Raw genomic sequence first — 57,671 nt, 5'->3', positions numbered from 1 at the left:
GCCGACCGGCTCGTCATCGCGGTAGGCGATGATGCCCGGCGCCGGGTCGTGTTCGCACAGCTCGCGCACGCGCTGCGCCCTCGCCTCGCCGCGCAGCGCCTGGTTCTCGGTGCTCGCGGTCCGGTAGCTCAGGCAGAAGCACACATTCGACCCGGGCTTCTTCGGTCCCACCAGCGTCGCGACGTCGTCGAACGCGGTGGCCGGGCGCACGGCCATGTTCATGGGGCGAGTCTGCCACCGGCATCCGACATGCGGAACCCCGTCGCGACTTGACGCCCGCCTCTCATCGACCCGGGTCGAGCACCTTCAGCGCATGCTGGAAGTCGTCGGGGTACGGCGACGCGAACTGCACCCACTCCCCCGACGCAGGGTGCGTGAAGGCCAGCTGGTGCGCGTGGAGCCACTGCCTGGTGAGCCCCAGTCGCGCCGACAGCGTCGGGTCCGCGCCGTACAGCGGGTCGCCCACGCAGGGATGCCGATGCGCGGCCATGTGCACGCGGATCTGATGCGTGCGGCCTGTCTCGAGGTGGATCTCGAGCAGGGATGCGCCGGGAAACGCCTCCAGCGTCTCGTAGTGGGTGACCGAGGGCTTGCCGTCGGTCACGACGGCGAACTTCCACTGATGGTTCGGATGCCGGCCGATGGGCGCGTCGATCGTGCCGGCGAGGGGATCGGGATGCCCCTGCACCACGGCGTGATAGATCTTCTCCACCGTGCGCTCCTTGAACGCGCGCTTGAGCGCCGTATAGGCGGTCTCCGTCTTGGCGACCACCATGAGGCCGCTCGTGCCGACATCGAGCCGGTGCACGACGCCCTGACGCTCGGGGGCGCCGCTGGTCGCGATCCGGAATCCCGCGGCCGCCAGCGCGCCGACGACCGTGGGACCCTCCCAGCCGAGTGAGGGGTGCGCGGCGACTCCCGTCGGCTTGTCGACCACGACGATGTCGTCATCGTCATGCACGATCCCCAGCTCGGGCACCGCGATCGGCACGATGCGCGGCTCCTCCTTCGGCGTCCAGCTGACCTCCAGCCAGCCGCCCGCGTGCAGCCGGTCGGACTTGCCCACCGGTGATCCGTCGAGCGTCACGCCCCCGGCCTCGGCGACCTCGGCCGCGAACGTTCGCGAGAATCCGAGCATCTTCGCGAGGGCGGCGTCGACACGAGCGCCCTCGAGCCCGTCGGGGACGGGCAGACTGCGCGACTGCACGGTCAGCTCTCGGATGCCGGGGACGCGGATCCGTCTGCGACGGTCGGCGTCTCGGACTCAGTCTTCTCGGCCTTCGCGGCGGCGGCTGCGCGCTCGTGGTCACGCTCGCGTGTGCCATCGAAACGCAATCCGAGCACGACGAGCAGCGCGACGGTGATCATGCCGCAGACGATGAAGATGTCGGCCACGTTGAAGATCGCCGGCATCATCCACGGCATCGAGATCATATCGACGACCTCACCCACCGGGAATCCCGGCGCGCGGAACAGCCGATCGGTCAGGTTGCCGAGCACTCCGCCGAGCAGCAGCCCCAGAACCACCGCCCACAGCCGGGACTGCAGACCGAACGCCTTCCAGACGATGATGCCCGCGACGACCGCAAGGGCGATGGTGAAGATCCAGGTGTGGTCCCTGCCGAGCGAGAACGCGGCGCCGGGGTTGCGCACATAGATGAGCTCGAGGAACTCGCCGATCACGGGAACGCGCTCCCCCATGGGGAGGTTCTGCACCGTGAGGTACTTCACAAACTGATCGGCGGCCAGTACGACGATCGCGAGAATCGCGACGATCGCACCGGCCGCCGACCGACGTAGGGGACGACGTCCTGCCAAGAGTGACCTACAGGCCGATGGCGGAGACAGGCGTCGAATCGCTGGCCGAGCGCTGGTCGAGATCACGCAGCTGGCCCTCGATCATCGTGCGCAGCTTGCTGCGGTAGTCGCGCTCGAACTCGCGGAGCTCGGTGATGCGTCCCTCGAGGGTGTTGCGCTCGCGCTCGAGGCGGGCGGTCTCCTCGCGCTGCTTCGCCTGCGCGTCGGTGCGGATGCGCTGCACCTCGGTCTCGGCCTCGGTGATGAGCTGGCGGCGCTTGGCCTCGCCCTCGGCGATGTGCTCGTCGTGCAGGCGCTGGGCGAGCTCGATGATTCCCGCGGAGGTGCCCGTCGCCGATGCACCGGCGGTCTCCGGCGCGATCGGAGCGGCGGCAGGAGCTGCGGGGGCGGGAGCTGCGGCACCCGACTCGAAGGCGGCCAGCTTGGCCTTCAGGTCGTTGTTCTCCTCGATGGTCTTGCGCCACTCAACGACGATCTCGTCGAGATAGTCATCGACCTCTTCCGGGTCGAAGCCGTCCTTGAAGCGGACGTGCTGGAACTCCTTGTGGACGACATCATCCGGGGTCAGTGCCATGGGTGGCTCCTCTTTCGATGAGTTCTGTTGCCAGTCGCGAGGGCCGGCGGGGTGATTCTGTTCAGACATGCCTGGAGCGCGTCTAGGCGCCAAGCATAGTCCCCCAGCCTGAGCGGCGCGATGTCGCCGGACCAGGTTTCGTTCAGGTCAGCGCGCGCACGATCGCCATCAGGATGAGCACGGAGATCATCGTCAGCGTGAACCCGAAGTCGAGCGCGATGGTGCCGATGCGCAGCGGGGGCACCAGTTTGCGGAAGAAGCGGATCGGAGGGTCGGTGACGGTGAAGACGAGTTCGGCGGCGACCAGCCCCGCACCCTTCGGGCGCCACTGACGGTTGAACAGCGGGATGTACTCGAGGACGAGCCGTGCGATCAGCACGAGCACATACAGCGTCAGCACCAGGTTGACGATGCCGCCGACGATGCCGAGAACGGTCGCCACGGATCAGGAGTCGAACGAGGCGGATTCCGCCTGCGCGATGCCGCCCTCACCGGACACCGCGATGTTCTCGGGCGAGAGCAGGAACACCTTGCTCGTCACCCGCTCGATCCGGCCGTACAGCCCCAGCGACAGGCCACTGGCGAAGTCGATAAGCCGGCGCGCATCCGCGTCGCTCATCTGCGACAGGTTGATGATCACCGGAACGCCGTCGCGGAAGTTCTCGGCGATGATCTGCGCGTCACGGTACTGCTTCGGGTGCACCGTGAGGATCTCGTTGACGGCGCCCGCGGCGGGCTGACGCACCGCGGTGGGGCGGCGCAGCGGCGTGACGGGGGCCGGTGCCGGCTCCTCACGCTCACGCTCGCGGTCGCGCTCACGGGTGGCACGGGCGGGAGCCTGAGCGACTTCCTCCTCGTAGACCTCTTCCTCATCGGCGAGGCCGAGATACACCATGGTCTTCTTCAGCGGGTTACCCATCGTGTCCTCCGGTTCGAACTTTGCGGGCTGGTCTGGTTGAAAGGCTAACCCCGGGCGGGGCGTGGTCCTGTGATTGCCGAGCCGATCCGCAGGTGTGTCGCACCCGCGTGGATGGCCTCGACGAAGTCGCCGGTCATGCCTGCCGAGACCCAGGTCGCGCTCGGCGCGAGACGTCGGATGCTGTCGGCCACCGCACTCAGGCGAGCGAAGGCCGCAGCAGGCTCCTCGTCCAGCGGCGCGACCGCCATGACCCCGCGCAGGCGCAGGGAGTCGAGCCCCAGCACGTGCTCGGCCAGCTGCTCCGCCTCGGCGATGTCGGCGCCGCCCCGACCGGCGTCACGCGTGAGGTTGACCTGCACGAGCACGTCGCAGACCTCGTCGCCGTCGGCTGCGCGGTGCAGCGCATCGGCGAGGCGCACGCGATCGACCGAGTGCACGACGTCGGATGCCCGGCGGATGGCGGCGGCCTTGTTCGTCTGCGCCTGCCCGATGAAGTGCCAGCGCAGCGGTGACCGGCCGTCGGATCCCCCGGCGTGCTGCGCAGCCTCCTCGACGGCGGCGCGCTTCGCGGTGAGCTCCTGCTGCCTGTTCTCGCCGACGTCGGTCACGCCGAGGGCACGCAGCTCGCTCACCAGCGAGGCCGGATGGAACTTGGTGACGACGATCCGGGTGATCTCCCCGGGATCGCGTCCCGCCTGGCGCGCGGCGTCGGCGATGCGATCATCGATCGCCGACAGCCGCGCTGCGAGGCTCACTTCAGGAACTCGGGGACGTCGATGTCGTCGTCGGCGAAAGCCGGCTCGAGGCTGGTCGTGACCGGAGCGGATGCCGCGGGCTTGGGCGCCTCGACCTTGGCATCCTCGGTCTCGTCCAGCCGCACCTCGGGCAGCGAGGCGGCCGCCGAGCGCTCGACGATCATCGGCTCCAGACGCGGGGCTGGCTCGCCGCCGTCGAATCCGGCGGCGATCACGGTGACGCGCACCTCGTCGCCGAGGGTGTCGTCGATCACCGTTCCGAAGATGATGTTCGCCTCGGGGTGCGCCGCCTCCTTGACGAGGTCGGCGGCATCGTGGATCTCGAAGATGCCGAGGTTCGATCCACCCTGGATCGACAGCAGCACGCCGTGGGCTCCCTCGATGGACGCCTCGAGCAGAGGCGATTCGACGGCGAGCTCGGCGGCCTTGATGGCGCGGTCGGCACCGCGCGCCGAGCCGATGCCCATCAGGGCCGATCCGGCCCCCTGCATCACGGACTTCACATCGGCGAAGTCGAGGTTGATCAGACCCGGCGTGGTGATGAGGTCGGTGATGCCCTGCACACCGGCGAGCAGCACCTGGTCGGCCGTGGCGAACGCCTCGATCATCGAGATGCCGCGGTCGCTGATCTCGAGGAGCCGGTCGTTGGGCACCACGATGAGGGTGTCGACCTCTTCCTTGAGCTTTGCGACGCCGGTCTCCGCCTGGCTCTGGCGGCGTCGTCCTTCGAACGAGAACGGCTTGGTGACGACACCGATCGTCAGGGCGCCGATCGACTTGGCGATGCGTGCGACGACGGGGGCGCCACCGGTGCCCGTTCCACCGCCCTCCCCGGCCGTGACGAAGACCATGTCGGCGCCGGTGAGCGCCTGCTCGATCTCTTCGGCGTGGTCCTCGGCGGCGCGTCGGCCGACTTCGGGGTCGGCACCGGCGCCGAGTCCGCGGGTGAGCTCGCGTCCGACGTCGAGCTTGATGTCGGCGTCGCTCATGAGCAGCGCCTGCGCATCGGTGTTGACGGCGATGAACTCGACTCCTCGGAGCCCGAGCTCGATCATGCGGTTGACGGCGTTGACGCCGCCACCGCCGACGCCGACGACCTTGATCACGGCGAGGTAGTTCTGGTTCTGGCTCATGGCCGGCCTCCGTTATTCGAGCCTGACGTGGGATAAACCTTAAACCTCAACAAGAGGGTTAAACTGTTTCCCGGTATTGCGTTCTCGAGATCGACGGTATGCGCAAGCCGCGCACGAGCGTGCAACGACACGGCGTGTCGCCGCGATCCCCGATCAGGTCGGCTCAGCCGGCCACCGGAACGGTCGGCGAGGACACGTCGAAGGTACGCGAATCGGGCGTCGCCGCGATCAGGCGCACCAGCACCTCGGCCTTGCGCACCGAGTCGCCCTCGCCGCCCCAGATCACCGTCTTGCCGTCGCTCGTGGTGAAACTGACGTCGTCGCCAGACGACGCGCGCACCACTGTGACCGTCGCGCGCAGATCGGCCGGCAGCGACCGCATCACCAGCCCCGCACTGCGGAACGCCGGTGAATCGATGCCGCCCGAGATGTCGAGCCGCGGCTGCCCCTCCGGCTGCTCCGGCGTCGTCGACAGCACCACACCGGCGGCATCGACGAGCGAGAAGCCGGCGTCGGAGCGGATCACGCCGATCGGTGTGCGCTCGACGATCCGCACCACCAGCTCGTGCGGAGGACGCGCCTCAAGGGCGTAGTTCTCGATCATCGGGAACTCCGTCAGCGCCGACTTCACCGCACCGGCATCCACCAGTGCCAGGGGTGAGCCGATCTGTCCCTGCAGCGCCTGCTCGACCAGGGCCGGGTCGATCGTCTTCGCACCGGCGACCGTGATCTCACGGACGGCGAACAGCGGGCTGTACGCCGCGACGACGCTGCCCAGCACCAGCAGCACGACGGCTCCTACCGCCCCGAGCCAGATGTTCCGGCGACGACGCGAACGCGACGTGAACCGGCGGATCTCTGCGCGCAGCGCCTTCCGTCGCGCACGGGCGGCCCGCCACACCTCGCTGCTGCGCACCGCAGCATCCGACTCCACCGCAGCATCCGAATCAACCGCAGCGACTGAGACCGCCTCGACCACATCATCGGCGATCACGTCGGTCTCCGCCTCCGGGACGGCGCTGCTCGTCTCGGTCTCCGGACCGGATCCCTCGCCGCGCGACGGCGTCCGGCGTCCCCGACGCCCACCGTCGTGATCGGCGGCCGCGCCCCGAGCGGGCTCGTCCGCCGATGCCGGGAGCGGTGCCGGGCGTCGCACGTCAGACCTCGCGCGTGCGCCGGAGGGCGTCGAGCACCTGCGGGATGATCTGGTACACGTTGCCGCAGCCGAGCGTGACGACGTAGTCGCCGTCGCGCGCGACCCGCGCCGTGTAGTCGGCCGCCGCCTGCCAGTCGGGGACGTAGTGCACGTGCGCCGGATCGGCGAAGGCACCGCTGACCAGCTCGCCGGTGACGCCGGGAACGGGATCCTCGCGCGCGCCGTACACGTCGAGCATGACCGTGTGATCGGCGAGCTCCTCGAGCACCTCGGCGAACTCGCGGTACATGTGCTGGGTGCGCGAGTAGGTGTGGGGCTGCTGGATGGCGATGACCCGGCCTCCGCCTGCGACGCCGCGCATCGCCTCGAGCGCCGCGCGCACCTCGGTGGGGTGGTGCGAGTAGTCGTCGTAGACGTGCACGCCGCGCGCCTCGCCGTGCAGCTCGAGACGCCGCACCGTGCCGGCGAAGCCCTCGACGGCGCGCACGGCATCGGTCAGCGCGTGCCCGAGGGTGATCAGCACAGCCACGACGCCCGCGGCGTTGATCGCGTTGTGCGCGCCGGGAACAGCCAACTGCATCCGCACCGACGCACCCTCGTACGTGAGCGTCGCCGCGACACCGCCCGCGGTGTCGATATCGGTCAGCCGCACATCGGCATCCTCTGCCTGACCGAAGGTCACCACGTGCGCGTGGCTCAGCCCTGCGTGCACGCGCTGGGCACCCTCGTCGTCGCCCGAGATGACGACGGCCTCGCCGGCCTCGTCGCCGAATCGCACGAACGCGTCGTAGAACGCGTCCTCCGAGGCGAAGAAGTCCAGGTGGTCGGGGTCGACGTTGGTGATCAGCGCGACCGCCGTGTCGTACAGCAGGAACGTGCCGTCGGATTCGTCGGCCTCGATCACGAACAGCTCATCCGAACCGGTGGCGCTCGAGACGCCGAGCTGCTCGATGACACCGCCGTTGACGAAGCTGGGGTTCGCGTCCAGCGCCTGCAGCGCGGTCACCAGCATGCCCGTCGAGCTGGTCTTGCCGTGTGCACCCGCCACCGACACCAGTCGGCGGTCGCCGATCAGCCAGTGCAGCGCCTGCGAGCGGTGGATGACGTGCAGTCCACGCTGCTTGGCGGTGACGAACTCAGGGTTCTCTGGCCAGATCGCGCCGGTGTGCACCACCGTGTCGGCGTCACCCAGGTGCGCCGCATCGTGTCCGACGTACACGGTCGCCCCTGCCTCGGCGAGAGCGCGCAGAGCGGCGCTGTCGGAGCGGTCCGAGCCGGAGACGCGGATGCCCGCATCGAGGAACATGCGGGCCAGTCCGCTCATGCCGGAGCCGCCGATGCCGATGAAGTGCGCCGAGGTGATCGTCTCGGGGATGGGAAGGGTGAGGTCGGGTCTGATCATTTGGTTCCAGTTTAGATGTGAGCGTTTCGTCACTTCGACTCGCCACGCTCGCTCAGCACATCGCTCGCCTTTTGCGGCTCGCTCAACGACCGGGGGCTGCGAGGGCGCGATCGATCAGGGCGACCAGGTCTTCCGTGCCCGTGCGCGTGCCGACGCCGCGCGCCGCATCGGCCATGGCTGTGATGCGCGCCTCGTCGCCCAGCAGCGGCACGATATGGCTGCGCACCGCGTCGCCGTCGAAGGTCGCATCGTCCAGCAGCAGCGCAGCCCCGGCGGAGACGGCGGATGCCGCGTTCAGGCGCTGTTCGCCGTTGCCGACCGCGTACGGCACGTAGACCGCCGGCAGCCCGAGTGCACTGATCTCGCTGACCGTCGCCGATCCCGAGCGCGAGACGATCAGGTCGGCGAGGGCGAAGGCGAGATCCATGCGATCGATGTAACGGCGCTGCGTGTAGCCCGCGACCCCGGGATCGACCAGGTCACTGCGCTCGCCGGTGGCATGCAGCAGCTGCCAGCCCGCCGCCAGCACATCGCCCCAGGCGTCCGCGAACGCGGCGTTCAGGCGCAGCGCACCCAGCGAGCCGCCGAAGACCAGCAGCACAGGGCGCCCCGGGTCGAGTCCGAACTCGGCCGCCGCGGCGGCGCGGTTCGCGGCGCGATCGAGCTCGACGACCTCACGGCGCAGCGGCATGCCGACAACCTCGCCGCCGCGCAGCGGCGTGCCCTCGAACGCGACGCCGACGGCGGCGGCGCGCCGCGCCCCCAGCACGTTCGCGAGCCCCGGCTTGGCGTTGGCCTCGTGCACGACGAAGGGCACCTTCTCGCGACGTGCCGCGACATAGGCCGGAGCCGCCGCGTAGCCGCCGAAGCCGACCACGACATCGACGTCGTGCTCGCGGATGTGCGCCCGCACCTGGCCCACCGCGCGCTGGAAGCGCACCGGGAAGGCCGCGGCAGCGCGGTTGGGACGGCGCGGGAACGGCACCTTGTCGACGATGAGCAGCTCATAGCCGCGCTCGGGCACCAGCCGGGATTCGAGGCCCTCGGCCGTGCCGAGGACGAGCACGGTGTCGCCGTCGCGCTCACGCAGCAGATCGGCTACCGCAAGCAGCGGATTGACATGGCCGGCGGTGCCTCCGCCGGCCAGAAGATAGGTAGGCACTAGGCGACCCTACCCCGTTCGGCCGGGCGCCGACCGGCCGCAGCACGACCGGCTCCAGACCGTCTCGGGGCCGCCTGACCTGGTACCGGCATCGTGCGGGCGAAGGCCAGCAGCACACCGCACGCCATCAGCACCGACAGCAGCGCGGTGCCACCCTGCGACATGAACGGCAGCGGCACGCCCATCACGGGGAAGACACGCAGCACGACGCCGATGTTGATCAGCGCCTGGCCGATGACCCAGACGACGATGCCGCCGGTGGCGACGCGGATGAACGGGTCGTCGGTCTTGCGGATGATGTGGAACGCGCCCACCGAGAACGCACCGAACAGCGCCAGCACGAGCAGGCAGCCGATCAAGCCGAGCTCCTCCCCCACGATGGCGAAGATGTAGTCGTTCGCCGCAGCGGGCAGCCAGCCGTACTTCTCCTGCGAGTTGCCGAGGCCCACCCCGAAGACGCCGCCGTTGGCCATGCCCCAGACGGCGTGCGCGGGCTGGTAGCACTCATCGGTGATGTCACACGCCGACGGGTTCAGCGCCGAGAGGATGCGCGTCATGCGGTTCTCGCTCGAGAGTGCGTAGAACAGCACGCCGACGATGCCCGCCAGCAGCGGCAGGATGAACAGCCGCAGTTTCACCCCCGAGAAGAACAGACAGCCGAGCACGATCAGCACGAGCACCATCGCGGTGCCGAGGTCGTGACCGCCGATCACGGTGCCGATCACCAGGATCGAGATGGGCACGACGGGGATGAACACGTGGTGCCAGATGCCGAGCCTGGCCTGCTTGCGCAGCAGCACGAAAGCGATCCACAGCACGAGGGCGAGTTTGAGGAACTCCGAGGGCTGCATCTGGAATCCGGCGATCTTGATCCAGTTCGTGTTGCCGTCCGACGACACCCGCAGTCCCGGTACGAAGATGAGCAGCTGCAGCGCCGTGGCCGCGATCAGAGCCGGCCACGCGATCCTGCCGAGGAACTTCACCGGCAGGCGGCTCACGAGCAGCATGAGCGGGATGCCGATGAGCGCGAACACCCCCTGCTTCATGGCGGCGTCGAACGGCGTGACCGGATCGGCGCTGGTGGCGGAGAACACCATGACCAGGCCGAAGAGCGTCAGCAGCGTGGCCGTCGAGGCGATGAGGATGAACTCGGTCGACGGGGGCGTGAAGAGCCGCCCCAGCGACACCCGTGCGGCGAGGCCGCGGCCGGAACCCGGGGACGGCGTATTGTCAGCGCGCGGTGGGTGAGACGTCTGTGTCATCCGCCCCTCCTTCGCCTACGATCCGGCCCGCTCGATCCATGTGCGCACCGCCTGTGCGAAGCGCTCTCCCCTGTCTGCGTATCCGGTGAACTGATCGAAGGATGCCGCAGCGGGAGCCAGCAGCACTGTCCCCTCACCGTCGACGGCCTCGATCGCCAGTTGCACGACGCGATCCATGACGTCTTCAGTGTCACCGGGGATCACCTCGAACACGGGCACAAGGGGCGCGTGTCGCCGGAATGCCGTGAGGACGGGCTCGCGGTCGGTGCCGATGATGACGGCCGCCGCGACCGATGTGCCTGCCCCGCCGATCAGCTCTGAGAGGTCGACGCCCTTCAGGTCGCCGCCGACGACCCACACCGCGCCGGGGTGCGCCTGAAGCGACGACGCCGCGGCGTGCGGGTTGGTCGCCTTCGAGTCGTCGATGAAGCGGATGCCGCGGTGCTCGGCGATCAGTTGGATGCGGTGTGCATCCAGTGTGAAGGTCTGCAGCGCGTCGTGGATCGCCACCGGGTCGACCCCCAGCGACCGGGCCAGCGCGGACGCGGCGAGGATGTTCTGCACGATGTGCGGTGCCGACAGGCCCACCTCGCGCAGCTCGGCGACCGTGGTCAGCTCCAGTGCGCTGTTGCGGCGGTCGTCGAGGAACGCGCGGTCGGCGAGGATGCCGTCGACGACTCCCAGATCGCTGGGACCGGGGGTGCCGAGGTCGAACCCGATCGCCCTGGCGCCCTCGATGACGTCGGCTTCCTCGACCATTCGCCGGGTCGCCGCATCAGCCTTGTTGTACACGCAGGCGACCCTGGTGTTGCGGTAGACGAACGCCTTCGCCGCGCGGTAGGCCTCGGCGCTGCCATGCCAGACGAGATGGTCGTCGGCGAGGTTGAGGCAGGTGGCCGCGTGCGGGGACAGCTGCCCGGCGGGCTCGGACTGTCCGATGTACCAGAGCTGATGGCTGGACAGCTCCACCACGAGCACGTCGAAGCCACCAGGGTCGCGCACGGCATCGAGCACGGGCACGCCGATGTTGCCGCACGGCGCTGCGCGCAGCCCGCCTGCGTTCAGCAGCGTGGCGGTGATCTGCGTGGTCGTGGTCTTGCCGTTGGTGCCGGTGATCAGCACCCAGTCGGCGGGGGTGCCGTCGGCGCGCACGACCTTGTCGCGCACGCGCCAGGCGAGCTCGACGTCGCCCCACAGCGCGATGTCGCTCTGCTGCGTCCAGCGGATGATCGGATGCGAGGGCGCGAAGCCCGGCGAGGCGATGACCACTTCAGGGTCGAAGGCGCGCAGCGCCTCGGGCACCTCGTCGAGAGGACCGAGCTCGAGACGTGCGCCGATGATGGGCACCAGCCGCGCGTACTCCTCCGAAGCCCCCTCCGACAGCACGAGCACCTCTGCACCCAGCTCGGTGAGCGTGTCGGCCACCGAGAAGCCGGTCACCGACAGGCCCAGCACCGCGACGCGCAGCCCCGACCAGTCGGCGTGCCAGCTCGTGAGGGAGTCCAGCCGCGCGCTCATACCTGGATCAGCCAGTCGACGTAGAACAGGCCGACGGCCGAGACTGCGAGCAGGCCCGCGATGATCCACAGTCGCACGACGATCGTGACCTCGGCCCACCCGCGCATCTCGAGGTGGTGGTGGAAGGGGCTCATCAGGAAGAGTCGCTTGCCGCGGGTGATCTTGAAGTAGGCGCGCTGCAGGATCACCGAGCCCGAGGACAGCACGAAGATACCGGCGATCACCAGCAGCAGCAGCTCGGTGCGGGTCAGGATCGCCATCGCGGTGATCACACCGCCGATGGCCATCGAGCCGACGTCTCCCATGAACACCTTCGCCTTGGGCGCGTTCCACCACAGGAATCCGATGAGGCCGCCGGCGAAGGCGGCCGACACCGTGGCGAGGTTCAGCGGCTCGCGCACCTCGTAGCATCCGGCCATGGTCATCGCCTGTCCCACGCACGACTGCTTGAACTGCCAGAACGCGATCAGGCTGTAGGCGCCGACGACGAACACCCCGGCACCCGCCGCGAGCCCGTCGAGGCCGTCGGTGAGGTTCACGCTGTTCGACGTGGCGACGCCGATGACCGAGATCCAGATCAGGTAGAGGATCCAGCCGAGAATCGTGCCGAAGGCGAAGAGGTTCAGCCACGGGATGTCACGGAACAGCGACACGTACCCGCTCGCCGGGTACTGTCCCAGCCGGTTGGGGAAGTTCAGCGCCACGACGCCGAACGGGATCAGCACGAGCAGCTGACCGACGATCTTGCGCCAGCCCGAGAGGCCGAGGCTGCGCTGGCTGCGCACCTTCATGTAGTCGTCGATGAACCCGACCGCGCCGAACCCGACCATCAGCCACAGCACGAGCACGGCGGAGAGCGCCGGTGTCGTGCCGCCGAAGAACGTGCCGGCGAAGTAGCCGATGACGGTGCCGACGATGAAGATCACGCCGCCCATGGTCGGCGTGCCGCGCTTGGCCTCGTGGCTGGGGTTGGCGATGTCTTCGGGCGTGCGGATGACCTGTCCCCACCCGATCCTGCGGAAGACCTTCAGGAACACGGGGGTCAGGAAGAGGGTGAAGGCGAGCGAAATCGCCGTCGCCATGAGCAAGGACCTCACGAGAAGAATTCTCCCAGACGATCGCCGAGATGCCGGAGCCCGACGGAGTTGGACGACTTCACCAGCACGCGATCCCCCTCGCGCAGTTCGGTCTTCAGATAGTCGAAGGCGGCATCCTGATCCGGCAGGTGCACCGCCTCGCTGTCCCATGATCCCTCGCCGACGGCGGCGAGGTAGAGACGACGCGCTTCGGGGCCGACGACCACGATGCGCGCGATGTTCAGCCGCACGGCGAGCAGACCAACGCGGTCGTGCTCCTCTCCGGCGGTCTCACCCAGTTCACTCATGGCACCCAGTACCGCCACCGTGCGCTCCTGCGGTCCGCTGATCTGCGCAAGCGTCCGCAGCGCGGCGGCCATCGAGTCGGGGCTGGCGTTGTAGGCGTCGTTGATGATCCGAACGCGATCGCTCCCCAGGGGCTGCATGCGCCACCGCTCGGCGATCTCGACGGTCTCGAGGCGGGCGATGGCCGATGCCGCGGGCACGCCCAGCACCCCCGCCGCGGCGATGGCCGCCAGTGCGTTGGTCACGTGGTGGGCACCCAGCACCTTCAGCCGCAGCGGTGCGCGCTCCCCAGCGACGACGATCGTGCACGAGGTGCCGGTGGCGGTGACCTCGACGTCCTCGGCGCGCACGGCGGCATCCGGGCTCTGACCGAACCCGACCACCGACATGCCGCGCCGCTCCGCGATCTCGCGCATCGCCCATACGCGCGGGTCGTCGCTGTTGAGCACCGCCGCACCGTCGGCACGCGCCGCGGTGACCAGCTCGGACTTCGCGCGAGCCGTCGCCTCGATGCCGCCGAAGCCGCCGGCGTGCGCCAGGCCCACCATCAGCACGACCGAGACGTCTGGAGTCACCAGGCCGGCGAGGTGCGCGATGCTGCCGGGACCGGCGGCGCCGAACTCGCTCACGAGGTAGCGGGTGCTCTCGGTCAGGCGCAGCATGGTCAGCGGTGCACCGACCTCGTTGTTGTACGAGCGCACCGGCGCCACCGTCTCGCCCTCATCTTCGAGGATGCGGGCGAGGAAGTTCTTGGTGGTGGTCTTGCCGTTCGACCCCGTGATGCCGACGACCTTCAGGTGCCCCGCGGCGCGCACGCGCGCGACGACCTCGCGGGCGAGATCGGCGAGGGCCGCGACCGCGTCGGCGACGACGATCTGGGTGACCTCGACATCCACCGGGTGCTCGACGATCGCGAGCACCGCGCCGGCGTCGACCGCCGCGCCCACGAAGCGGTGTCCGTCAGTGGTCTCACCCGGCTTGGCGACGAAGACCGATCCGGCCGTCATCTCGCGGGAGTCGGTGTCGACCGAGCCGTCGACGAGGGTGTCGGCGGTGTCAGCACCGACAAGGTGCAGTTCACCGTCGAGGATCTCGGCGATCTCGGCGAGCGACAGGGCGATCATGTGGCATCTCCATGCGCGGCGGAGGATCGCCGGCTAGTCGAATTTCGGGAGCAGCTCATCCATCGGCTGCGACGAGGGGGCGACCTTGTACGTCTTCAGCACCTGCGTCATCGCCTTCTGGAAGGCGCTGGCGGTGGCCGCGGAACTCCTAATCTTAGTCGGCTCGTCGAGAGTCACCAGCACGACGTACTGTGGATCCTCGATCGGCGCGATGCCGGCCATGTTCGTGAAGTAGATGCCCGCCTTATAGCCGCCCTTGCCGTCGGGCTTCTGCGCCGTACCGGTCTTCATCCCGATGCGGTAGCCGGGCACCTCGACGGCATCGGCGAGTCCGCCCTGGACCGCGACGTTCTCCAGCATCCGCCGCACCTCGGTCGCAGTCTTCTCGGAGACGATCCGCTCGCCGTCCGGGGTGGCAGCCTTGGTGACGGTGCCGTCGGCCGCGGTGCACGACTCGACCAGCGACAGCGGGATCTTCTCGCCGTCGTTCGCCAGCGCCTGGTACGCACCGGCGATCTGCGCCGGTGTGACGGTGAACGCCTGGCCGAAGGTGGTCGTGTACAGGGTCTGGTTGTCCCAGGTCGCGGGATCGTGCACCACGCCCTGCTGCTCGGCGGGGAACCCCACTCCGGTCGGCTCGCCGACACCGAACGCTTTCAGGTAGTCATAGCGCGCCTGAGGGGGGATCCTGGTGCCGAACTTCGACAGCGACACGTTCGACGAGTCGATCAGCGCGCCGGCGAACGTGTACTGGTACACCGGGTGCGAGAAGGGGTCGTTGACCACGGCGCCGTTGGGGAACACCTCACGCGATGGTGCCGTGACGGTCGACAGCGGGGTCGCCGCCCCCTCTTCCAGCACCGAGGCCGCGGTGATGGGCTTGAACGTCGACCCGGGCTCGTAGGCGTCCGCGAAGATCTGCGACATCCAGTACTTCTGCGGCACCGAATCGATGTCGTTGGGGTCGACGGTGGGGTACTCGGCCATCGCGCGGATCTTGCCGGTGGCCACCTCGACCACGGTGACCGACCCGGCCTTCGCGCCCTGCTTCTTGGCCTCTTCGGCGATCATCTGCTGCAGGTACCAGTTCAGGTCGCTGTCGATCGTCAGCTGCACGGTGCCGCCGTCCACGGCGGGCGTGGCGCGCTCGCTGCCGGGGATCTTCACGCCACCCTGGCCGCGCAGGTAGGTGACCTCGCCATCGGTGGCCGACAGGCACTGGTCCTGCATCTTCTCGATGCCGTACTGCGCATCACCCGCCCCGTTGAGGAAGCCGACGGCGCTGCCGGCGACCGCCCCGTTCGGGTACACCCGCACCGAGCGCGGGATCATCGCCATGTAGGCGAGGCCCTCGTCGACGACGAGCTCGCGCAGCTGGAGGTACTGCTCGGTCGAGAGTCCGTCAGCGAGTTCGGCGTACTGCGACATGCGGTCCGCAGCCAGCTTGTCCGCGACGATCCCGCGCACGTCGTCGATGCTCTTGCCGACGATCCCGGCGATGCGCTCGCTCGCCTCGTCCCAGGACATCTCGGGCTTCTTCTTCGGGTTCGGCTCCTCTTCGAAGTCCTGGATGAGCTTCGGGTCGAGCTGGGCGTCGTAGACGAGCACGCTGGAGGCGAGCACCGTGCCGTGCTCGTCGACGATGTCGCCCCTCGCACCCGCGATGCGCTGCGTGGTGCCGAGGTTGCCGTCGCCTATGCCCTCTGCCACGTGGTCGTCGGCGTGCACGATCTGGATGTCGACGAGACGGAAGACGAAGGCGCCCAGCACCGCGAGGATGACGGCGAGAGCCGCGACCGTGCGTCGCCGCGACCCGCGGGTGGCTCGTGTCGTCATTCGGGTTCTCCGTCCTGTGTGGAGTCGGCTGTGCGGCTATCGGGTGGTCGGCGACGGCAGTCCGTCGGTGACGGTTGGCGGGAACGCGGGCTCGGACCCGCCGTCATCGGATGCCGCGGCGGCGTCGTCTGCCGGTGTACGGGTCTGCTCGGGGCCGGCGGCCGCAGGTGGGATGAGCAGTGCGTTGCCCACCGAGGTCGCGCCATTGGGATTGACCGTGGAGGCCCAGTCGGCGCCGTCGCCGGCGCCGAGCACGGTGCCGTCACTGAGTCGCAGGTACGACGCCGATCCGGCGACGACCAGTCCGAGCGCGTCCGCCTTGGCGGCCAGCGACTGCGGCGAGCTCAGGCCCACGATCCGCTCGTGCAGCGCCTGCTTCTCGAGACCGAGGTCGTGCTGCTGGCTGGTGAGCTGGGCGAGCACGAAGGCATCCTGGGTGGTCGCGAAGGAGATGCCCAGCTGCGCGGCGCCGATCGCGAGCGCGCCACCGACCGCCAGCGCCGCGTAGGCGACCTTCGGACGGCGCCGAGGGGCGGGCGCGGCGACCGGGCGCAGACGACGCTGCGGGGTCTTGCGCGGGGCCGCGTTCGGCTGCGCGGCTGCCGTCTGCAGGCTCATGACGTCTCCCTCAGCTTCTCGGCGGCGCGCAGCCGCACCGGGATGGCACGCGGGTTGCGCGCCCGCTCGTCGTCATCGGCCAGTTCGGCACCCTTGGTGAGCACTTTGAAGCGCGGGGCGTGCTCGGGCAGTTCCACGGGCAGGCCCGCCGGCGCGGTGGACGAGGACGCCGCCGCGAACGCCTGCTTGACCAGGCGATCCTCCAGCGACTGGTAGGACATGACCGCGATGCGCCCGCCGACCTCGAGTGCGTCCATCGCCGACGGGATGGCGTCGGCCAGCACGCTGAGCTCGGTGTTGACCTCGATGCGCAGCGCCTGGAAGACGCGCTTGGCGGGGTGGCCCGCGCGCTGTGCTGCCGCCGGGGTGGCCGCGACCAGCAGGTCGACCAGCTCTCCGGAGCGGGTGATCGGATGCTGAGCGCGGGCCTCCACGATAAAGCGGGCGTAGCGGCCGGCGAGCTTCTCCTCGCCGTAGCGCTCGAAGATGCGCCGCAGCTGTCCCTCGCTGTACTGGGCGACGATGTCGGCGGCTGTGCGCCCCTTCGTCTGGTCCATGCGCATGTCGAGCGGTGCGTCCTTGGAGTACGCGAAGCCGCGGTCCGCCTCGTCGAGCTGCAGCGACGAGACGCCGAGGTCGAACAGGATGGCCGAAGCCCCCTGGGCGTGCAGCCCGATCTCGTCGTACACGGTGTGCACGAGGGTGACCCGGTCGCCGAAGGGCGCCAGGCGCTCCCCCGCGATGCGCAGTGCGTCGGTGTCGCGATCGAGTCCGATGAGTCGGATGCCGCCGAAGCGCTCGAGGAACGCCTCGGAGTGCCCGCCCATGCCGAGCGTCGCGTCGACGAGCACGGCCCCATCGTGCTGCAGCGCCGGAGCGAGCAGTTCGATGCAGCGCTCGAGGAGCACCGGGGTGTGGATGTCGCGAATGCTCATGATCTTCTTCCCGTGACCTCCGGCTCTGATTCCTCTCCGCTCGACCCGGCACCGGGGAAGTGTGTCGGGGCGGAGCGGCGAGGCATCACAGCCGTGGTCAGAACAATCCGGGAATCACCTCCTGTTCCAGATCTGCGTAGGACTCTTCATTGCTCTCGAGGTAGGCGTTCCAGGCGGCGGCGTCCCAGATCTCGGCGTGGGCGCCGACACCGGTGACGACCAGCTCCTTCTCGAGACCCGCGTACTGGCGCAGGTGCGCCGGCAGCGTGATGCGGTTCTGACTGTCGGGCATCTCGGCGCTGGCGCCGGAGAGGAACATGCGCAGGAAGTCCCGCGCCTGCTTGTTGCTGAGCGGGGCCTGACGGATGCGCTCATGCAGCTGCTCGAACTCGGCCGTGCTGAACACGTACAGGCAGCGTTCCTGTCCGCGGGTGACGACGATTCCGCCGGCGAGGTCCTCGCGGAACTTCGCGGGCAGGATGACCCGGCCCTTGTCGTCGAGCTTCGGCGTATGCGTCCCCAACAGCACCGGTCATCACCCCCCTGCGTCCGGCCACTTCAGGTTGGCACCACTTTACTCCACTTTCCTCCACTTTCGTGTAGCAGTTCTCCCCTATTCCCAGCGACCTCTCCGGTTGGACGACGAACACCCCCGCAATCACAAGGGAGAGCGGGGGTGGAGCGCGGTGGAGGGAAAGTGGAGGACCCGTGGAGGAAACAGGCGCCGAGACGCGAAAAAGCCCGGATGCACAGCATCCGGGCTCTGTCAGTGGATCAGATCAGCGCTCTTCTTGACGGCGATCCCAGCGATCGTTCATCCGATCCATGAAGGACGCGTCGCGGGGCTTGGGTCCGCGCGGGGAGGACTGCGACGGCGTGCCATCGGCGGAGCGTCGCACCGGCGTGAACGCGAGGATGACCCCGCCCAGCATGGCGAGGAACGCGACGACGCCGATGATGATGCTGCCCACGGCGCCCAGCTGCGAACCGAGTGCGACAGCGGCGACCAGGCCGCCGACGCCGATGAGCAGAAGTACGGCCCCGTAGACCAGGTTTCGGTAGCTCAGAGCGCGGTCTCCGGACGGCGCACTGACCACGTCTGCGTCATGCTGAAGGAGATGGCGCTCCATCTCGTCGAGCATGCGCTGCTCTTGTTCGGAAAGAGGCATGTCCAACCCCCTCGGTTCGGTCCTTCCAGTCTAGCCGCGCTCAGCCCTGTCGGCTAGCCGCGCGGGTGCGCAATCCTGCATCTAGGCTGGGAATCGTGTCTCCTTCCCTCGTGGCCGATGCCGTCGCCGTCCGCCTCGGCGGGTTCCTCGATGAGATCCGCGCACGAAGCGCCGACTACGGTCCCGAGGCCACGCTCTTCATCGACGCCGCCGCCGACACGCTGAGCGGCGGAAAGCGACTTCGCGCGCGCTTCTGTCACGCGGGCTGGCTGGCGGCGACCGACAGCACCGACGACACCGTCGCCCCCGACGTGGTCGGCCTGGCCGCAGCCCTGGAGGTCTTCCAATCGGCGGCGCTGGTGCACGACGACCTCATCGACAACTCCGACACGCGACGCGGACGACCCGCGGCTCACCGCGCCCTGGAAGCGGCTCATCGTCGCGCCGGCTGGCACGGCGACGCCGAGGCGTTCGGGCGCTCCTCCGCCGTGCTGCTCGGCGACCTGCTGGTCGCCTGGAGCGACGATCTGCTCGAGCAGACGCTCGCCGGGCATCCGCACGCCGCTGCGACGCGCGCGGAGTACGCCCAGATGCGCCGCGACGTCACCGTGGGCCAGATGCTCGACATCACCGAGGAGTCGGCATGGAGCGTGAGCCCCCCGCAGGCCCTGCTCGAGAGGGCGCTGCGCGTGGCATCGCTGAAATCCGCCCGCTACAGCGTGGAGGAGCCGATCGTGCTCGGTGCCACACTCGCCGGAGGCGGAGATGCGCTCATCGCCGCGCTGCGCGCCTTCGGGCATCCGGTCGGCATGGCGTTCCAACTGCGCGACGACGTGCTCGGCGTGTTCGGCGATCCGGCCGTCACCGGCAAGCCGGCGGGAGACGACCTGCGCGAAGGAAAGCGCACGGCGCTCATCGCGATCGCCCGCGAGCGACTCTCGCCCGACGCGCGCCGCGAGCTGGATGCCGGCATCGGCGACCCGGGATTGTCGGATGCCGATGTCGAGGCGCTGCAGCGGACGATCCGCGCCAGCGGAGCACTCGACCGCATCGAGGGGATGATCGAGGAGTACACGGCGGCCGCAGAACAGGCATTGGCGGCGGCGGGCCTGAACCGGCGCGCGACCGAGGCGCTGAACCTGCTGGCCGGTGCGGCGATCGCCCGCTCGGCCTGATCAGGCGAGAGCGCGTGCGACGCGACGCACCTCGCTCTTGTGCCCGGCGAGCAGGGCCGCGATCGGGGTGCGCCCCAGCGTCTCCTCCTCGGCGAGCAGCCAGTCGATGATCTCGTCGTCCGAGAAGGCGGCATCCTGCATCACGATGACGGTGCCGCGCAGCGACGAGAGCGGACGCCCGTCGACGACGAAGACCGCGGGCACGGCGAATGCGCCGTTGCGGCGGGAGCCGATCAGGTAGCGCTCGTCGAGCAGGCGGCGCACCCGACCGGGCGTTTCATCGAGCGCCTCGGCAAGCTCGGGGATCGTCAGCCAGTCGGAGGTCTCAGGGGCGTTCTCAGGCACCTCTCCACTATCTCATCCCCGTCGCGTGGCCTTCGGCAGCCGTCATCAACAACATCCGTCACATCCGTCACTCCAGTTGACAACGGTTTACAACCGTGTCAGCGTGTCTTCATCGAATCAGGGGGAAATGATTGATATGCGCACTCGCACGATGACCGCTCACCCACGTACGTATGCGCCATCGGTGAGGCTGACGGCGCCCGCTGCCGTGATCGGCACACTCGCCGCCGTACTCACCGTCGCCCCGGCCGAGGCGGAGACACCGGCGCGCGCCACGGCGAAAGCCGGCGACCTGCATCGGCTGACCGTCCCGAGCACCGCCGCCCCCGGCGCAGTCGTGACGCACCAGGTGCGACCGGCCGCGACGGCCACGAAGACCTATACCGTCAAGCCCGGCGATACCGTCTACGCGATCGCCGCCCGCCACGGCCTGCGCACGGCCGACGTGCTCGCCTGGAACGCCCTCTCCTGGCAATCGATCATCTACCCCGGCCAGAAGCTGCGGCTCGGGGCGGGAGCCACCGCCCCGGCACCGAAGCCGCCCGCGGCGTCCACCGGCGCGACCACCGCCACGCACACCGTCGTCCGCGGCGACACCGTCTACGCGATCGCCAAGAAGTACAAGACCTCCGTCGCGGCGATCATCGCCGCCAACGGTCTCGGCGCCTCGGCGATGATCCACCCCGGCCAGAAGCTGCGCATCAGCGGCACGGCCACGCAGGCATCCGCTTCCACGCCGGCACCCAAGGCCTCGGCACCCAAGGCCTCGGCACCGAAGGCGGCCAAGAAGGCCGAGACGCACAAGGTCGTCGCCGGCGACACCCTGTTCGGCATCGCGAAGAAGCACGGCACCACGGTGAGCGTGCTGCTGCAGGCCAACGGTCTCGCACAGGGCAGCATCATCTACCCGGGTCAGACGCTGCGGCTCACCGCTCCCCCGACGTCGCAGCGGTTCACGACGCTCGACTCCACCCAGAAGGCGCACGCCGTGCACATCATCCGCGTGGGCAGGCAGCTCGGCGTGTCCGACCGCGGCATCGCGATCGCCCTCGCGACGGCGATGGTCGAGTCGTCCATGCGCAATCTCGATCACGGCGACCGCGACTCCCTCGGACTCTTCCAGCAGCGCCCCAGTCAGGGTTGGGGGACGCGCGCGCAGATCATCGACGCCGATCGCAGCATCCGCGCCTTCTACGGCGGCAGCTCGGATCCGAACGGACGCACCACCCGCGGCCTGCTCGACATCGCCGGGTGGCAGAACATGGCGTTCACCGATGCGGCGCAGGCCGTGCAGATCTCGGCGTTCCCGCAGAAGTACGGTCAGTGGGAGCAGCAGGCGAACCGCTGGCTCGCCACGCTGTGAGCGCGACACGCCGATGATGCCCCAGTCGTCACCGGATCGAAACCTCACCGGGGTGCGCCGCTGCGCGGGCTCGCCGTCGCTTCTTCATAGACTTCATCTGTGAGTACTCCGCAGGCCGACCCCCTCATCGGGAGGCTTGTCGACGGCAGGTACCGTGTGCGCGCACGCATCGCACGCGGCGGCATGGCGACCGTGTACGTCGCCACCGACATGCGGCTGGAGCGTCGCATCGCCCTCAAGGTGATGCACGCGCACCTCAGCGACGACTCGGCGTTCCAGAGCCGGTTCATCCAGGAGGCCAGGGCAGCCGCCCGCCTGGCCGACCCGCACGTGGTCAACGTCTTCGATCAGGGACAGGACGGCGAGCTCGCCTACCTGGTGATGGAGTACCTTCCCGGCATCACCCTGCGCGAGCTGATGCGCGAGCAGAAGCGTCTGACGATCCCGCAGACCATCACCATCATGGACGCGATCCTGTCGGGCCTGGCGGCCGCGCACGGCGCCGGCATCGTGCACCGCGACGTCAAGCCCGAGAACGTGCTGCTCGCCGAGGACGGCCGCATCAAGATCGGAGACTTCGGGCTCGCCCGCGCCACCACCGCGAACACCGCGACCGGGGCTCAGCTGCTGGGCACCATCGCCTATCTCGCCCCCGAGCTGGTCACCCGCGGCACCGCCGACGCCCGCAGCGACATCTACGCCCTGGGCATCATGCTCTACGAGATGCTCGTCGGCGAGCAGCCCTACCAGGGCGAGCAGCCGATGCAGATCGCGTTCCAGCATGCGACCGAGCAGGTTCCGCGCCCCAGTGTGCGCAACCCCGGTGTGCCCGAGCAGCTCGACGAGCTCGTGCTGTGGGCGACCGAGAAGTCACCAGACGAGCGTCCGCTGGACGCCGGCGCGATGCTCGAGCGGCTGCGTGCGATCGAGCGCGAGCTGGGTGTCACCCCGGTGGTGACGGCGCCCTCCCCCTCGGCGCGCGAGCACGACTCGGGAGCGGTCACGAAGATCCTGCCGGGCGTGGCGACCGTCGACCACTCCGAGGATGCCGCCGTGGGCGTCGACAACGCCGCACGACTGCGGCGCCGAACCACCCGGCGCCGGGCGCGCGGCACCCTGCTGCTTTCGCTGGTGCTGCTGCTGGCCGTCGTCGCCGGCGGTGTCGGATGGTGGTTCGGCTCGGGGCCGGGCTCGCTCATCGCGGTGCCGGCGGTGGCCGGCATGACCTACGAGGATGCCGCGGCCAGGGTCACCGCTGAAGGCCTGGTGCCCGAGCGCAGCGAGCGTGCCTCGGTGGAGGTCGACGCGGGTGCGGTGATCGAGTCGTCGCCCGGCAGCGGTGAGCGTGTCGAGAAGGACAGCACGGTGACCCTCGTGGTCTCGACCGGCCCGGCGCAGCAGACCCTCCCCCACCTCGGCGGAAAGACCGAGCAGGAGGTGCGCGACCTGCTGGCGGCGAGCAACATCAACGTCGAGGAGCAGACCGAGGACTACTTCGCCGATCTCGAGCGCGATCGCGTGCTCAATGTGCGCATCACCCCGCGTGGCAGCGACGAGAGCTACGCCTGCGGTACCGGCTGCGAGGTGTTCGAGGACGACACCGCGCTGATCCAGATGTCGCTCGGGCCGGTTCCCGACGTCACCGGCAAGCCGCTCGACGAGGCCGTGCAGGCGCTGAACGACGTCGGTCTCGAGGTCGCCGAGGAGAAGCCCGAGGAGTTCAGCGATTCGGTCGCGAAGGGCAGCGTCATCGCGCAGACCGTCGAACGTCCGGGCGGTGGCAGCTGGCACCCAGGCGACACGCTGACGTTGACGGTGTCCAAGGGACCGCAGCTGTTCGCCGTGCCCGAAGTGGCCGGGCTGACCCGTGACGAGGCGGTGCAGAAGCTCGAGGACGCCGGGTTCACCGTCGACTTCGCGCCGTTCTGGAGCGGTGTCCCCAACGGGCTGACCGAGGCGCAGGGTACCGATCCGGAGGTCGGCGCCATGCGGGCGAAGGGCACCGAGATCTACATCCAGATCGCGGTCAGCGCCTGACACCCGTCATCGGTTCGACGGCGCACTGCCCCGCCGCGGATGAGAAGCTAGAGGGATGAGCACCGTCCCCCTGACCGAACCCGCGTTGCGCGAGGCCGAGGTCCTGCGCCTGCGCGCGGACTTCCCCATCCTCCAGACGGGGGTGAACGGGCATCCGCTCATCTATCTCGACTCGGGCGCGACCTCGCAGCGCCCGCTGGCGGTGCTCGACGCCGAGCGGTCGTTCGCGTCGACGCTGAACGCCGCCGTGCACCGCGGCGCGCACACCCTGGCATCCGAGGCCACCATCGCGTTCGAGGATGCCCGCACCGCTCTCGCCGAGTTCATCGGCGCCGACGAGGACGAGGTCGTCTGGACCTCCAACGCCACCGAGGCCGTCAACCTCGTCGCCTACTCGCTCTCCAACGCGTCCGCCGGCCGCGGCGGTCCCGAGGCCGACCGGCTGCGGCTCGGACCGGGCGATGAGATCGTGACGACCGAGATGGAGCATCACGCCAATCTCATCCCCTGGCAGGAGCTCGCCGCCCGCACCGGGGCGACCCTGCACGTCATTCCCCTCGACGACCACGGCGCGCTGCGTCTCGACGCCGCCGCCGAGCTGATCGGACCGCGCACCCGCCTGGTGGCCGTCACACACGTCTCCAACGTGCTGGGTGTCATCAACCCCGTCGAGTCGCTGGTGGCCGCCGCGCACGAGGTCGGCGCCCTGGTGCTGCTCGACGCCTGCCAGTCGGCACCGCACCTGCCGCTGGATGTGAAGGCGCTCGGCGTCGACTTCGCCGTGCTGTCCGGACACAAGATGCTCGGCCCCACCGGCATCGGCGCGCTCTACGGGCGTCGCGAGCTGCTCGAGGTCATGCCGCCGTTCCTCACCGGAGGATCGATGATCACGACCGTCACCACGACCGAGGCGGAGTACCTGCCGCCGCCGCAGCGCTTCGAGGCGGGCACGCAGAAGGTGTCGCAGGCGGTCGCGCTGGCGGCGGCCGTGCGGTACCTGCAGGAGGTGGGGATGCCGCGCATCGCCGCGCACGAGGCCGAGCTCGGCGCCCGGCTGGTGGAGGGCCTGTCGGCGATCGACGGCGTGCGCGTGCTCGGCGGCGACATCGACCTCCCCCGGGTCGGCCTGGCGAGCTTCGACGTCGCCGGCATCCACTCGCACGACGTCGGCCAGTTCCTCGACGACACCGGCATCGCCGTGCGCGTGGGGCACCACTGCGCGCAGCCGCTGCACCGCCGGCTGGGTGTGACCTCGTCCACCCGCGCCAGCACCTACCTGTACACCACCCGCGACGAGGTCGATGCGGTCATCGACGGCGTCGCCCGCTGCATCGACTTCTTCCGGAGGGCATGATGGCCTCGCCCGACCTGCAGGGCATGTATCAGGAGCTGATCCTCGATCACTCGCGCACACCGCACGGCTACGGCCTGCGCGGCGAGGTGGCGGCGCAGTCGCACCAGCTGAACCCGACCTGCGGCGATGAGATCACGCTGCAGATGCACGCCGCCGCCGACGGAACGATCGAGGCGGTGGCGTGGGAGGGGCACGGGTGCGCGATCTCGCAGGCATCCGCCTCGCTGTTCGCCGAGCTCGTCGAGGGCCTCGAGGTCACCGACGTCGAGCACCGCATCGCCGTCTTCCGCGAGGCGATGCGCTCACGCGGCAGGATCGAGCCCGACCCAGAGCTGCTCGGCGACGCCGCAGCGCTCGGCGGGGTGTCGAGATACGTCGCCAGGGTGAAGTGCGCGATGCTGGCCTGGGTCGCCGCCGAGGACGCCCTGCGCAAGCTCGGCTGAGCCGAGCCGCAGGGGCACGGGTCAGCGCTTCTCGAGCTCCTCGGCGACGAGGAACGCCAGCTCGAGACTCTGCATGTGGTTCAGACGCGGGTCGCACAGGCTCTCGTACCGCGTGGCCAGACCGGCCTCGTCGATCTGCTCGGAGCCTCCGAGGCACTCGGTGACGTCGTCGCCGGTGAGCTCGACGTGGATGCCGCCGGGGAACGTGCCCACCGCGCGGTGCGCCTCGAAGAACCCGCGCACCTCGTCGACCACATCGTCGAAGCGTCGCGTCTTGTATCCGCTCGGCGTGGTGATGCCGTTGCCGTGCATGGGGTCGGTGACCCACAGCGGAGTCGCCCCGGAGTCCCTCACGGCCTCGAGCAGCGGGGGCAGAGCGTCGCGAATCCTGCCTGCGCCCATGCGCGTGATGAACGTCAGGCGCCCCGGCTCGCGGTGCGGGTCGAGCTTGTCGATCAGCGCGAGGGCCGTCTCGTGCGTCGTGGTGGGGCCGAGCTTGACGCCGATGGGGTTGCGGATGCGCGAGAAGTAGTCCACGTGGGCGCCGTCGAGGTCGCGGGTGCGCTCACCGATCCAGAGGAAGTGCGCCGAGGTGTTGTACGGCGTGTCGGTGCGCGAGTCGATGCGGGTCATCGGACGCTCGTAATCCATCAGCAGGCCCTCGTGCCCGGTGAAGAACTCCACGCGCTTGAGCTCCTCGAAGTCGGCGCCGGCCGCCTCCATGAACTTGATCGCGCGATCGATCTCAGCGGCCATCCGCTCGTAGCGCTGGTTGGCCGGGTTCTGCGCGAAGCCCTTGTTCCACGAGTGCACCTCGCGCAGGTCGGCGAAACCGCCCTGCGTGAAGGCGCGGATGAGGTTCAGCGTCGACGAGGCCATGTGGTAGCCCTGCAGCAGGCGCCCGGGGTCGGCGCGACGCGAGGACTCGGTGAAGTCGTAGCCGTTGACGATGTCACCGCGGTAGGCCGGCAGCGTCACCTCGCCGCGGGTCTCGGTGTCACTCGAGCGGGGCTTGGCGAACTGTCCCGCCATGCGGCCCATCTTCACGACCGGCATCGACGCGCCGTACGTCAGCACGACCGCCATCTGCAGCACCGTCTTGATGCGGTTGCGGATCTGATCGGCGGTCGCACCGGCGAACGTCTCAGCGCAGTCGCCGCCCTGAAGCAGGAACGCCTGTCCCGACGCTGCGCGCGCGAGGCGGGTGCGCAGATTGTCGACCTCACCGGCGAAGACGAGGGGCGGCAGCGCGGCGATCTGCGACGAGACATCGGCCACGTGCTCGGCATCGGGCCACTGCGGCTGCTGCTTGATCGGGAGTGAGCGCCACACGTCGAGGTCGGAGTGCGAGGGAAGCATCGTCCCAGCTTAGCCGTCGGAGGTGGTCGCGATGCGCGCCGTGACGGGGCGAGAGACGCGTCAGCGGGCGGATGCCGAGGGCAGGCGGTCCTTCACGGTGGAGGCGTACACGTCGTCGTACTGCTGGGCGCCGAGACGCTGCAGGGCGATCATGATCTCGTCGGTGACGGCGCGCAGGATGTAGCGGTCGTTCTCCATGCCGGCGTAGCGCGAGAAGTCGAGCGGTTCGCCGATGACGGCGCCGACGCGCATCACGTTGGGGACGCGCTTGCCGATCGGCATCGCGGTGTCGGTGTCGACCATCACCACCGGGATCACCGGCACCTTCGCCTCGAGCGCCATGCGCGCGATGCCGGTGCGACCTCGGTACAGGCGGCCGTCGGGACTGCGGGTGCCCTCGGGATAGATGCCGAGCAGGTCGCCCCGCCCGAGGATCTGCAGACCGGTGTTCAACGACGCTTCGCTGGCCTTGCCTCCTGAGCGGTCGATCGGGATCTGCCCGGTGCCCTTCATGAACACCCTGGTCGCCCAGCCGCGGATCCCCCGCCCGGTGAAGTAATCGCTCTTGGCGAGGAACGACATGGGACGATCCAGCAGCAGCGGCAGGAAGATCGAGTCGGCGAACGAGAGGTGATTGCTCGCCAGGATGGCCGCGCCGGTGGCGGGCACGTTGTCCTGCCCCGTCACCCAGGGGCGGAAGATCGCCTTGACCAGCGGGCCGATCGCCACGTACTTCATCAGCCAGTAGAACATCGTCTCGCAGTCTAGCGTCGCTGCGGGCAACGCGACCGAGTCCCACATGCACTGCGACTCGATTCCATGCCATACACTCGAAGGACTACCCGTCCGACCGGTACCGAAGGAGCTGCCGTGGCCCAGTTCGAAGTCCCCGCGATCGTCCCCGCCGACCCCGAGGCCAATGTCGCCGACCTGCTGGTCGAGCGCGTGCGGCTGACTCCCGATCTCGCCCTCTTCGGAGTTCCCGAAGGCGACGGGTGGCGCAATGTCTCGGCCAAGGATTTCGAGACCGCCGTCATCGCCCTGGCGAAGGGCTTCGTCGCCGCCGGCGTGCAGCCGGGAGAGAAGATCGGCTTCATCGCCCGCACCACCTACGAGTGGACTCTCATCGACTTCGCGCTGTTCTACGCCGGAGCGGTGATGGTGCCGATCTACGAGACCAGCTCGCCCTCGCAGATCCAGTGGATCATGGAGGACTCCGGTGCGACCGCGCTGATCGTCGAGTCCGCCGAGCACTTCACGCGTGCCGACGAGGTGCGCGGCGATCTTCCGCTCGTGCGCGAGATCTGGCAGCTGCACCTGGGCGCGATCGACGCCCTCACCGCGCAGGGCGCGGAGGTGGAGGATGCCGAGATCGAACGCCGCCGCCAGATCGCGAACGGCTCCGACATCGCCACGCTGATCTACACCTCCGGGTCGACCGGCCGCCCGAAGGGCTGCGTGCTCACCCACAGCAACTTCGTGGAGCTCTCGCGCAACTCGGCGAAGGCGCTGGACGCCGTGGTCTCGGCACCGGGCGCCTCGACACTGCTGTTCCTCACCACCGCACACGTCTTCGCGCGCTTCATCTCGATCCTCGCAGTGCACTCCGGGGTGCGCACCGGGCACCAGCCCGACACCAAGCAGCTGCTCCCCGCACTCGGCTCGTTCAAGCCGACCTTCCTGCTCGCGGTCCCCCGCGTGTTCGAGAAGGTGTACAACTCCGCCGAGCAGAAGGCCGAGGCCGGCGGCAAGGGCAAGATCTTCCGCGCCGCGGCCGCCGCCGCCGTCGAGCACTCCAAGCTGCTCGAAGAGGGCAAGAAGGTGCCGCTCGGCCTGCGCCTGAAGTTCGCGCTGTTCGACAAGCTCGTCTACGCCAAGCTGCGCGAGGCGATGGGCGGCAACGTCTCGTACGCGGTGTCGGGATCGGCACCGCTGGGCTCACGCCTCGGCCACTTCTTCCACAGCCTCGGTGTCGTGATCCTCGAGGGCTACGGCCTGACCGAGACGACCGCCCCGGCCACCGTCAACCTCGCCCACAAGTCGAAGATCGGCACGGTCGGCCCCGCGCTCCCCGGCGTCGGCGTGCGTCTCGCCGACGATGGCGAGATCGAGGTCAAGGGCATCAACGTCTTCAAGGAGTACTGGAACAACCCCGAGGCGACCGCGGCCTCGTTCGACGACGGGTGGTTCCGCACCGGCGATCTCGGCAGCTTCGACGCCGAGGGCTTCCTGACGATCACCGGCCGCAAGAAGGAGATCATCGTCACCGCCGGTGGCAAGAACGTCGCACCGGCGGCGCTCGAGGACCCGATCCGCTCGAACCCGATCGTCGGACAGGTCGTGGTGCTCGGCGACCAGAAGCCGTTCATCTCGGCGCTGATCACGCTCGACAGCGAGATGCTGCCGACCTGGCTGGCCAACAACGGGCTGCCGGCCGAGATGTCGCTTGCCGAAGCCAGCCACAACGCCGCCGTGCGCGATGAGGTGCAGCGGGCGATCGACCGCGCGAACAAGACCGTGTCGCGCGCCGAGTCGATCCGCAAGTTCACGATCCTGGGCAGCGAGTGGACCGAGGCGAGCGGGCACCTGACACCGAAGATGTCGATCAAGCGGAACGTCATCCTGCAGGACTTCGCCGGCGAGATCGCCGAGATCTACGACGAGCCGGTGCAGACCACGACGACGCCGCTCGGCTGAGCGCCCGTCCCATGAGAACGGCCCCGCGCGAGCGGGGCCGTTCTCATGCTGTCTGTCGGGTCTCAGAACCAGTCGCTCTCGCGCACCTGGCGCATCGCGGTCTTCCGGGTCTCGCCTTCCAGACGGCTCAGGTACACCCGTCCGTCGAGGTGATCGGTCTCATGCTGCAGCGCCTGGGCGAGCAGCCCCTCGCCCTCGAGCACCACGGGGGCGCCGTCGAGGTCGATCCCCTCCACGCGCGCCCAGGGGTGGCGCGGGGTGTCATGCCACAGGCCCGGCACGGAGAGGCAGCCCTCGCCGATGGGCACCGGGTCGCCGCGCACCTCGGTGAGCACGGGGTTGATGATGTAGCCGATGTCGCCATCGATGTTGTAGCTGAACGCGCGCAGCGCGAACCCGATCTGGTTCGCGGCGACGCCGGCGCGGCCGGGCAGCTCGACGGTGTCGACGAGGTCGGCGATCAGCGCGCGCACGCCGTCATCGATCTCTTCGATGGCGGCGCTGGGCGTGCGCAGCACCGGGTCGCCGTACAGACGGATCTCACGCACCGTCATCAGGCGGCCCTGGCGCGCAGACCCTCGACGAGGATCGCCGCGATCTTGCGAGCGGCCTGCCGGGTCGCCGGCTGCAGGCTGGCGAAATCGATCGCACCGCCCCCGGCGATCTGCGGGTCGTACGGCACACGCAGCACGTGCTTGGCGCGGGTCGAGAAGTGCGATTCGAGCTCGCCCAGGCGCACCAGCGGCGCACCGGGGGTCGACTGGTTCAGCACGACGATCGCCTCTCGGGCGAGTCCGGCGTAGCCGTTGGTCTCGAGCCAGGTCAGCGTCTCCGATGCCAGACGCGCCTCGTCGACGCTGAGGCCGGAGACGATCACGATCTGATCGGCGAGGTCGAGCGTCGCGCCCATCACGGAGTGCACGATCCCGGTGCCGGAATCGGTGAGCACGAGCGAGTAGTACTGCGCCGCGATGGTCGCGACTTCGCGGTAGTCGGCGTCGCCGAAGGCCTCGGACACGCGCGGATCAGCATCCGATGCCAGCACGTCCAGTCGGGTCTCGTCGCGTGCGACCAGGGCCGAGATGTCGTGGAAGCCCCGGATGTCGTGCTGTGCGCGCACCATGTCGCGCACCGACTTGGAGTGTGCACCGACGACGCGCTCGGCGAGCGTGCCGCGGTCGGGGTTGGCGTCGACCGCGATCACGCGGTCATCGCGCGCGTCGGCCAGCGCCATGCCGAGCAGGGCGGTGACGGTGGTCTTGCCGACGCCGCCCTTGCGCGAGAGCACGGGCACGAAGCGCGCGGCTCCCGTCATCGGCGCGGCGATGCGCGCGTTGAGCTCCTTGCGCTCGCGGGCCTTGCGGCTGTCGCCCACGTTGATGCGGCCGCCCGAGATCGCGTACAGCAGGTGGCTCCAGGTGCCCTCCGGTTCGGGCTTGGCGACGCGCGACGGCTCGAGGAGGCGGTCGGCGGTGAGCAGGTCGGCGCTCTCGCGCTGGGACGCACCGAGGTCGTCCAATCGCTTCGAGGTCAGCGCGACTTCGGCGTTCGGGCTCGGCGATTCACTGTGCGGACGGGTGCTGCCGGCTGCGGGGCGCGCCACCGGCGCGCGGTCGTCGTTCGCCACGGGACTGATCTCCTCTTCGGGCTCGGCCGACTCCGGTCGGGCTTCGCTCTGCTTCTCGGGCGCCTCGTCCGAGTTCGTCGGTGCCATGGCGTCGCGCAGCTGCGCCTTGGCCGCGGCGACGACCGATTCGAGGTGCGCGAGCCGGTCGGCGTCGAGGTCGCTCGATGCGGTGTCTGACTCGGATGCCGATGCGGCGCCTGTCTCGGATGCCACCGGCTCCGCCTGCTGCGGTGCCGTCCCGGCGGGCTCGGCATCCTCCGCATCGGGTGCGGTGTCGGCGTCGGCGTCCGTCTCGTCGGATGCCACGGTGCCGGGCTCCTCGGCAACGGGCTCCGCGGCGTCGGGCTCCGCGGCGTCGGGCTCCTCAGCAGCGGGCTCCTCGGCGTCCACGTTGCCGGGATCGAGGTCCTCGGTCTCGAGATCCGCCGTCTCGGGGGCCTCGAGATCCTCCGTCTCGACGACCTCTGACTCGAGACCCTCGGTCTCGGGTACCTCGGCGTCAAGTCCCTCAGGTTCGAGATCCTCGTCCCCGGCGTTCCGGGCTGCGTCGTCCTCGGGGACGACGTCTTCGTTCTCGATGACGATCTCCGCGGTCTCGGCAGCGGCCTCGTCGGCGACCGCCTCGTCCTGAGTGATCTCCTCATCCTGGGCGGTCGCCTCGACGGAGCCGGTGTCGGTCTCGTCGTCCACTTCCTGCGGCTGGGCCGCGAGCTGCTCGGCCGGCAGCTCGATGACGATCGCCGGCGCCTCCTGCTCGATGCGGGCGACGGTGTCGGGATCGGCGACGGCCGAGGTGTCGAGGATCAGATCGGAGACGATCTCTGCCGGTTCCAGCTCTCCATCGACGATCTCGTCATCGATGAGATCGTCGTCGTCGGCGCCGGTCGGCAGCGCGACGTTCACCTGGGCGGTACCGCCGTGCAGGCCGATTCCGGTGGTATCGGAGGACGGGGTGTCGTCCAGCACTCCCAGGGAATCATCCCCTTCGGGATCGACAGGGTTCTTCGGGGTCACGGTTCAACTCCAAGCTCCGGCGCAGATATGCGCCCGCCCAAGATTAGTGCTCCGGACGGATCACGAGCAAAAGATCACCGGCATCCACCTGCTGCGTCTGACCGATCGCGAGCCGCTCCACGACGCCGTCGACGGACGCGGTGATCGCCGCCTCCATCTTCATCGCCTCGATCGAGGCGACCGCGTCGCCGGCGCGCACCACGCTGCCCTCCTCGACCTTCAGGGTGACCGCCCCCGAGAAGGGAGCCGCCACCTGGCCCGGCTTGGAGGTGTCGGCCTTCTCGACCTCGTGCGACTCCACCGCCACCGATCGGTCGCGCACCGTCACCGGGCGCAGCTGTCCGTTCAGCGTGGTCATCACCGTGCGCATGCCCTTGGGATCGACGGCACCGATCGCCTCGAGCCCGACGTACAGGCGCACCCCGCGCTCGATGTCGACGGCGTGTTCGGCACCCGGCACCAGGCCGTAGAGGTAGTCGCCGGTCTCGAGGGCCGACAGGTCGCCGTACTCCTCGCGGCTGCGCACGAACGTCTTGGTGGGTGCGGGGAAGAGCAGCTCGTTCAGCATGCTGCGGCGCTCTTCAGACGACCCCTCCAACGCGGCGCTCTGCGCATCGGTGATCGGCGTAATCCCCGCACTCGCCGCGCGGCCCGCGAGCACCTTGCTGCGGAACGGCTCGGGCCACCCACCGGGCAGATCCCCCAGTTCGCCCGACATGAAGCCGACGACCGAGTCGGGGATGTCGTACTTCTCGGGGTTCGCCTCGAAATCCGCCGGGTCGGCCTTGACAGCCGCGAGGTGCAGGGCGAGGTCGCCCACGACCTTCGACGACGGCGTCACCTTCGGCACGCGGCCGAGGATGCGGTCGGCCGAGGCGTACATGTTCTCGATGAGCTCGAAGTCGGAGGCCAAGCCGAGCGCGATCGCCTGCTGACGCAGGTTCGAGAGCTGTCCCCCGGGGATCTCGTGGTGGTACACGCGACCGGTGGGGCCGGGCAGTCCCGACTCGAACGGCCGATATAGGTGGCGGGTCGCCTCCCAGTACGGCTCCAGGTCGGCCGCCGCCTGCAGGTCGATGCCGGTGTCGCGATCGGTGTGCGCGAGCGCCGCGATCAGTGCCGACAGCGACGGCTGGCTGGTGGTGCCCGACATCGGCGCGGACGCCGCATCGACAGCATCCGCCCCTGCGTCACTCGCCGCCAGCAGCGTCGCCAGCTGACCACCCGCCGTGTCGTGCGTGTGCACGTGCACCGGCTGGTCGAACCGCTCGCGCAGGGCGGTGACCAGCCGCGCGGCCGCGGCGGGACGCAGCAGACCCGCCATGTCCTTGATGCCGATCACGTGCGCGCCGGCCTCGACCATCTGCTCCGCCAGGCGCAGGTAGTAGTCGAGGGTGTACAGCTGCTCGCCGGGGTTGAGCAGGTCTCCGGTGTAGCAGAGGGCCCCCTCGGCGACGGCCGTGCCCGTCTCGAGCACGGCGTCGATGGCGGGTCGCATCTGCGAGACGTCGTTGAGCGCGTCGAAGATGCGGAAGATGTCGACCCCCGTGGCCGCGGCCTCGCGCACGAAGGCGTCGGTCACCTCGGTGGGGTACGGCGTGTAGCCGACGGTGTTGCGGCCGCGCAGCAGCATCTGGATGTTGATGTTGGGCAGCGCCTCGCGCAGCGCCGCCAGACGCTCCCACGGGTCCTCGCCCAGGAACCGCAGTGCGACGTCGTACGTCGCCCCGCCCCAGGCCTCGACCGACAGCAGCTTCGGGGTCGTGCGCGCCACATAGGGGGCGACCGCGACGAGGTCGCGGGTGCGCACCCGGGTCGCCAGCAGCGACTGGTGCGCATCGCGGAACGTGGTGTCGGTGACCGCGAGCGGGCGCTGCGCCCGAAGCGCCGCGGCGAAGCCGGCAGGGCCCAGCTCCTGCAGCCGCTGCCGCGACCCGTCCGGTGCGGGCGCGCTCAGATCGACCGCGGGCAGCTTGTGCGCCGGCGGGGTGGCGAGCGGGTTCTCGCCGTGCGGCTTGTTGACGGTGACGTCGACCAGCCAGTTCAGGATCTTCGTGCCGCGGTCCTTCGACACGCGTCCACGCAGCAGTTCGGGGCGCTCGTCGATGAACGACGTCGACAGGTCACCCGCGGCGAACGCCGGGTCGTCGAGCACCGCCTGCAGGAACGGGATGTTCGTCGAGACACCGCGGATGCGGAACTCCGCCAGAGCGCGCCGCGCGCGTGAGACGGCGCTCTCGAAGGAGCGGCCGCGGCAGGTGAGCTTGGAGAGCATCGAATCGAAGTACGGGCTGATCTGCGCCCCCGCGGCCGTCGTACCGCCGTCGAGCCGGACACCGGCCCCGCCGGGTGACCGATAGGTGGTGATCTTCCCGGTGTCCGGGCGGAATCCCTGCGTGGGATCCTCGGTCGTGATGCGGCACTGCAGCGCGGCGCCGCGCAGGCGGATGTCGTCCTGCTCGAGGCGGAGGTCGGCCAGGGTGGCGCCGTCGGCGATCTGCATCTGCGCGCGCACCAGGTCGACGTCGGTCACCTCCTCGGTCACGGTGTGCTCCACCTGGATGCGCGGGTTCATCTCGATGAAGACGACTTCGCCCGTGCGCGGTCCTGCGGTCTCGAGCAGGAACTCGACGGTGCCGGCGTTCTGGTAGCCGATCGACTCCGCGAAGGCGATCGCGTGCCGGTGCAGGTCGGCGCGGATGCTGTCGTCGAGGTTCGGCGCCGGTGCGATCTCGATCACCTTCTGGTGGCGGCGCTGCACCGAGCAGTCCCGCTCGAACAGGTGCACGGTGCTCCCCTGTCCGTCGGCGAGGATCTGCACCTCGATGTGACGGGGGCGCAGCACGGCCTGCTCGAGGAACATGCGGGCGTCCCCGAATGCGGCTCCGGCTTCGCGCATCGCCTCGGCCAGCGCCGGGGCGAGCTCGTCCTTCGTCTCGACCCGGCGCATGCCGCGCCCGCCGCCGCCGGCGACGGCCTTGGCGAAGAGCGGGAAGCCGATGTCGTCGGACTGCGCGACCAGCGCATCGACATCGTCGGATGCCTCGGTCGAGCGCAGCACCGGCACACCGGCCTCGATCGCGTGCCGCTTGGCCTCGACCTTGTTGCCCGCCATCTCGAGCACCGACGCGGGCGGGCCGATGAAGGTGATGCCCGCGGCCGCGGCCTTCTCGGCCAGCTCGGGGTTCTCGGACAGGAAACCGTATCCGGGGTAGATCGCATCGGCGCCGGCGTCGACCGCGACCTCGATGATCGCATCGATGTCCAGGTACGCCTGCACGGGGTGGCCGCGCTCGCCGATCTCGTACGCCTCATCAGCCTTCAGCCTGTGCAGCGAGCCCCTGTCCTCCCACGGGAAGACGGCGACGGTGCGCGCCCCCACCTCATACGCCGCACGGAATGCGCGGATCGCGATCTCACCGCGATTGGCCACCAGGATCTTCTGAAACATGCACACCTCTGGAGAGGTCGTAGCGCACAGATGTGAGCGCGCTGGGCGGGGCTGAGTGTCCCCCCAGACTAGGGCAAGGTAACGTGTAGGTCGTGCACGTACTCAGCGTCAGCTCCCTCAAGGGAGGCGTCGGAAAGACGACCGTGACCCTCGGTCTCGCTTCCGCGGCCTTCGCCCGCGGCATCCGTACCCTCGTCGTCGACCTCGACCCGCAGTCCGATGTCTCCACCGGGATGGACATCCAGATCGCGGGGCGCCTGAACATCGCCGACGTGCTGGCCAACCCCAAGGAGAAGGTCGTCCGTCAGGCGATCACCACCAGCGGGTGGGCCAAAGTGCATCCGGGCACGATCGACGTGCTCATCGGCAGCCCCTCCGCGATCAACTTCGACGGCCCGCACCCCAGCGTGCGCGACGTGTGGAAGCTCGAAGAGGCGCTGGCCGGCGTCGAGGGCGAGTACGACCTGGTGCTCATCGACTGCGCACCGTCGCTGAACGCCCTGACGCGGACTGCCTGGGCCGCGAGCGACCGCGTGATGGTCGTCACCGAGCCCGGTCTGTTCTCGGTCGCCGCCGCCGACCGCGCGCTGCGTGCCATCGAGGAGATCCGCCGCGGTCTCTCCCCCCGTCTTCAGCCGCTGGGCATCGTCGTGAACCGCGTGCGCCCGCAGTCGATCGAGCACCAGTTCCGCATCAAGGAGCTGCGCGACATGTTCGGCCCGCTGGTGCTGAGCCCGCAGCTGCCCGAGCGCACCTCGCTGCAGCAGGCGCAGGGTGCCGCCAAGCCCCTGCACATCTGGCCGGGCGATTCCGCTCAGGAGCTCGCCGCCGACTTCGACCTGCTGCTCGACCGCATCGTGCGTGCCGGTCGCGTGCCCGTGCCGGAGACCGGCCCGCAGGCCTGATCCCTCCTCCGCAACGCAGGAAGCCCGCTCATGGAGCGGGCTTCATCTGTCTGCGGCGCGAGTCCGTCTGCGGCGCGAGTTCGCGCGGTCAGGCCGTGCGCTTCTTGCGACGCGCGGCGAGCTCGTCGACCGGGTCGGGTGCCGTGGGGTCGAACTCCACGAGCGTGGACTCCACCTCGCGCAGCACCTTGCCGACGGCGATGCCGAACACCCCCTGCCCGCGGCTGACGAGGTCGATGACCTCGTCATTCGAGGTGCACAGGTAGACCGATGCGCCGTCGCTCATCAGCGTGGTTCCGGCGAGATCGCGGATGCCCGCGGCGCGCAGCTGCTCGACGGCGGTGCGGATCTGCTGCAGCGAGATGCCGGTGTCGAGCAGGCGCTTGACGAGCTTGAGCACGAGGATGTCCCGGAAGCCGTAGAGACGCTGCGATCCCGAGCCGCTCGCACCGCGAACGGTGGGGACGACCAGCTCGGTGCGGGCCCAGTAGTCGAGCTGCCGGTAGGTGATCCCGGCCGCACGCGCGGCGACCGCACCGCGATAGCCGACCTCGTCATCCATGGCCGGAAGCCCGTCCGTGAAGAGGAGTTCGGTCACGAACTGCGGGTCACCCGCAAGCTCATCCGCATTCATCTCTGACCCCTCCTGATCGACTACCTCAACGCTAGAGCAGACCCCCCGCCGCGGCAATGACATCCGACGCACCGCGAAGGTGTGTCGCAACCCGTTCGTTACGAAAGCACTCGCTCGATCGACTGCTTCACCAGCAGCCGGCGCACCTCGTCGATGTGCGTGGCCAGCTCGGGTGCGAGCTCGGCGGCGCGACCCCGCGACGCGGCGTCGGTGCGCCGCAGCAGGGTGGCCAGCGCTGATTCGATGAGCGCGGCCTCGCGCTCGGCGTTCTGCCGCATGCTGCGCAGATGACGCGGCTCGATCCCGTGTCGTGCGAGCGTGACCAGTCCCGACAGCAAGGACGACACCTGATCGGAGTACGACTCGGACGCATGGATCAGGCCGGCGCTGATCGCGTCGTTGAGCAGCTGCGGAGTGGCCCCGGTGCGCAGCAGCAGCTCCTCACGCCGGTGACGACGCGGGGATGCTGCGATCGACGGCGGTGCGACGACGGCGTGCCCCTCGCCATCGGCCTCGGCCTGGTCGAGCTGCTCGCGGATCACGCTGAGCGGCAGGTAGTGGTCACGCTGCAGGGTCAGCGCCGCACGCAGCCGCTCGACGTCGGCGGCCGAGAACTTGCGGTAGCCCGACTCCGTGCGCGAGGGAGAGACGATGCCCTGCACCTCGAGGAAGCGCAGCTTGCTCGAGGTGAGCTGCGGGAACTCCGGTGTGAGACGCGCCAGAACCTGGCCGATGCTGAGCAGGCCCGTGGGCGCGGAGCGCTCGCGGGCCGCACCCCCCGCCGCCATCAGTCGTTCGCCGTCGCGAGATCGGCCGGTGATGCGAAGAAGTTCATGCGGAACTTGCCGATGCGCAGCTCGTAGCCGTTGGCCAGCTCACTGCGGTCGACGCGCTCGCCGTTCACGTAGGTGCCGTTGAGCGAGCGCTGGTCGACGATCTCGAACACCGAGCCGGAGCGGGTGATCTCGGCGTGACGACGGGAGACGGTCACGTCGTCGAAGAAGATGTCGGCCTCGGGGTGGCGTCCGACGGTGGTCACGTCGGCGTCGAGGAGATAGCGGGCCCCGGCCAGAGCACCGGCGCGCACCAGGAGCAGTGCGGATCCCGCGGGCAGCGCGGAGATGGCCGCCGCTTCGACCTCGGTGAGGTCGGCGCCGAAGGGCACGAAGGAGAGGTCCGATTCATGGCCGAATGTCTGCGTCACATCGCGACGCGGCTCATCACCATTGCGGTGGATCGCCCCTCCGGCGCTGTTCGTGCTGTCGTCTGTCACGGTTCTCCCTCCTCCGGTCCACCAGCCTATCGGATCGGACCGGCCGTCCGGGAGGGCGATCTGCGCTCTTCGATCCACGTCCGCACCCCGACCGCACGCGCGGGATAGGCTGAGAACATGCCACATTACGATGTCGTCATCCTCGGTGCGGGCCCCGGCGGCTACGTCGCCGCCGTCCGCAGCGCACAGCTCGGCCTGTCCACCGCGATCATCGAGGAGAAGTACTGGGGCGGTGTCTGCCTGAACGTCGGCTGCATCCCCTCCAAGTCTCTCCTGAAGAACGCCGAGATCGCGCACACGTTCACGCACAAGGCCGACTTCTTCGGCATCTCCGGTGACGTGAGCTTCGACTTCGGCGCCGCGTTCGACCGCAGCCGCAAGGTCGCCGACACGCACGTCAAGGGCATCCACTTCCTCATGAAGAAGAACAAGGTGACCGAGTACGAGGGTCGCGGCTCCTTCACCGGCCCCAAGGCGATCTCGGTGGCCAAGGCCGACGGCACCACCGAGGAGATCACCTTCGACAATGCGATCATCGCCACCGGGTCGACCGTGCGCCTGCTGCCCGGCGTGCAGCTCAGCGACAACGTCGTCACCTACGAGGAGCAGATCCTCTCCCGCGAGCTGCCCGAGTCGATCGTCATCGTCGGCGCCGGCGCCATCGGCATGGAGTTCGGCTACGTGCTGACCAACTACGGCGTCAAGGTCACCATCATCGAGTTCCTCGACCGTGCCCTCCCCAACGAGGACGCCGAGGTCTCGAAGGAGATCCAGAAGCAGTACAAGAAACTCGGCGTCGACATCCTCACCTCCACCGCGGTGAAGACCGTCACCGATAACGGCGACTCGGTGCACGTCACCTACGAGACCCGCGAAGGCCAGCCCGGCGAGATCACCGCGGGCAAGGTGCTCATGTCGGTCGGCTTCGCTCCGAACGTCGAGGGATTCGGCCTGGAGAACACCGGCGTCAAGCTCACCGAGCGCGGCGCGATCGACATCGACGACCACATGCGCACCAGTGTCGAGGGCATCTACGCGATCGGCGACGTCACCGCCAAGCTGCAGCTCGCGCACGTCGCCGAGGCACAGGCGGTCGTCGCGGCCGAGACCATCGGCAAGGCCGAGACCATGACGCTCGGCGACTACCGCATGATGCCGCGCGCGACCTTCTGCCAGCCGCAGGTCGCCAGCTTCGGCCTCACCGAGGAGCAGGCCAAGGCCGAGGGACGCGAGATCAAGGTCGCGAAGTTCCCGTTCAGCGCCAACGGCAAGGCGAACGGCCTGGGCGAGCCCGTCGGCTTCGTCAAGCTCATCGCCGATGCCGAGCACCTCGAGCTCATCGGCGGCCATCTGATCGGCCCCGACGTCTCGGAGCTGCTGCCCGAGCTGACCCTCGCGCAGAAGTGGGACCTCACCGCCCTCGAGGCGGCCCGCAACGTGCACACCCACCCCACGCTCTCGGAAGCTCTGCAGGAGGCCTTCCACGGCCTCACCGGTCACATGATCAACATGTGACACCCCCTTTCATCGAGGCCCCCGTTGGTCGCTGACGCCCCGCCTGAGGTGCGCTGGTGAACGGGGGCCTCGACGCTGCGCGGGGGCCTCGACGCTGCGCCTGGCACGACGCAGGCGAGGCTGTGCGCCTCAGATGCCGCGCATGGTCACCAGCGATGCTGCGGCGCCGCGCAGCGGCGGCATGCCCAGCATGCGGATCAGCAGCTCTCGGGCGCGTTGTCGCCCGGCATCGGCGGGCGCGCCCATCGACATGTAGAAGCCGGCGCGCCGCTGCGCATCGGCGGCTGCTCGGGCGACCCGGCGCGCGTAGACGCCCAGCTCATCTCCCCCGACTCGCGGGCCGCGGATGAGCACCCCCGCCAGTTCGAGAGCGTTCGCCCAGCCGAGGTTCATCCCCTGTCCGCCGATGGGGCTGATCTCGTGGGCTGCGTCCCCGAGCAGGACGACCCGACCGTAGGCCGTCCGCTCGGCCCGGTGCTGCGACGCGATGAACGTCGTCGGCTCGGTCGTGGCGGGCTCGGCGATCGTGATCCGGATGCCGGTGCGCGCGCCGATCTCGGCGACGAACCGCTCGGCGGGCAGCGTCTCCACACCCCTCGCATGCCGCACGACCCACCGCCGTCGCCCCTGCGGCAGCGGGAAGGACTCCACCAGTCCCCCGGGCTCGCAGTACAGCCGCGCGACGGGCTCTTCATCAGCATCGGGCACGTCGATCATCGAGTATCGCGCCGCGCTGCCGCGCCGCTGCCATGGGATGTGCAGCGCCTCGCGAAGGGCGCTGCGGACACCGTCCGCGACGACGAGGAGCGAGGCGTCGGTCTCCCGCTCCTGACCTTCGGATCGCGCGCGCACCGTCACCGCCGACTCGTCCTGGTGCACCGCGACGACTTCGCACTTCGTGCGCACGGGGACGCCGAGTGCCTTCAGTCGCTCGCGCAGGATGGCATCTGTGCGTCGCTGCGGCAGCACCAGCACGCGGCGCTCGGCGCCGAACGCGACCGATGCCAGCATCCGCCCTCGTGCGTGCACCTCGCCACGCTCGAGCGCAACGGCCTCGCCACGGAACTGCGCGCTGACGCCCGCGGCGTCCAGCGCGGCAAGTCCCGGCGGGTGCACGCCGATGGCGCGGGTGCGCTCATCCGGTCCGTCACGTCGCTCGCAGATCATCACGTCGACGCCGCGCTCGGCGAGCAGGCAGCCGAGCAGCATGCCGACCGGCCCCGCGCCCGCGATGATGACGTCATGCTCCGGCACGACGACCCTCCCAACGCAGCTGCAGACGCGCAGGCACGCCCGTGCGGACCGTCCATCCCTTCGGTGCGAGCGCCGCCAGTTCGCTCGCCGTGTAGGAACGTCGGATGCTGGTGAGCCCGTCCTCCCGGATGAACGAGCCGGACAGGAGGTTCCTCGTGAACGGCAGCGTGCCCGCGGCGAACAGCCGATAGGCGGCGGCGCTGCGCGCGATGTCGTGGTGGGCGACGAGTCCCGCGGCCGGGACCAGGCTGCGTGAATCCGCCAGGAAGCCGGGCAGCTCCGCCGCATCGAGGTGATGCAGCAGGTGGTTCGAGAGCACGACGTCGAAGACCTCGCCCGCCGTGACGAGGTCGCTGAGAAGCGCACAGCGATAGATGACGTCGCCCTGTTCGTCGTGATCGACCGCCCACCGGATCGCCCGCTCATCGGCATCCAAGGCCGTGATCTCGCCCGCCACGCCGTCGCGTCGCATCCATCCGGCGAGAGCGCGCGGAAGGTCTCCCCCGCCTGCACCCACGTCGAGGATGCGCAGCGGGCGCTGTATCGCCCTCGGGCGGATGTCCCGTCGATACGCGCGATGCCAGCGGGTGACGACGGCGTTGATCAGGCCGAACTGCTCGTAGGTGCGCGCGAGCACGCGGGCATCCGCATTCGGATCGTCCATCAGCTCGCGCGCGTCCTCCGCGCGCGCGGACAGATCGGGCGTCATCTCTCCCCGCTCGCGACGACCGTCATCAGGGCGCTCTCGGCCGTCAGTCCCGGGCCGAACGCCATGGCCGCCACGCGCTCTCCATCGGCCGCTCCCGCGAGGATGCTCTGCAGCACGAACAGCACCGTGGCGCTGGACATGTTGCCGCACGTGCGCAGCACGTCGCGCGCGGGATGCAGCTGCTCATCGCTCAGGTGCAGCCGCTCCTGCACCTTGTCGAGGATGCTCCGTCCCCCGGGATGGATCGCCCAGTGCGCGACCTGCTCGCCGATCGTCCCGTCGTCAAAGGCCGCCGCCAAGTCGTCCGATTCCGTGAACAGCGGACGCAGCGCCGTCTGGATGCTGTCGCCGATGATCTGCGGGACGGCGGTGGAGAGGATCATCTCGAAGCCCTCGTCGCCGATCGTCCAGGCCATGTCCCGCTCCCCGTCGGTGGCCAGTGCCGTGTGGAAGCCCTCGAGGACGAGGGCCGGTGCGCCCGCGGGGTGCGGACGCGCGGTCACCAGGCCGGCCGCCGCCCCGTCGGCGAACAGCGACGAGGCGACGATCATGTCCGGATCCTCCGAGGAGCGCAGATGCAGAGTGCAGAGTTCGACGCTGACGACGAGGACGACCGCCTCTGGATCCGCCTCGCAGAACTGCGCCGCCGCGCGCAGCGCCGGCATCGAGGCGTAGCAGCCCATGAAGCCGAGATGGTAGCGCTGCACGCTGTCGGCCAGGTCGAGCGCGCGCACGATGGCGTAGTCGGGGCCGGGCGCATGGAACCCGGTGCAGGAGACCGTGATCACGTGCGTGATGTCTGCGGCGCCGAGTTCGGGGTCGGCATCGATCGCCCGCCGCGCCGCCTCGACGAACAGCTTCGTGGCCTCGCGGACATAGAGCTCGTTGCGCGTCTTGGTGCCCGGCGAGAGCAGAAGCCCGGATGCGCTGTCGAAGAAGTCCGGCGAATCGGATGCCTCATGGGTGAGCTCACCGAGCACCGTGTAGCGGGTGTCGATGCCGGAGCCGTTGAAGGACGCGCTCACGATCCGCTTCGCGAGGCGCCCCAGATCGGGTTGCGCGGCGAAGACGTCTCGCACGTCATCCTGGACCAGCTCGGTGTCGGGGACGATCGTCTGCAGGGAGCGAAGGTGCGCGCGGTGGGTCATCGCCCCACTGAATCACGCCGGCGCGGGGGTGAGAAAGGCCTTGCGCGCGGCCGTCCTGTGCGGGTACGTCCGCGTTTCTCAGAAGCCGAGCGCGCGAGCGAGCTTCGACCCGGACGAGGGCGGTCGCCCTCCGGATGCCAGGACGGCGCTCTCCACGGCGGCGAAGAACGCCGCACGGCCGTGCTGATCGGCCGGCGCCGCCGGCCCCAGCTCCATCTCCCACTCCCGCCATTCGCGGCGCGCGCCGGTGCGCAGGTCGGTGGCGCGCACCCGGTCGTCGACGAACTCGGCGATCACGCCGTCGTCACCGCTGAGCAGATACGCGGTGCGGTGGTTCTCGATGCGCGCCAGCGGCAGCAGCTCGGCATCCGTCCACTGCGCGACGACGGATGCCACGGCATCGGGCATCCGACCGTCCTCATCGATCGGCCAGCCCAGCTCGAGGCGGCCGTCGCCCTGCCGGGGCCCCTTGATGTGCCAGCCGGCGTCGGGGCCACCGGTGCGGCGCCGCAGCGCGACGCCGTTGCGGGCCAGGGCTGCGTCGGCGGTGTCGAAGTATCGGGCGTCCAGCTCACGCAGTTCACCGGCGCTCACCGCACTCACCCCCGGCACGTCATCCCAGGTCGGCAGCGGGGTGCCGGCGTCGGCGTCGTACTTCCGCTCGACCTCGAAAGTGCGCTGCGGGTCAGTCGTCACTGGGATTGATGTCGTCGGCGGCTTCGACGAACCAGAACGCGACCTCGGTGGGTCCGTCATCGGAGCCCGTCCTCGTGGCCTCGCCCTCGCGCCGGTAGGTCACCTGCGTCTCGCTGTAGGGGACGATCAGGGTCTCCCTCTCGACATCGTCGAGAGGGATGATCTGCCCGTCGAGCGGGCCGCCGTGAAGTCGCGCAAGTGCCATGTGCTCACCATAGCCCCGTGACAGGACATCGTCGCGGAAATCGTGCGGCGTGATCAGGTCAGCCCGATGGCGAGGGCGGCGCCGAGGATCATCCAGGGCCCGAAGGCGATGTGGGTGCGCCGGTCGGCGCGCCGCAGCAGCATGAGCGCGATCGCGTAGAGCGCGCCGAGCAGGAAGGCCGCCGCCGCTCCCAGCACCAGGGTCTGCCAGCCGTGCCAGGCGAGCACCAGGCCGATCACGGCGGCGAGCTTCACATCGCCGCCGCCCATGCCCTGGTGCGAGATCAGGTGCATCACGGCGTAGAACACGCCGAGCGCAAGCCCGCCGAGCAGGGCTCGCAGCATGCGGTCGGTCTCGCCGGTCGCGAGCCCGTCGACGAGCACGAGCAGCACGAGGGCGGCCAGTGTCGGCAGCACGATGCGGTTGGGCAGCCGGTGCGTGCGGGCGTCGATGATGACCAGCCATACGCCGATCCCGGCCAGCGCGAGGTGCACGAGGATCACGGCGACGGAGTGGATGGGCACCCTCGCAGGCTAGCGGTCGGCGGCTCGACCCAGGGCATCCTGTGGATAACCCTCGGATGTCGGATGTGCGAACTAGCGTTCACAGTGGACTTGAACTGTTCGAATATTTCTTCGAGGATGGGTGTATGCCAGACGGAGCGATCGCGACGACGATGCTCTCCTCCGCCGACCGGCGGGCGGGAGAGGTCCTCCGCCTGCGCCGGGAGATCGGACGCATGCAGCGGCGGCGCAGCGATGAGACCGTGCTGCCGGTCGACGCCGCACTGCAGGCGATCCTCCCCAAGGGGGGTCTGCACACCGGCGCGGTCTACTCGGTGTCCCCGTCGCCGAGCCTCGTCTTCGCACTGATGAGCGCAGTATCGCGACGCGGCAGCTGGTGCGCGGCGGTCGGCATGCCCACCCTCGGCCTCGAGGCCGCGGCGACATTCGGCATCGACCTGTCGCGGCTGATCCTGGTGCCCTCCCCCGGCGAGAGATGGCTGGCGGTGATCTCGGCGCTGGCCGAGGTGGTTCCGCTGATCGCGATGAGTCCCGGCACGGCGGTGCGCGATCAGGAGGCGACCCGGCTCGCGGCACGACTGCGCGATCGCGGATGCACGCTGCTGAGCACCGCGCAGTGGCCGCAGAGCGAGGGGATGATCAGCCTGCACGATCCGCACTGGGAGGGCATCGGCGAGGGCTGGGGGATGCTGTCGGATCGCACGGTGACCGTGACCGCGCAGACCCGCTCCGCACCGCGCCCGCAGAGCCTGCAGGTGCGCCTGCCAGGCAGCCTCGGCCGCATCGAGCCCGTGTCCGTCGAACCCGTGCCCGTCGAGCCCGTGCCCTCCGCACCCGTCCGCGTGATCGAGCGCGGGGCGCCCCCGCTGCCGACGCATCCGAGCTGGGCGGTGGCCTGATGAGCACCCCGACCCGGATGCACGTGCTGTGGTTTCCCGACTGGCCGCTGCGCGCGGTGCTGGGCACCGCGCCCCCGCATCCGCCCACCGCCCTCGTGCACGGCAACCTCGTCGTGGCCTGCACCGCGTCTGCTCGTGCGCAGGGCGTGCGCGCGGGGCAGCGGCGCCGGCTCGCGCAGGGCCGCTCGCCCTCGCTGCGGATGCTGCCGCACGATCCCGCCGCCGATGAGCGCGCTTTCCTGCCGGTGGTGCGTCTGGTCGAGCAGCACGCACCGGGGGTGCATCTGCTGCGCCCGGGCCTTGCCGCACTCCGGTCACGCGGCATCTCGCGTTATCACGGCGGCGAGGGCGAGGCTGCGGATGCCCTGCTCGCGCTGCTGACCGAGGCGGGCTACCCCGAGGTGTGCATCGGGGTAGCCGACGGGGTGTTCACCGCCGAGCTCGCCGCACACGCCGCAGAGACCGCAGACGGACGCCGTCGGTCGATCGTGCCGCCGGGTGGTTCGCGGGATTTCCTCGCCCCGCTGCCCGTGCCGGTGCTCGGCGACGACGAGCTTGCGGGACTGCTGCACAGGCTCGGCATCTCGACGCTCGGCGAGTTCGCCGGGCTCGACGCCATGGCGGTGCGCGACCGGCTCGGTGAGCAGGGGGCGCGGCTGCACGCACTGGCGCAGGGTGCCGACTCCCGGCCGCCTGCTCCGCGGCCTCCGGACCCCGAGCTCGTGCGCGAGATCGAGTTCGACGCTCCGCTGGGGCAGTCGGATCAGATCGCGTTCGCCGTGCGGCAGACGGCGGATGCCGTGCTGCTGGCCCTCGGCGATGCCTCGCTCGTCTGCACCGAGGCCCGTATCGACCTCACCGATGACGACGGCGGCGTCTTCTCGCGCTCCTGGCTGCATCCGACCTGCTTCGACGCCGGTGACCTCGTCGACCGGGTGCGCTGGCAGCTTGAGACGCTCGTCGAACGCTCTGACCGTGGGCGCACCGACGGCGAGCACGACGCGGCGCACGCCTTCCGCGGGATCGTCGCCGTGCGGATCGCGCCGATCGCCGTGGACGACGCCGCCCACCATCAGCCGGGACTGTTCGGCCCTGGCACCGATGAGCGGCTGCATCACGCCGTCTCGCGGGTGCAGACCCTGCTCGGGCACCGCGGAGTGGTCACCGCGACGATGTCGGGCGGCCGGATGCTCGCCGATCGTCAGGTGCTGACGCCGTGGGGCGAGCGCGCGGTGCTCGAGCGCGATCCGTCACAGCCCTGGCCGGGCAGTCTGCCCGGTCCGCTGCCCGCCGAGGTGTTCTCACCGCTGCATCCGATCACCGTGACCGGCGCCGAAGGCGTGCCGGTCACGGTCGACGATCGCGGCGAGCTGTCGTGTGCTCCCGCACTGATCGACGGCAGCCAGATCGTCGCCTGGGCGGGCCCCTGGCCGCTGCACGAGCACCGGTGGGACGGCGCGCGCGCCCGCAGCGGGCACCGTTTCCAGCTGGTGGATGCCCGGCAGCGGGCCTGGCTGGTGTTCTGCGCCGACGGGCGCTGGTGGGCCGAGGGCAGGTACCGCTGATGGCCGGCTGGAACAACCCGAGACTCTCGTGGGCCGAGCTCGAGCGCACGCTCAGCGCACCGACCAGCGCGCCCACGAGTGCGCCGACGAGCGCTCCGACCGATCCGACCAGTGCGCCGGTGTCGGCCGAGCCGCCCATGACGCGGGTCGATCCGGGTCCGCTGAGCAGGCATCGACCGCCCGCGGCGCCGCCCGTGCGCACCCGTCCCGATGACGCCGTGCCGTATGCCGAACTGCACGCGCACAGCTCGTTCTCGTTCCTCGACGGCGCCTCCTCGCCCGATGAGCTGCTGGCCGAGGCCGAGACACTGGGGCTGACCGCACTGGCGATCACCGACCACGACGGGTTCTACGGGGCGGCGCGCTTCGCCGAGGCCGCCGAGCTCACCGGCGTACAGACCGTGTTCGGCGCGGAGCTGTCGCTCGGCTCGCAGGACGGGTCCCCGAGCCCCTCGAGAGGGGGTGTGCCCGATCCGGTCGGCGATCATCTGCTCGTGCTCGCCCGCGGGGTCGAGGGCTACCACCGGCTGTCCGGGGCGATCACCCGTGCCCAGCTGCGCGGCGGTGAGAAGGGCCGGCCGCTGTACGACCTCGACGACCTGGTCGCCGCCGCGGGCGGGCACTGGACGATCCTCACCGGCTGCCGCAAGGGGGGCGTGCGCCGGGGACTGGCCCAGGGCGATGCCGAAACTCCACTGCGACGACTGGTCGACCTGTTCGGCCACGATCATGTCGCCGTCGAGCTGATCGATCACGGCGACCCGCTCGACACCCGCCGCAACGACGCCCTGGCCGAACTCGCCCGCGACCTGCGCCTGCCCGTGGTCGCGACCAACAACGTGCACTACGCCGCCCCCGAGCGGGCGGGGCTGGCCGAAGCCGTCGCGGCGGTGCGGGCCACGCGCAGCATGGATGAGCTCGACGGCTGGCTGCCGACCCACGGCAGTGCGCACCTGCGCAGCGGCGCCGAGATGACCCGCCGCTTCCGCCGCTTCCCCGGGGCGATCGAGCACGGCCTGCGGATCGCCGAGGAGTGCGCCTTCCCGCTGCGCCGGGCCCGCCCCGCTCTGCCACAGACCCCCGTGCCCGAGGGCCGCACCACCATGAGCCATCTGCGCGCGCTGGTATGGGAGGCGGTGCCGCACCGCTACCCGCGTCTGGATGCCGCGGGGCGCGCGCGGATCGAGCGTGAACTGGACGTCATCGAAGAGAAGGACTTCCCGGGCTACTTCCTCATCGTGCACGAGATCGTCGAAGAGGCCCGGCGTCGCGGCATCCTCTGCCAGGGTCGCGGATCGGCTGCGGCGAGCGCGGTCTGCTACCTGCTGGGCATCACCGCGGTCGACCCGATCCTGTACCGGCTGCCGTTCGAGCGGTTCCTGGCGACGACCCGCGAGGAGGAGCCCGACATCGACGTCGACTTCGACTCCGGGCGCCGCGAGGAGATCATCCAGTGGGTCTATCAGCGGTACGGTCGCGAACGCGCCGCGCAGGTGGCGAACGTCATCCAGTACCGCCCGAAGAACGCGGTGCGCGACATGGCGCGGGCACTCGGACACGCCCCGGGCCAGCAGGATGCCTGGTCGAAGCAGGTCGACGGGTGGAGCGCCGGCATCGAGGCGGCGCCAGACACCGACATCCCCGCGGATGTGCTCGACTATGCGGGCCAGCTGCTGAAGGCACCGCGGCATCTGGGCATCCACTCCGGCGGCATGGTGCTCACGGCGCGCCCGGTGGGCGAGGTGGTGCCGGTCGAGAACGCGCGCATGGCGGATCGCACGGTGATCCAGTGGGACAAGGACGACGCGGCCTGGATGGGGCTGGTGAAGTTCGATCTGCTGGGCCTTGGCATGCTGTCGGCTCTGCAGTACAGCTTCGATCTGATCGCCGGGGCCACCGGTGAGCGCTGGACGCTGCAGACGCTGCCCAAAGAGGAGCCGGCGGTGTACGACATGCTGTGCCGGGCGGATTCGATCGGCGTGTTCCAGGTGGAGTCCCGCGCTCAGATGGGGCTGCTCCCCCGGTTGCAGCCCCGGGAGTTCTACGAGCTGGCGATCCAGATCGCCCTCATCCGCCCCGGCCCGATCCAGGGCGGCGCCGTGCACCCCTTCGTGCGCCGCAAGCTCGGTCAGGAGAAGGTCACCTACGCCCATCCGGCGCTGGAGCCGGTGCTGCACCGCACCCTGGGGATCCCGGTGTTCCAGGAGCAGCTGATCCAGATGGCGACGGTGCTCGGCGACTGCACGGCCGATGAGGCCGATCTGCTGCGGCGGGCGATGGGCTCCAAGCGGGGGCTGGAGAGGATCGACCGCATCCGCGAGTCGCTGTACCGCGGTATGGCCGAGAAGGGGCTGGTCGGCGAGGCCGCCGACCGCATCTACGCGCAGATCCAGGCGTTCTCGAGCTTCGGCTTCGCCGAGTCGCACTCCCTGTCGTTCGCGCTGCTCGTCTACGCCAGCTCGTGGGTCAAGCTGCACTACCCGGCGGCGTTCCTGGCCGGGCTGCTCCGAGCCCAGCCGATGGGGTTCTACTCGGCGTCGTCTCTGACCTCTGACGCCCGCCATCACGGGGTGCGGGTGCTGCGCCCCGATCTGCACGCCTCGGAAGCGATGGATGGGCTCGAGCGCCTCCCGGCTGCCACCGGCCCTGCTTTGGACACCAGCGCAGGCCCCACCGGTCTCGACTCCTGCCTGCACGCCACCGACCCGCCGCATCCTCTCCCCTTCGACCCGCACGCCCCCGATGAGTCGGCCGTGCATCGCAGGGACGGCCGCTTCGCGGTGCGGCTGGGGCTGTCGGGTGTCCGCGGCATCGGCGCGGCGCTGGCGGAGCGCATCGTGGCCGCGCGCACGGAGCACGGCCCGTTCCGTGATCTGCACGATCTGGTGCGGCGGACGGATGCCACGGCGGCGCAGCTCGAGGCGCTGGCCACCGCCGGCGCCTTCGAGTGCCTCGGCATCAGCCGTCGTGAGGCGATCTGGCTGGCCGGGACCGCGGCAACCGACCGCGCCCGCTTCCTGCCGGGTACGACCATGGCGGTGCAGCCGCCGCTGTTCGCCGATCAGAGCGGGCACGAGCGCCTGGCGGCGGACCTGTGGGCGACCGGCATCTCGACCGACGATCATCTGATGACGCATTTCCGCACCATGCTGCGCGAGCGCGGCGTGCTCGCCTCGGATCAGCTGCGTTCCCATGAGGAGGGGCGGCGCATCGAGGTCGCGGGGCTGGTCACGCACCGACAGCGTCCGGCGACGGCGAGCGGCATCACCTTCCTGAACCTCGAAGATGAGCACGGTCTGGTGAATGTGGTGTGCTCGCCGGGTGTGTGGAACCGCTATCGCCGCATCGCCCGCGACTCGCCGGCCCTGATCGTCCGCGGCATTCTTGAGCGTTCCACCGAGGGCGTGGTCAACGTGCTGGCCGATGCGTTCGAGGATCTGCGCACCGGGGTGAGCCACCGCTCGCGGGACTTCCGCTGACGGGGGTCAGTCGGCGACCTGCACCGTCCAGATCGCTTCGGTCTCGAGGTACCCCTCACGCGCATACAGGCGGCGCGCGCGGTCGTTGTGGCCGAACACGTTCAGGGCGATCCGCGATCGCCCCGCTTCGCGGGCGAGCGCAGCGGCCGCCCGCAGCGTCTGCGTGCCGTAGCCGCGTCCGCGCACCTCGTCGCGCATCTCGATGTCGTAGATGAATGCCCTGTCGGCCTGCACGTGCACCCACAGCACTCCGACGGACTCACCATCGACGGTGCGCACGGTGTGCAGGTGCTGGTGCGGGGTCTGCAGTCCCTGCGGCAGCAGGCGCCCCATGGCGGCGGCCGCCTCTGCCAGCGCGACATCCATCTCCTCCGCCGAACCACTGGCGAGCAGCTCCTCCGCGTAACTCCGGTCGTTGTGCGCGGCGTACGCGGCGTACTCCAGCTCCGACATCGGCTCGGTGCGGATGCCCTGCGGCAGCAGCACGTGGTCGGTGATCTGCAGCATCTTCGTCGCGATCCGCCGCGCACCGGAGTGCTCGGCGAGGGCGGATGCCAGATCATCGCCCCGGTAGGCGCTGAAGGTCACCCGCTTCCAGCCCTGCGCGAGAGCGAGGGAGCGGATGCAGTCCCAGACGGCCGCGGAGTCTGCTGAGGCGGTGCTGATCTCCGCGAGCGAGGTGTGCGGTCCGTCCTGCCGCACCCACAGCGTGATGGACTCACCCCGGTCCGGCTCCTCACACACCCAGATCTCGCCATCGGCGACCGCGATCTCGGGCGTCTCGGTCTGCTCCGCGTGCTCGCGACGGCGCCGCAGCCGCACCCTCGCCGCGGTGATCCGCTCGTCGCGTTCGGCGTCGTCGTCGATCCGGTGCCAGGCTGTCTGCATCACCCCACCCTACGGATGACGCGATCATCAGCCCACACATAGGAACAAAGTGCTTCTCCAGGAGTAATGTTCTCTTGGCGAGAGGAATCGAATGACGACGAGAGCCGAACTCCGGCAGCGACGCACGCACACGAAGCCCCTGCTGCGGGGCATCCTCTCCGGGGCGCTGATCCTGCTCTGGGTGATCGGGGCCGGCCTCGGCGGCCCCCTGTTCGGCAAGGTGGAAGAGGTCTCGTCGAACGAGCGCACCGCCTACCTGCCCGACTCGGCACCGGCCACCGAGGTGCAGAACACGCTCGGCGGATTCCTCGGCGAGGATGCCCTGCCCGCCGTCGTCGTGTTCGAAGCGGATGCTGAGATCGACGACGCCCTGCAGCAGGAGCTCACCGACGCCCTGGAAGACGCCACGACCGCCGAGGGCGTGCAGCAGGACGTCTCGCCCGTGCTGGTCTCTGAAGACGGTCTCGCCGCTCAGGCGTTCGTGCCCATCGACTCCGACGCCGACATCAGCGATGTGACCTCCGCACTCTCCGCAGACCTCAACGAGGCCATGCCCGACGGCGTCACGGTGCACATCACGGGACCCGCCGGCTTCACGGCCGATCTCGTCGCCGGGTTCGCCGGCATCGACGGCATCCTGCTGCTGGTCGCCCTCCTGGCCGTGCTGGTCATCCTCGTCTTCGTGTACCGGTCGCTGCTGCTTCCGGTGGTGGTGCTGAGCACGAGTGTGTTCGCACTGTGCGTCGCGCTGCTGGTGGTCTGGTGGGCGGCGAAGTTCGACATCCTGCTGCTGAGCGGCCAGACGCAGGGCATCCTCTTCATCCTCGTCATCGGGGCCGCGACCGACTACTCGCTGCTGATGGTGGCGAGGTTCCGCGAGGAGCTGCGCAACGTCGAAGACAGATGGACGGCCCTGCGCCGGGCGTGGAAGGGCTCCTTCGAGCCGATCCTCGCCTCGGGCGGCACGGTCATCGCAGGCCTGCTGTGCCTGCTGCTGAGCGATCTCAAATCCAACAGCACGCTGGGCCCCGTCGCCTCGATCGGCATCGTGTTCGCGATGCTCGCCGCGCTCACGCTGCTGCCGGCGCTGCTCGGGCTGTTCGGCCGCGCCGCGTTCTGGCCCAAGCGCCCCGAGTTCGACCCGCACCACGCGGACGAGACGAACCCGTTGAACAGCAGCGGCATCTGGCCGCGTCTGGCGCGCCTCATCCGCCGCCGCCCGCGGATGATCTGGATCTCGACCACCGTCGTGCTGGCGATCGCCGCCCTCGGAGTCACCCAGCTCGACGCGACCGGCGTGCCGCAGTCCGATCTCGTGCTCGGACAGTCCGAGGCGCGGGACGGTCAGCAGGTGCTCGGCGAGCACTTCCCCGGTGGGTCCGGCAGCCCGGTCTACGTGCTCGCCGACGAGGATGAGATGCAGGACGCCGCTGACATCCTGCTCGCGAACGACGGGATCGATGCCGCATCCGTCACAGCATCCGACTCCCCCTCCGGCACCGCGCCGATCACTGAGGACGGCGTGCAGCCCCTCGGCCCTCCCGGCACACCGGCTCCCGAGCCCACGGTCGTCGACGGTCAGGTCCTGCTGCAGGCGACGCTCACGGACGCCGCGGACTCCCCAGCCGCCGAGCAGACCGTGGGCGACCTGCGCGCCGAACTCGACCCGATCGGCGCCCTGGTCGGCGGTGTGACGGCGACCTCCATCGACACGAACACCGCATCGATCCACGACCGCAACCTGATCATCCCGGTGATCCTCGTGGTGATCCTGCTGATCCTCATGCTGCTGCTGCGGTCGATTCTCGCCCCGGTGCTGCTGATCCTCACCACGGTGCTGTCGTTCGGATCCGCGCTCGGTGTGGCGGCGCTGGTGTTCAACGGGATCTTCGACTTCCCCGGCGTCGACCCCGCCGTGCCGCTGTACGGCTTCGTGTTCCTGGTCGCCCTGGGCATCGACTACAACATCTTCCTGATGACGCGAGTGCGCGAGGAGTCGAAGCTGCACGGCACCCGCGATGGCATCCTGCGCGGGCTCTCGGTGACCGGTGGGGTGATCACCTCGGCGGGACTCGTGCTCGCCGCGACCTTCGCCGCCCTGTCGGTGATCCCGATCCTGTTCCTGGTGCAGATCGCCTTCATCGTGTCGTTCGGTGTGCTGCTCGACACCTTCGTGGTCAGGTCACTGCTGGTGCCGGCACTGAGCTACGACATCGGTCAGAGGATCTGGTGGCCGTCGCGACTGTCGCGCGCCGACGGCACCGCGAAGGAGGACTCGCGCGACGGTTCCGAGGCGCGTAGCGTCTGAACATGAGCATCGAAGCCGCGGACCGCGCCGCCGTCGCCCACTTCATCCGGGTGTGCGGCTCGGGCGTGGTGGCCACGATCGGCGCGGCGGGCGAGCCGCAGGCGGCGTACGTCGGCATCCACGCCCACGACGACGGCGTGATCGTGTTCGACGCGCAGGCGGACTCGCGGAAGGTCTCCAACATCACCCGCGACCCTCGCATCGCGATCGCCGTCACCGGCGACATGACCGTGCAGCTCGAGGGGCGCGCCAGGGTGACGCACGATGAGGAGCGATGGCGTCTCGGCGAGGCGTACAGTCAGCGCTTCCCCGGATCACGGGCGCTGGACGAAGGATTCGTGCTGCTCGCCGTCGATGTGCACTGGGCGCGGGTGTACGACGCCGGCGCGCATCCGCCGCACGTGTCGGAGGCGGACTGGGTCGCGCAGGAGTGAGCGCCGCGCTCCCGTAGGGTGGATCGGTGACCGCTTCCCCCACCACCATTCAGGCTCTGCGCAAGCCGCGACTGCTGACCACCGAGGTGCTCGCCGGCATTGTCACCACCCTGGCGCTGATCCCCGAGGTGATCTCGTTCTCGGTGATCGCGGGTGTCGACCCCAAGGTGAGCCTGATCGCGTCGGTGGTGCTGGCGATCTCGATGTCGATCCTCGGCGGCCGACCGGCCATGATCACGGCCGCCGCCGGCGCGGTGGCGCTGGTGGTCGCGCCGATGGTGCGCGAGCACGGCGCCGAGTACCTGCTGCCCACCGTGATCCTCGCGGGCATCGTGCAGATCCTGTTCGGCGTCACCGGGCTGGCGCGGTTGATGCGGTTCATCCCCCGCTCGGTGATGATCGGGTTCGTCAACGCCCTCGGCATCCTCATCTTCACCGCCCAGGTGCCGCACCTGCTCGGCGTGCCGTGGCTGGTGTACCCGCTGTTCGCCCTCACGCTGCTGATCGTGATCGGGCTGCCGCGGCTGACGAAGGCCGTGCCGGCGCCGCTGGTCGCGATCGTCGTCGTCACCGCCATCACGATGATCGCGCACCTGTCGGTGCCCACGGTGGGCGATGAGGGGGCGATCTCGGGCGGGCTGCCCGGCATCACCCCGCTGCTGGTTCCGCTGAATCTCGAGACGCTGGGCATCATCGGTCCGACCGCACTGAGCGTCGCCTTCGTCGGCCTGATGGAGACGCTGCTCACCGCGAAGCTCGTCGACGACATCACCGACACCCGCTCGCACAAGGGCCGCGAGTCGTGGGCGTTGGGAGTGGCGAACATCCTCGCCGGGTTCTGGGGCGGCATCGCGGGCTGCGCCATGATCGGCCAGACCGTGGTGAACGTGAAGCTGGGCCGCGCGCGCACGCGCATCTCGACCTTCATCGCGGGTCTGTTCCTGCTCGCGCTGGTGACGGTGTTCAGCGACGTCATGGAGCAGATCCCCATGATCGCGCTGGCCGCGGTGATGATGGTGGTCGCCGTGTCGACCGTCGACCTGCACAGCATCCGCCCGTCGACCCTGCGACGTATGCCGCTGTCGGAGACCGCGGTGATGGTCGTCACGGTCGCGGTCGTCGTCGCGACCGGCAATCTGGCGATCGGCGTCGGGATCGGTGTGATCCTGGCCATCGTGCTGTTCGCGCGGCGGGTGGCGCACGTCGTGAACGTGCGGCGCACGCAGAGATCCGACGGTGTCGTCTACCACGTGCATGGCCCGCTGTTCTTCGGCAGCAGCAACGACCTGGTCGAGCAGTTCTCCTACGCCGACGACCCCGCCGAGGTGACGGTCGACTTCTCGGCCGCGCAGATCTGGGACGCGTCGACGGTCGCGGCGCTCGACTCGGTGCAGGCCAAGTACGCCGATCACGGCATCACCGTGCACTTCACCGGACTCGACGCGCGCTCCACGCGCTTCCACGGACGCCTCAGCGGCACCCTCGGCTGAACGCGACCATGACCACCGACGCCGCACCGGGCCCGATCCGCACGCTGGGCATGTTCGGCGCCGGGCGGCTCGGCTCCGTCCTCGCCGCGCTCGCGGCGCGGGCAGGGCTGCGAGTGCTGGTCACAAGCTCCCGGACGCCCGCGCTGATCGCGGGGCCGATGGCCGCGATCGGGGCGGAGGCGGCGTCGCCGGCGACCGTGATCGCCGAATCGGATGCCATCGTGCTGGCACTCCCCCTCGGTCGCTACCGCGACCTGCCCGCCGACGCGCTGCAGGGGAAGCTCGTCATCGACGCCATGAACTACTGGTGGGGCGCCGATGGCATCCGACCCGATCTCGACGACCCGCGCACCTCGACCAGCGAGCTCGTGCAGCGGCACCTGCGAGGGTCCCGGGTGGTGAAGGGACTGGGTCACATGGGCTACCACGACCTCGAGGACGAGGCGCGACCCGCCGGCGCGGCCGGCCGCAAGGCGATCGCGATCGCCGGCGACGACGAGCGCGATCTCGACGCGGTGGCGCAGCTGGTCGACCTGCTGGGCTTCGATCCGGTGGTCGCGGGCTCCCTGGCATCCGGCATCATGCTCGAACCGGGCGCGGACGCGTTCGGCGCCGACGTCGGCGCCGACGAGCTGCGGGAGATGCTCGCGGGCTTCGCCACGTCGCGACGCGGCATCGTGGTCGCGCGGGCGCGCGGCGGGCGGCTGTTCCCGACCGGCGCCTGAGTCGGCACCGGTCGGAATGGTCCCGGCGGTCAGGCCGCGGCGGCGTCGGGCTGCTGCGCCCACAGGTCGGGGCCGAACACCTCGTAGTGAATGCGCTCGCTCGGAACACCGCGGCGCATCAGCGTGGCGCGGGCCGAGCGCATGAACGGCAGCGGGCCGCACATGAACACGGTGGCGTCGTCGGGCAGGTCGACCTCGGCGAGAGCCATGTACCCGGGAAGGGCCGGGTACAGTGTCGGCGCCTGATCGGCATCCGCCTCGTACCAGTTCTGCGCCCGCGCGTCATCCATCGCGAGCACCTGGCGACGCAGCGACGCGTACAGCGCGTGGGTGTCGTGCGCACGGTCGGCGTGGAACAGGCGCACGGTGCGCTGCGGCTGGCGGCGCGAGAGGTCCTCGAGGATCGCGGCGACCGGCGTGATGCCGATGCCCGCCGAGACCAGCACCAGCGGCGAATCGGAGTCGTCGAGCACCACGTCGCCGGCCGGCTGCGAGACATCCAGCACGGTGCCGGGCCGGGCGTTCTCGTGCAGCCAGGTCGAGACCTGCCCGTCCGGGGCTCCGCCGACCCCGTGCACCCGCTTGATCGTCACGCGCAGGGCGTCGCCACGCGGGCCGGACGAGATCGTGTACTGGCGCGGCTGCCTGGTGCCGTCGGGCAGGTCGACGGCGATGGCGACGTACTGGCCGGTGCGGTGGGTGGGGGTCGTGCCGCTCACGGGTGCCAGCACGAGCGAGAACGCCTCTTCGGACTCCTCGAAGCGTTCCACGACGCGGTACTGCCGCCATGGCTCGTCCGGCGCCGTGCCGCCCTCGGCGTACAGCTTCGCCTCTTCGGCGATGAGCGCGGTGCCGAACAGCCAGTACACCTCGTCCCACGCGGCGCGCACCTCGGGCGTGACCGCGTCGCCGAGCACCGTGCCGACCGCGTCGAGCAGGTGCCGGCCGACGATCGTGTACTGCCGGGCGTGGATGCCGAGCGAGACGTGCTTGTGCGCGATGCGGCGCATCACCGGGGTGAAGTCCGGAGCCTCGGGGTCGATCAGCTGCACGGCGAAGGCGACGACCGATGCGGCGAGCGCCTTGGGCTGCTCGCCGACGGCCTGGTTGGCGCGGTTGAAGACGTTCAGCAGCTCGGGGTGGGCGGCGAACATCGCCGGATAGAAGGCTCTGGTGATCGCCTCGGCGTTCTCGGCGACCACGCCCGCGGTGGCGCGGACGATGGCTTCGGATTCCGGTGAGAGCTTCATGCGGATCTTCCCTTTCTGATACCGGTCTGGCGTGTTCCAGCCTGGCCGCCGTCGGTGCAGGGTGCCGTCGGTTCCACCGGTTTTATCCGGTTCACGGTGACGCCGCGCGGGTCGCGCTCTGCCTACACTTTGGGCATGCCGC

At 69.8% G+C, this 57,671-nt stretch carries 53 protein-coding genes (2 of these 53 running past the window's edge); 16 read left to right on the top strand and 37 right to left on the bottom strand.

Features of this window, described 5'->3' with window-relative positions; all coding sequences use genetic code 11:
* The 20 genes from WDU99_RS00535 to WDU99_RS00440 all read right to left on the bottom strand — a co-directional run.
* Positions 1-222, bottom strand: the 5' portion of a protein-coding gene (locus WDU99_RS00535) for a GNAT family N-acetyltransferase (RefSeq protein ID WP_337330483.1). It extends 351 nt beyond the left edge of the window; only the first 222 of its 573 coding nucleotides appear in the window; the start codon lies at positions 220-222; the stop codon falls past the left edge of the window.
* Between the two features lie 61 nt (positions 223-283).
* Complete coding sequence (locus WDU99_RS00530) at positions 284-1,207, bottom strand: RluA family pseudouridine synthase (protein WP_337330482.1); 924 nt, start codon at positions 1,205-1,207, stop codon at positions 284-286.
* Between the two features lie 2 nt (positions 1,208-1,209).
* Positions 1,210-1,818, bottom strand: coding sequence for a signal peptidase II (gene lspA / locus WDU99_RS00525; protein WP_337330481.1), 609 nt, complete (start codon positions 1,816-1,818; stop codon positions 1,210-1,212).
* A 7-nt stretch (positions 1,819-1,825) separates the two neighbouring features.
* Positions 1,826-2,392: a DivIVA domain-containing protein gene (locus tag WDU99_RS00520; protein ID WP_337330480.1), complete on the bottom strand. Its 567-nt coding sequence runs from the start codon at positions 2,390-2,392 to the stop codon at positions 1,826-1,828.
* Positions 2,393-2,534: 142 nt separating this feature from the next.
* The gene (locus WDU99_RS00515) at positions 2,535-2,834 is read right to left on the bottom strand and encodes a YggT family protein (RefSeq protein WP_337330479.1); all 300 of its coding nucleotides are present in this window, start codon (positions 2,832-2,834) and stop codon (positions 2,535-2,537) included.
* A 3-nt stretch (positions 2,835-2,837) separates the two neighbouring features.
* Positions 2,838-3,311, bottom strand: coding sequence for a cell division protein SepF (locus WDU99_RS00510; protein ID WP_337330478.1), 474 nt, complete (start codon positions 3,309-3,311; stop codon positions 2,838-2,840).
* 44 nt (positions 3,312-3,355) lie between these two features.
* Positions 3,356-4,066 (bottom strand): YggS family pyridoxal phosphate-dependent enzyme, encoded by a 711-nt coding sequence (locus WDU99_RS00505; protein ID WP_337330477.1) that lies wholly within the window; start codon positions 4,064-4,066, stop codon positions 3,356-3,358.
* Complete coding sequence (ftsZ, locus tag WDU99_RS00500) at positions 4,063-5,199, bottom strand: cell division protein FtsZ (protein ID WP_337330476.1); 1,137 nt, start codon at positions 5,197-5,199, stop codon at positions 4,063-4,065. Before ftsZ ends, WDU99_RS00505 begins: the two co-directional genes overlap by 4 nt.
* Before the next feature lie 163 nt (positions 5,200-5,362).
* Positions 5,363-6,193, bottom strand: a complete 831-nt coding sequence (locus WDU99_RS00495) for a cell division protein FtsQ/DivIB (RefSeq protein ID WP_337330475.1) — start codon at positions 6,191-6,193, stop codon at positions 5,363-5,365.
* Between the two features lie 163 nt (positions 6,194-6,356).
* Entirely contained in the window at positions 6,357-7,757 is a 1,401-nt protein-coding gene (murC, locus tag WDU99_RS00490; RefSeq protein ID WP_337330474.1) for a UDP-N-acetylmuramate--L-alanine ligase, read from the bottom strand.
* Positions 7,758-7,839: 82 nt separating this feature from the next.
* A complete protein-coding gene (locus WDU99_RS00485; protein WP_337330473.1) occupies positions 7,840-8,919 on the bottom strand; it encodes a UDP-N-acetylglucosamine--N-acetylmuramyl-(pentapeptide) pyrophosphoryl-undecaprenol N-acetylglucosamine transferase in 1,080 nt (359 codons plus the stop codon).
* Positions 8,919-10,181 (bottom strand): peptidoglycan glycosyltransferase FtsW, encoded by a 1,263-nt coding sequence (locus WDU99_RS00480; RefSeq protein ID WP_337330472.1) that lies wholly within the window; start codon positions 10,179-10,181, stop codon positions 8,919-8,921. Before WDU99_RS00480 ends, WDU99_RS00485 begins: the two co-directional genes overlap by 1 nt.
* A gap of 15 nt (positions 10,182-10,196) precedes the next feature.
* Positions 10,197-11,699, bottom strand: coding sequence for a UDP-N-acetylmuramoyl-L-alanine--D-glutamate ligase (gene murD / locus WDU99_RS00475; protein WP_337330471.1), 1,503 nt, complete (start codon positions 11,697-11,699; stop codon positions 10,197-10,199).
* A complete protein-coding gene (mraY, locus tag WDU99_RS00470; protein WP_337330470.1) occupies positions 11,696-12,796 on the bottom strand; it encodes a phospho-N-acetylmuramoyl-pentapeptide-transferase in 1,101 nt (366 codons plus the stop codon). Before mraY ends, murD begins: the two co-directional genes overlap by 4 nt.
* On the bottom strand, positions 12,793-14,205 hold the full coding sequence (locus tag WDU99_RS00465) for a UDP-N-acetylmuramoyl-tripeptide--D-alanyl-D-alanine ligase (RefSeq protein ID WP_337330469.1): 1,413 nt from the start codon (positions 14,203-14,205) through the stop codon (positions 12,793-12,795). Before WDU99_RS00465 ends, mraY begins: the two co-directional genes overlap by 4 nt.
* Before the next feature lie 33 nt (positions 14,206-14,238).
* On the bottom strand, positions 14,239-16,041 hold the full coding sequence (locus WDU99_RS00460; protein ID WP_337330468.1) for a peptidoglycan D,D-transpeptidase FtsI family protein: 1,803 nt from the start codon (positions 16,039-16,041) through the stop codon (positions 14,239-14,241).
* 36 nt (positions 16,042-16,077) lie between these two features.
* On the bottom strand, positions 16,078-16,659 hold the full coding sequence (gene ftsL, locus WDU99_RS00455; RefSeq protein WP_337330467.1) for a cell division protein FtsL: 582 nt from the start codon (positions 16,657-16,659) through the stop codon (positions 16,078-16,080).
* The gene (gene rsmH / locus WDU99_RS00450) at positions 16,656-17,594 is read right to left on the bottom strand and encodes a 16S rRNA (cytosine(1402)-N(4))-methyltransferase RsmH (protein ID WP_337330466.1); all 939 of its coding nucleotides are present in this window, start codon (positions 17,592-17,594) and stop codon (positions 16,656-16,658) included. The genes ftsL and rsmH overlap by 4 nt, the downstream gene beginning before the upstream one ends.
* Positions 17,595-17,691: 97 nt before the next feature.
* Positions 17,692-18,123, bottom strand: a complete 432-nt coding sequence (gene mraZ / locus WDU99_RS00445) for a division/cell wall cluster transcriptional repressor MraZ (protein ID WP_337330465.1) — start codon at positions 18,121-18,123, stop codon at positions 17,692-17,694.
* A 250-nt stretch (positions 18,124-18,373) separates the two neighbouring features.
* Complete coding sequence (locus WDU99_RS00440) at positions 18,374-18,763, bottom strand: DUF3040 domain-containing protein (protein WP_337330464.1); 390 nt, start codon at positions 18,761-18,763, stop codon at positions 18,374-18,376.
* A gap of 95 nt (positions 18,764-18,858) precedes the next feature.
* Here WDU99_RS00440 and WDU99_RS00435 point away from each other — a divergent pair, with 95 nt between their 5' ends.
* Positions 18,859-19,938, top strand: coding sequence for a polyprenyl synthetase family protein (locus WDU99_RS00435; RefSeq protein ID WP_337330463.1), 1,080 nt, complete (start codon positions 18,859-18,861; stop codon positions 19,936-19,938).
* Here WDU99_RS00435 and WDU99_RS00430 read toward each other — a convergent pair whose 3' ends face one another.
* Positions 19,939-20,283, bottom strand: coding sequence for an Rv2175c family DNA-binding protein (locus tag WDU99_RS00430; protein ID WP_337330462.1), 345 nt, complete (start codon positions 20,281-20,283; stop codon positions 19,939-19,941).
* A 136-nt stretch (positions 20,284-20,419) separates the two neighbouring features.
* On the opposite strand from WDU99_RS00430, the gene WDU99_RS00425 reads away from it, so the two are divergent.
* The 4 genes from WDU99_RS00425 (at position 20,420) to sufU (ending at position 25,480) form a co-directional block, all read left to right on the top strand.
* Positions 20,420-21,646, top strand: coding sequence for a LysM peptidoglycan-binding domain-containing protein (locus WDU99_RS00425; RefSeq protein WP_474199787.1), 1,227 nt, complete (start codon positions 20,420-20,422; stop codon positions 21,644-21,646).
* Positions 21,647-21,745: 99 nt separating this feature from the next.
* Positions 21,746-23,683, top strand: a complete 1,938-nt coding sequence (gene pknB / locus WDU99_RS00420) for a Stk1 family PASTA domain-containing Ser/Thr kinase (protein WP_337330460.1) — start codon at positions 21,746-21,748, stop codon at positions 23,681-23,683.
* Between the two features lie 55 nt (positions 23,684-23,738).
* A complete protein-coding gene (locus WDU99_RS00415) occupies positions 23,739-25,037 on the top strand; it encodes an aminotransferase class V-fold PLP-dependent enzyme (RefSeq protein WP_337330459.1) in 1,299 nt (432 codons plus the stop codon).
* A complete protein-coding gene (gene sufU, locus WDU99_RS00410; RefSeq protein WP_337330458.1) occupies positions 25,037-25,480 on the top strand; it encodes a Fe-S cluster assembly sulfur transfer protein SufU in 444 nt (147 codons plus the stop codon). Before WDU99_RS00415 ends, sufU begins: the two co-directional genes overlap by 1 nt.
* Positions 25,481-25,501: 21 nt before the next feature.
* Here the strand turns inward: sufU and WDU99_RS00405 are convergent, their stop codons facing one another.
* The gene (locus WDU99_RS00405) at positions 25,502-26,839 is read right to left on the bottom strand and encodes a class II 3-deoxy-7-phosphoheptulonate synthase (protein WP_337330457.1); all 1,338 of its coding nucleotides are present in this window, start codon (positions 26,837-26,839) and stop codon (positions 25,502-25,504) included.
* Positions 26,840-26,899: 60 nt separating this feature from the next.
* Positions 26,900-27,592, bottom strand: coding sequence for a lysophospholipid acyltransferase family protein (locus WDU99_RS00400; RefSeq protein WP_337330456.1), 693 nt, complete (start codon positions 27,590-27,592; stop codon positions 26,900-26,902).
* 117 nt (positions 27,593-27,709) lie between these two features.
* On the opposite strand from WDU99_RS00400, the gene WDU99_RS00395 reads away from it, so the two are divergent.
* Positions 27,710-29,536, top strand: a complete 1,827-nt coding sequence (locus WDU99_RS00395) for an AMP-dependent synthetase/ligase (RefSeq protein WP_337330455.1) — start codon at positions 27,710-27,712, stop codon at positions 29,534-29,536.
* A gap of 62 nt (positions 29,537-29,598) precedes the next feature.
* Here WDU99_RS00395 and WDU99_RS00390 read toward each other — a convergent pair whose 3' ends face one another.
* The 3 genes from WDU99_RS00390 to WDU99_RS00380 are packed head-to-tail and all read right to left on the bottom strand — an operon-like array spanning position 29,599 to position 35,628.
* Positions 29,599-30,090, bottom strand: a complete 492-nt coding sequence (locus tag WDU99_RS00390; RefSeq protein ID WP_337330454.1) for a peptide deformylase — start codon at positions 30,088-30,090, stop codon at positions 29,599-29,601.
* Complete coding sequence (locus WDU99_RS00385) at positions 30,090-32,177, bottom strand: nucleotide-binding protein (RefSeq protein WP_337330453.1); 2,088 nt, start codon at positions 32,175-32,177, stop codon at positions 30,090-30,092. Before WDU99_RS00385 ends, WDU99_RS00390 begins: the two co-directional genes overlap by 1 nt.
* A 43-nt stretch (positions 32,178-32,220) precedes the next feature.
* Positions 32,221-35,628, bottom strand: coding sequence for a pyruvate carboxylase (locus WDU99_RS00380; RefSeq protein WP_337330452.1), 3,408 nt, complete (start codon positions 35,626-35,628; stop codon positions 32,221-32,223).
* Positions 35,629-35,720: 92 nt separating this feature from the next.
* Here WDU99_RS00380 and WDU99_RS00375 point away from each other — a divergent pair, with 92 nt between their 5' ends.
* Positions 35,721-36,533, top strand: coding sequence for a ParA family protein (locus WDU99_RS00375; RefSeq protein WP_337330451.1), 813 nt, complete (start codon positions 35,721-35,723; stop codon positions 36,531-36,533).
* Positions 36,534-36,621: 88 nt separating this feature from the next.
* Here WDU99_RS00375 and WDU99_RS00370 read toward each other — a convergent pair whose 3' ends face one another.
* The 3 genes from WDU99_RS00370 to WDU99_RS00360 all read right to left on the bottom strand — a co-directional run bounded on the left by WDU99_RS00370 (position 36,622) and on the right by WDU99_RS00360 (position 38,440).
* Complete coding sequence (locus WDU99_RS00370; protein WP_337330450.1) at positions 36,622-37,167, bottom strand: MerR family transcriptional regulator; 546 nt, start codon at positions 37,165-37,167, stop codon at positions 36,622-36,624.
* A gap of 98 nt (positions 37,168-37,265) precedes the next feature.
* Positions 37,266-37,955: a transcriptional regulator FtsR gene (gene ftsR, locus WDU99_RS00365; protein ID WP_337330449.1), complete on the bottom strand. Its 690-nt coding sequence runs from the start codon at positions 37,953-37,955 to the stop codon at positions 37,266-37,268.
* Positions 37,955-38,440 carry an FHA domain-containing protein gene (locus tag WDU99_RS00360; RefSeq protein ID WP_337330448.1) on the bottom strand — a complete coding sequence of 162 codons (486 nt, stop codon included), beginning with the start codon at positions 38,438-38,440 and terminating at the stop codon, positions 37,955-37,957. Before WDU99_RS00360 ends, ftsR begins: the two co-directional genes overlap by 1 nt.
* 117 nt (positions 38,441-38,557) lie before the next feature.
* Between WDU99_RS00360 and lpdA the strand changes: the two genes are divergently transcribed.
* A complete protein-coding gene (lpdA, locus tag WDU99_RS00355) occupies positions 38,558-39,955 on the top strand; it encodes a dihydrolipoyl dehydrogenase (protein WP_337330447.1) in 1,398 nt (465 codons plus the stop codon).
* Between the two features lie 129 nt (positions 39,956-40,084).
* Here the strand turns inward: lpdA and WDU99_RS00350 are convergent, their stop codons facing one another.
* From WDU99_RS00350 to WDU99_RS00325, 6 genes are all read right to left on the bottom strand, one after another.
* Positions 40,085-41,209: an FAD-dependent oxidoreductase gene (locus tag WDU99_RS00350; protein ID WP_337330446.1), complete on the bottom strand. Its 1,125-nt coding sequence runs from the start codon at positions 41,207-41,209 to the stop codon at positions 40,085-40,087.
* Positions 41,196-41,918, bottom strand: coding sequence for a methyltransferase domain-containing protein (locus WDU99_RS00345; protein WP_337330445.1), 723 nt, complete (start codon positions 41,916-41,918; stop codon positions 41,196-41,198). The genes WDU99_RS00350 and WDU99_RS00345 overlap by 14 nt, the downstream gene beginning before the upstream one ends.
* On the bottom strand, positions 41,915-43,066 hold the full coding sequence (locus tag WDU99_RS00340; protein ID WP_337330444.1) for a type III polyketide synthase: 1,152 nt from the start codon (positions 43,064-43,066) through the stop codon (positions 41,915-41,917). Before WDU99_RS00340 ends, WDU99_RS00345 begins: the two co-directional genes overlap by 4 nt.
* Positions 43,067-43,144: 78 nt before the next feature.
* Positions 43,145-43,762, bottom strand: a complete 618-nt coding sequence (locus WDU99_RS00335) for a CYTH domain-containing protein (protein ID WP_337330443.1) — start codon at positions 43,760-43,762, stop codon at positions 43,145-43,147.
* Complete coding sequence (locus WDU99_RS00330) at positions 43,752-43,967, bottom strand: response regulator (RefSeq protein WP_337330442.1); 216 nt, start codon at positions 43,965-43,967, stop codon at positions 43,752-43,754. The genes WDU99_RS00335 and WDU99_RS00330 overlap by 11 nt, the downstream gene beginning before the upstream one ends.
* 53 nt (positions 43,968-44,020) lie before the next feature.
* Complete coding sequence (locus WDU99_RS00325) at positions 44,021-44,491, bottom strand: A24 family peptidase (RefSeq protein WP_337330441.1); 471 nt, start codon at positions 44,489-44,491, stop codon at positions 44,021-44,023.
* 125 nt (positions 44,492-44,616) lie between these two features.
* Here WDU99_RS00325 and WDU99_RS00320 point away from each other — a divergent pair, with 125 nt between their 5' ends.
* The 3 genes from WDU99_RS00320 to WDU99_RS00310 are packed head-to-tail and all read left to right on the top strand — an operon-like array spanning position 44,617 to position 50,434.
* Entirely contained in the window at positions 44,617-45,390 is a 774-nt protein-coding gene (locus WDU99_RS00320; protein ID WP_337330440.1) for a hypothetical protein, read from the top strand.
* Positions 45,390-46,955 (top strand): DNA polymerase Y family protein, encoded by a 1,566-nt coding sequence (locus tag WDU99_RS00315; RefSeq protein WP_337330439.1) that lies wholly within the window; start codon positions 45,390-45,392, stop codon positions 46,953-46,955. Before WDU99_RS00320 ends, WDU99_RS00315 begins: the two co-directional genes overlap by 1 nt.
* On the top strand, positions 46,955-50,434 hold the full coding sequence (locus WDU99_RS00310; RefSeq protein WP_337330438.1) for an error-prone DNA polymerase: 3,480 nt from the start codon (positions 46,955-46,957) through the stop codon (positions 50,432-50,434). Before WDU99_RS00315 ends, WDU99_RS00310 begins: the two co-directional genes overlap by 1 nt.
* A 6-nt stretch (positions 50,435-50,440) precedes the next feature.
* Here WDU99_RS00310 and WDU99_RS00305 read toward each other — a convergent pair whose 3' ends face one another.
* Complete coding sequence (locus tag WDU99_RS00305; protein WP_337330437.1) at positions 50,441-51,322, bottom strand: GNAT family N-acetyltransferase; 882 nt, start codon at positions 51,320-51,322, stop codon at positions 50,441-50,443.
* Positions 51,323-51,413: 91 nt separating this feature from the next.
* Here WDU99_RS00305 and WDU99_RS00300 point away from each other — a divergent pair, with 91 nt between their 5' ends.
* From WDU99_RS00300 to WDU99_RS00285, 4 genes are read left to right on the top strand one after another with little or no spacing between them, the layout of a single operon-like run.
* Complete coding sequence (locus WDU99_RS00300) at positions 51,414-53,630, top strand: MMPL family transporter (protein ID WP_337330436.1); 2,217 nt, start codon at positions 51,414-51,416, stop codon at positions 53,628-53,630.
* Positions 53,631-53,632: 2 nt separating this feature from the next.
* The gene (locus WDU99_RS00295) at positions 53,633-54,064 is read left to right on the top strand and encodes a pyridoxamine 5'-phosphate oxidase family protein (RefSeq protein ID WP_337330435.1); all 432 of its coding nucleotides are present in this window, start codon (positions 53,633-53,635) and stop codon (positions 54,062-54,064) included.
* Positions 54,065-54,090: 26 nt separating this feature from the next.
* Positions 54,091-55,554 (top strand): SulP family inorganic anion transporter, encoded by a 1,464-nt coding sequence (locus tag WDU99_RS00290; RefSeq protein WP_337330434.1) that lies wholly within the window; start codon positions 54,091-54,093, stop codon positions 55,552-55,554.
* Positions 55,555-55,562: 8 nt separating this feature from the next.
* Positions 55,563-56,279 carry an NADPH-dependent F420 reductase gene (locus WDU99_RS00285; protein ID WP_337330433.1) on the top strand — a complete coding sequence of 239 codons (717 nt, stop codon included), beginning with the start codon at positions 55,563-55,565 and terminating at the stop codon, positions 56,277-56,279.
* Positions 56,280-56,308: 29 nt separating this feature from the next.
* Here the strand turns inward: WDU99_RS00285 and WDU99_RS00280 are convergent, their stop codons facing one another.
* Positions 56,309-57,529: a globin domain-containing protein gene (locus WDU99_RS00280; RefSeq protein ID WP_337330432.1), complete on the bottom strand. Its 1,221-nt coding sequence runs from the start codon at positions 57,527-57,529 to the stop codon at positions 56,309-56,311.
* Positions 57,530-57,664: 135 nt separating this feature from the next.
* On the opposite strand from WDU99_RS00280, the gene WDU99_RS00275 reads away from it, so the two are divergent.
* Positions 57,665-57,671, top strand: the 5' end (the start) of a protein-coding gene (locus WDU99_RS00275; RefSeq protein WP_337330431.1) for a helix-turn-helix domain-containing protein. It continues 665 nt past the right edge of the window; 7 of the gene's 672 nt are visible here — the first part of the coding sequence; its start codon is at positions 57,665-57,667; its stop codon lies off the right edge, out of view.

The organism is Microbacterium bandirmense, assembly GCF_037204185.1.
Lineage (GTDB): Bacteria > Actinomycetota > Actinomycetes > Actinomycetales > Microbacteriaceae > Microbacterium > Microbacterium bandirmense.
The sequence above is the reverse complement of the archived record's forward strand: the minus strand, read 5'-3'. Positions and strand labels throughout refer to the sequence as shown.

Bases quoted from the DNA above. Each gene is read 5' to 3' on its own strand.
- WDU99_RS00345 (WP_337330445.1), bottom strand. From the start codon at position 41,918: ATGACGCCCGATCTGTCCGCGCGCGCGGAGGACGCGCGCGAGCTGATG.
- WDU99_RS00330 (WP_337330442.1), bottom strand. From the start codon at position 43,967: ATGGCACTTGCGCGACTTCACGGCGGCCCGCTCGACGGGCAGATCATC.
- WDU99_RS00400 (WP_337330456.1), bottom strand. From the start codon at position 27,592: ATGTTCTACTGGCTGATGAAGTACGTGGCGATCGGCCCGCTGGTCAAG.
- murD (WP_337330471.1), bottom strand. From the start codon at position 11,699: ATGAGCGCGCGGCTGGACTCCCTCACGAGCTGGCACGCCGACTGGTCG.
- WDU99_RS00340 (WP_337330444.1), bottom strand. From the start codon at position 43,066: ATGACCCACCGCGCGCACCTTCGCTCCCTGCAGACGATCGTCCCCGAC.
- WDU99_RS00405 (WP_337330457.1), bottom strand. From the start codon at position 26,839: ATGCTTCCCTCGCACTCCGACCTCGACGTGTGGCGCTCACTCCCGATC.
- WDU99_RS00390 (WP_337330454.1), bottom strand. From the start codon at position 30,090: ATGACGGTGCGTGAGATCCGTCTGTACGGCGACCCGGTGCTGCGCACG.
- sufU (WP_337330458.1), top strand. From the start codon at position 25,037: ATGGCCTCGCCCGACCTGCAGGGCATGTATCAGGAGCTGATCCTCGAT.
- WDU99_RS00280 (WP_337330432.1), bottom strand. From the start codon at position 57,529: ATGAAGCTCTCACCGGAATCCGAAGCCATCGTCCGCGCCACCGCGGGC.
- WDU99_RS00415 (WP_337330459.1), top strand. From the start codon at position 23,739: ATGAGCACCGTCCCCCTGACCGAACCCGCGTTGCGCGAGGCCGAGGTC.
- WDU99_RS00300 (WP_337330436.1), top strand. From the start codon at position 51,414: ATGACGACGAGAGCCGAACTCCGGCAGCGACGCACGCACACGAAGCCC.
- ftsR (WP_337330449.1), bottom strand. From the start codon at position 37,955: ATGGCGGCGGGGGGTGCGGCCCGCGAGCGCTCCGCGCCCACGGGCCTG.
- ftsZ (WP_337330476.1), bottom strand. From the start codon at position 5,199: ATGAGCCAGAACCAGAACTACCTCGCCGTGATCAAGGTCGTCGGCGTC.
- WDU99_RS00520 (WP_337330480.1), bottom strand. From the start codon at position 2,392: ATGGCACTGACCCCGGATGATGTCGTCCACAAGGAGTTCCAGCACGTC.
- WDU99_RS00460 (WP_337330468.1), bottom strand. From the start codon at position 16,041: ATGACGACACGAGCCACCCGCGGGTCGCGGCGACGCACGGTCGCGGCT.
- WDU99_RS00440 (WP_337330464.1), bottom strand. From the start codon at position 18,763: ATGCCTCTTTCCGAACAAGAGCAGCGCATGCTCGACGAGATGGAGCGC.
- WDU99_RS00315 (WP_337330439.1), top strand. From the start codon at position 45,390: ATGAGCACCCCGACCCGGATGCACGTGCTGTGGTTTCCCGACTGGCCG.
- ftsL (WP_337330467.1), bottom strand. From the start codon at position 16,659: ATGAGCCTGCAGACGGCAGCCGCGCAGCCGAACGCGGCCCCGCGCAAG.
- WDU99_RS00310 (WP_337330438.1), top strand. From the start codon at position 46,955: ATGGCCGGCTGGAACAACCCGAGACTCTCGTGGGCCGAGCTCGAGCGC.
- lpdA (WP_337330447.1), top strand. From the start codon at position 38,558: ATGCCACATTACGATGTCGTCATCCTCGGTGCGGGCCCCGGCGGCTAC.
- WDU99_RS00305 (WP_337330437.1), bottom strand. From the start codon at position 51,322: ATGCAGACAGCCTGGCACCGGATCGACGACGACGCCGAACGCGACGAG.
- WDU99_RS00295 (WP_337330435.1), top strand. From the start codon at position 53,633: ATGAGCATCGAAGCCGCGGACCGCGCCGCCGTCGCCCACTTCATCCGG.
- WDU99_RS00320 (WP_337330440.1), top strand. From the start codon at position 44,617: ATGCCAGACGGAGCGATCGCGACGACGATGCTCTCCTCCGCCGACCGG.
- WDU99_RS00285 (WP_337330433.1), top strand. From the start codon at position 55,563: ATGACCACCGACGCCGCACCGGGCCCGATCCGCACGCTGGGCATGTTC.
- WDU99_RS00425 (WP_474199787.1), top strand. From the start codon at position 20,420: ATGCGCACTCGCACGATGACCGCTCACCCACGTACGTATGCGCCATCG.
- WDU99_RS00480 (WP_337330472.1), bottom strand. From the start codon at position 10,181: ATGACACAGACGTCTCACCCACCGCGCGCTGACAATACGCCGTCCCCG.
- murC (WP_337330474.1), bottom strand. From the start codon at position 7,757: ATGATCAGACCCGACCTCACCCTTCCCATCCCCGAGACGATCACCTCG.
- WDU99_RS00465 (WP_337330469.1), bottom strand. From the start codon at position 14,205: ATGATCGCCCTGTCGCTCGCCGAGATCGCCGAGATCCTCGACGGTGAA.
- WDU99_RS00370 (WP_337330450.1), bottom strand. From the start codon at position 37,167: ATGAATGCGGATGAGCTTGCGGGTGACCCGCAGTTCGTGACCGAACTC.
- WDU99_RS00510 (WP_337330478.1), bottom strand. From the start codon at position 3,311: ATGGGTAACCCGCTGAAGAAGACCATGGTGTATCTCGGCCTCGCCGAT.
- WDU99_RS00380 (WP_337330452.1), bottom strand. From the start codon at position 35,628: ATGTTTCAGAAGATCCTGGTGGCCAATCGCGGTGAGATCGCGATCCGC.
- rsmH (WP_337330466.1), bottom strand. From the start codon at position 17,594: ATGAGCATTCGCGACATCCACACCCCGGTGCTCCTCGAGCGCTGCATC.